At 46.0% G+C, this 57,671-nt stretch carries 52 protein-coding genes (1 of these 52 running past the window's edge); 20 read left to right on the top strand and 32 right to left on the bottom strand.

The window, feature by feature from the left end; genetic code table 11:
• From astD to pilM, 17 genes are all read right to left on the bottom strand, one after another.
• Positions 1–101, bottom strand: partial view of a succinylglutamate-semialdehyde dehydrogenase gene (gene astD / locus AB4167_RS18475; protein WP_372136891.1) — the 5' portion only. Its footprint begins 1,357 nt before the window's first position; only the first 101 of its 1,458 coding nucleotides appear in the window; its start codon is at positions 99–101; the stop codon falls past the left edge of the window.
• Positions 102–140: 39 nt separating this feature from the next.
• Entirely contained in the window at positions 141–1,160 is a 1,020-nt protein-coding gene (gene astA / locus AB4167_RS18470) for an arginine N-succinyltransferase (protein WP_017061116.1), read from the bottom strand.
• 107 nt (positions 1,161–1,267) lie between these two features.
• Positions 1,268–2,479 (bottom strand): aspartate aminotransferase family protein, encoded by a 1,212-nt coding sequence (locus AB4167_RS18465; RefSeq protein WP_372136890.1) that lies wholly within the window; start codon positions 2,477–2,479, stop codon positions 1,268–1,270.
• Positions 2,480–2,943: 464 nt separating this feature from the next.
• Entirely contained in the window at positions 2,944–3,522 is a 579-nt protein-coding gene (locus AB4167_RS18460; protein WP_009848915.1) for an aminodeoxychorismate/anthranilate synthase component II, read from the bottom strand.
• A gap of 200 nt (positions 3,523–3,722) precedes the next feature.
• On the bottom strand, positions 3,723–6,317 hold the full coding sequence (locus tag AB4167_RS18455; RefSeq protein ID WP_372136889.1) for an ExeM/NucH family extracellular endonuclease: 2,595 nt from the start codon (positions 6,315–6,317) through the stop codon (positions 3,723–3,725).
• A 385-nt stretch (positions 6,318–6,702) separates the two neighbouring features.
• Complete coding sequence (gene trpS / locus AB4167_RS18450) at positions 6,703–7,719, bottom strand: tryptophan--tRNA ligase (protein WP_016796005.1); 1,017 nt, start codon at positions 7,717–7,719, stop codon at positions 6,703–6,705.
• Between the two features lie 150 nt (positions 7,720–7,869).
• Positions 7,870–8,556, bottom strand: coding sequence for a phosphoglycolate phosphatase (locus tag AB4167_RS18445; protein WP_372136888.1), 687 nt, complete (start codon positions 8,554–8,556; stop codon positions 7,870–7,872).
• A 102-nt stretch (positions 8,557–8,658) separates the two neighbouring features.
• The gene (gene rpe / locus AB4167_RS18440) at positions 8,659–9,333 is read right to left on the bottom strand and encodes a ribulose-phosphate 3-epimerase (RefSeq protein ID WP_010435263.1); all 675 of its coding nucleotides are present in this window, start codon (positions 9,331–9,333) and stop codon (positions 8,659–8,661) included.
• 200 nt (positions 9,334–9,533) lie between these two features.
• Complete coding sequence (locus tag AB4167_RS18435; protein ID WP_017061122.1) at positions 9,534–10,382, bottom strand: Dam family site-specific DNA-(adenine-N6)-methyltransferase; 849 nt, start codon at positions 10,380–10,382, stop codon at positions 9,534–9,536.
• A 69-nt stretch (positions 10,383–10,451) separates the two neighbouring features.
• Positions 10,452–11,969: an AAA family ATPase gene (locus tag AB4167_RS18430; RefSeq protein ID WP_372136887.1), complete on the bottom strand. Its 1,518-nt coding sequence runs from the start codon at positions 11,967–11,969 to the stop codon at positions 10,452–10,454.
• 79 nt (positions 11,970–12,048) lie between these two features.
• Positions 12,049–13,137 carry a 3-dehydroquinate synthase gene (gene aroB / locus AB4167_RS18425; RefSeq protein WP_017061124.1) on the bottom strand — a complete coding sequence of 363 codons (1,089 nt, stop codon included), beginning with the start codon at positions 13,135–13,137 and terminating at the stop codon, positions 12,049–12,051.
• Between the two features lie 25 nt (positions 13,138–13,162).
• Positions 13,163–13,681, bottom strand: coding sequence for a shikimate kinase AroK (gene aroK, locus AB4167_RS18420; RefSeq protein WP_017061125.1), 519 nt, complete (start codon positions 13,679–13,681; stop codon positions 13,163–13,165).
• 176 nt (positions 13,682–13,857) lie between these two features.
• Positions 13,858–15,576 carry a type IV pilus secretin PilQ gene (locus AB4167_RS18415; protein WP_032545762.1) on the bottom strand — a complete coding sequence of 573 codons (1,719 nt, stop codon included), beginning with the start codon at positions 15,574–15,576 and terminating at the stop codon, positions 13,858–13,860.
• Positions 15,577–15,611: 35 nt separating this feature from the next.
• Positions 15,612–16,130: a pilus assembly protein PilP gene (locus AB4167_RS18410; RefSeq protein ID WP_017061127.1), complete on the bottom strand. Its 519-nt coding sequence runs from the start codon at positions 16,128–16,130 to the stop codon at positions 15,612–15,614.
• Positions 16,117–16,746 (bottom strand): type 4a pilus biogenesis protein PilO, encoded by a 630-nt coding sequence (locus tag AB4167_RS18405; RefSeq protein ID WP_017061128.1) that lies wholly within the window; start codon positions 16,744–16,746, stop codon positions 16,117–16,119. Before AB4167_RS18405 ends, AB4167_RS18410 begins: the two co-directional genes overlap by 14 nt.
• A complete protein-coding gene (locus AB4167_RS18400; RefSeq protein ID WP_137001067.1) occupies positions 16,739–17,338 on the bottom strand; it encodes a PilN domain-containing protein in 600 nt (199 codons plus the stop codon). The genes AB4167_RS18405 and AB4167_RS18400 overlap by 8 nt, the downstream gene beginning before the upstream one ends.
• The gene (gene pilM, locus AB4167_RS18395; protein ID WP_372136886.1) at positions 17,322–18,347 is read right to left on the bottom strand and encodes a type IV pilus assembly protein PilM; all 1,026 of its coding nucleotides are present in this window, start codon (positions 18,345–18,347) and stop codon (positions 17,322–17,324) included. Before pilM ends, AB4167_RS18400 begins: the two co-directional genes overlap by 17 nt.
• A gap of 151 nt (positions 18,348–18,498) precedes the next feature.
• Here pilM and AB4167_RS18390 point away from each other — a divergent pair, with 151 nt between their 5' ends.
• Positions 18,499–21,060, top strand: a complete 2,562-nt coding sequence (locus tag AB4167_RS18390; RefSeq protein ID WP_032546261.1) for a penicillin-binding protein 1A — start codon at positions 18,499–18,501, stop codon at positions 21,058–21,060.
• A 111-nt stretch (positions 21,061–21,171) separates the two neighbouring features.
• On the opposite strand, the gene oxyR is transcribed toward AB4167_RS18390, so the two are convergent.
• A complete protein-coding gene (oxyR, locus tag AB4167_RS18385; protein WP_017061132.1) occupies positions 21,172–22,065 on the bottom strand; it encodes a DNA-binding transcriptional regulator OxyR in 894 nt (297 codons plus the stop codon).
• On the opposite strand from oxyR, the gene AB4167_RS18380 reads away from it, so the two are divergent.
• The 3 genes from AB4167_RS18380 (at position 22,064) to AB4167_RS18370 (ending at position 24,757) form a co-directional block, all read left to right on the top strand.
• Positions 22,064–22,243: a hypothetical protein gene (locus AB4167_RS18380; RefSeq protein WP_017096544.1), complete on the top strand. Its 180-nt coding sequence runs from the start codon at positions 22,064–22,066 to the stop codon at positions 22,241–22,243. The two genes, oxyR and AB4167_RS18380, sit on opposite strands and share 2 nt — an antisense overlap.
• Positions 22,244–22,287: 44 nt before the next feature.
• Positions 22,288–23,016: a glutathione peroxidase gene (locus AB4167_RS18375; RefSeq protein WP_017061133.1), complete on the top strand. Its 729-nt coding sequence runs from the start codon at positions 22,288–22,290 to the stop codon at positions 23,014–23,016.
• A 274-nt stretch (positions 23,017–23,290) separates the two neighbouring features.
• Positions 23,291–24,757 (top strand): dihydrolipoyl dehydrogenase, encoded by a 1,467-nt coding sequence (locus tag AB4167_RS18370; RefSeq protein WP_017061134.1) that lies wholly within the window; start codon positions 23,291–23,293, stop codon positions 24,755–24,757.
• A 286-nt stretch (positions 24,758–25,043) separates the two neighbouring features.
• Here the strand turns inward: AB4167_RS18370 and AB4167_RS18365 are convergent, their stop codons facing one another.
• On the bottom strand, positions 25,044–25,391 hold the full coding sequence (locus AB4167_RS18365; RefSeq protein WP_372136885.1) for a RidA family protein: 348 nt from the start codon (positions 25,389–25,391) through the stop codon (positions 25,044–25,046).
• A gap of 87 nt (positions 25,392–25,478) precedes the next feature.
• On the opposite strand from AB4167_RS18365, the gene AB4167_RS18360 reads away from it, so the two are divergent.
• A complete protein-coding gene (locus AB4167_RS18360) occupies positions 25,479–25,727 on the top strand; it encodes a DUF3624 domain-containing protein (RefSeq protein ID WP_029235423.1) in 249 nt (82 codons plus the stop codon).
• A gap of 255 nt (positions 25,728–25,982) precedes the next feature.
• Here AB4167_RS18360 and argH read toward each other — a convergent pair whose 3' ends face one another.
• The 4 genes from argH to argC all read right to left on the bottom strand — a co-directional run bounded on the left by argH (position 25,983) and on the right by argC (position 31,335).
• On the bottom strand, positions 25,983–27,857 hold the full coding sequence (gene argH / locus AB4167_RS18355; protein ID WP_017061136.1) for an argininosuccinate lyase: 1,875 nt from the start codon (positions 27,855–27,857) through the stop codon (positions 25,983–25,985).
• Between the two features lie 347 nt (positions 27,858–28,204).
• Entirely contained in the window at positions 28,205–29,416 is a 1,212-nt protein-coding gene (locus AB4167_RS18350) for an argininosuccinate synthase (RefSeq protein WP_017061137.1), read from the bottom strand.
• 113 nt (positions 29,417–29,529) lie between these two features.
• Complete coding sequence (gene argB / locus AB4167_RS18345; protein ID WP_372136884.1) at positions 29,530–30,318, bottom strand: acetylglutamate kinase; 789 nt, start codon at positions 30,316–30,318, stop codon at positions 29,530–29,532.
• 12 nt (positions 30,319–30,330) lie between these two features.
• Positions 30,331–31,335 carry an N-acetyl-gamma-glutamyl-phosphate reductase gene (argC, locus tag AB4167_RS18340; RefSeq protein ID WP_372111368.1) on the bottom strand — a complete coding sequence of 335 codons (1,005 nt, stop codon included), beginning with the start codon at positions 31,333–31,335 and terminating at the stop codon, positions 30,331–30,333.
• A 153-nt stretch (positions 31,336–31,488) separates the two neighbouring features.
• On the opposite strand from argC, the gene argE reads away from it, so the two are divergent.
• From argE to AB4167_RS18325, 3 genes are all read left to right on the top strand, one after another.
• A complete protein-coding gene (argE, locus tag AB4167_RS18335) occupies positions 31,489–32,625 on the top strand; it encodes an acetylornithine deacetylase (protein WP_009848891.1) in 1,137 nt (378 codons plus the stop codon).
• Between the two features lie 252 nt (positions 32,626–32,877).
• On the top strand, positions 32,878–35,514 hold the full coding sequence (ppc, locus tag AB4167_RS18330; protein ID WP_017063683.1) for a phosphoenolpyruvate carboxylase: 2,637 nt from the start codon (positions 32,878–32,880) through the stop codon (positions 35,512–35,514).
• 348 nt (positions 35,515–35,862) lie between these two features.
• Entirely contained in the window at positions 35,863–36,402 is a 540-nt protein-coding gene (locus AB4167_RS18325; protein ID WP_010435321.1) for a PadR family transcriptional regulator, read from the top strand.
• 124 nt (positions 36,403–36,526) lie between these two features.
• Here AB4167_RS18325 and metF read toward each other — a convergent pair whose 3' ends face one another.
• The 3 genes from metF to AB4167_RS18310 all read right to left on the bottom strand — a co-directional run bounded on the left by metF (position 36,527) and on the right by AB4167_RS18310 (position 41,298).
• A complete protein-coding gene (gene metF, locus AB4167_RS18320; protein ID WP_004729683.1) occupies positions 36,527–37,426 on the bottom strand; it encodes a methylenetetrahydrofolate reductase in 900 nt (299 codons plus the stop codon).
• Positions 37,427–37,702: 276 nt separating this feature from the next.
• The gene (locus tag AB4167_RS18315; protein WP_372136883.1) at positions 37,703–40,114 is read right to left on the bottom strand and encodes a bifunctional aspartate kinase/homoserine dehydrogenase II; all 2,412 of its coding nucleotides are present in this window, start codon (positions 40,112–40,114) and stop codon (positions 37,703–37,705) included.
• 2 nt (positions 40,115–40,116) lie between these two features.
• On the bottom strand, positions 40,117–41,298 hold the full coding sequence (locus AB4167_RS18310) for an O-succinylhomoserine (thiol)-lyase (RefSeq protein WP_017061143.1): 1,182 nt from the start codon (positions 41,296–41,298) through the stop codon (positions 40,117–40,119).
• 208 nt (positions 41,299–41,506) lie between these two features.
• Between AB4167_RS18310 and metJ the strand changes: the two genes are divergently transcribed.
• Entirely contained in the window at positions 41,507–41,827 is a 321-nt protein-coding gene (gene metJ / locus AB4167_RS18305; protein ID WP_004415993.1) for a met regulon transcriptional regulator MetJ, read from the top strand.
• Between the two features lie 166 nt (positions 41,828–41,993).
• Here the strand turns inward: metJ and AB4167_RS18300 are convergent, their stop codons facing one another.
• The gene (locus AB4167_RS18300) at positions 41,994–43,283 is read right to left on the bottom strand and encodes a malic enzyme-like NAD(P)-binding protein (protein WP_017061144.1); all 1,290 of its coding nucleotides are present in this window, start codon (positions 43,281–43,283) and stop codon (positions 41,994–41,996) included.
• 334 nt (positions 43,284–43,617) lie between these two features.
• Positions 43,618–43,836 (bottom strand): 50S ribosomal protein L31, encoded by a 219-nt coding sequence (gene rpmE, locus AB4167_RS18295; RefSeq protein ID WP_004737142.1) that lies wholly within the window; start codon positions 43,834–43,836, stop codon positions 43,618–43,620.
• 333 nt (positions 43,837–44,169) lie between these two features.
• Here rpmE and priA point away from each other — a divergent pair, with 333 nt between their 5' ends.
• From priA to AB4167_RS18280, 3 genes are all read left to right on the top strand, one after another.
• On the top strand, positions 44,170–46,371 hold the full coding sequence (gene priA, locus AB4167_RS18290) for a primosomal protein N' (protein WP_229647417.1): 2,202 nt from the start codon (positions 44,170–44,172) through the stop codon (positions 46,369–46,371).
• 240 nt (positions 46,372–46,611) lie between these two features.
• Positions 46,612–47,616, top strand: a complete 1,005-nt coding sequence (gene cytR, locus AB4167_RS18285; RefSeq protein WP_102393044.1) for a DNA-binding transcriptional regulator CytR — start codon at positions 46,612–46,614, stop codon at positions 47,614–47,616.
• Positions 47,617–47,738: 122 nt separating this feature from the next.
• Positions 47,739–48,278 (top strand): SPOR domain-containing protein, encoded by a 540-nt coding sequence (locus AB4167_RS18280; RefSeq protein ID WP_017061148.1) that lies wholly within the window; start codon positions 47,739–47,741, stop codon positions 48,276–48,278.
• Between the two features lie 108 nt (positions 48,279–48,386).
• Here the strand turns inward: AB4167_RS18280 and AB4167_RS18275 are convergent, their stop codons facing one another.
• On the bottom strand, positions 48,387–48,647 hold the full coding sequence (locus AB4167_RS18275) for a hypothetical protein (protein WP_017061149.1): 261 nt from the start codon (positions 48,645–48,647) through the stop codon (positions 48,387–48,389).
• A gap of 298 nt (positions 48,648–48,945) precedes the next feature.
• Between AB4167_RS18275 and hslV the strand changes: the two genes are divergently transcribed.
• From hslV to rraA, 4 genes are all read left to right on the top strand, one after another.
• Positions 48,946–49,494, top strand: coding sequence for an ATP-dependent protease subunit HslV (gene hslV / locus AB4167_RS18270; RefSeq protein WP_004729692.1), 549 nt, complete (start codon positions 48,946–48,948; stop codon positions 49,492–49,494).
• A 58-nt stretch (positions 49,495–49,552) separates the two neighbouring features.
• Positions 49,553–50,893 (top strand): HslU--HslV peptidase ATPase subunit, encoded by a 1,341-nt coding sequence (gene hslU / locus AB4167_RS18265; protein ID WP_017061150.1) that lies wholly within the window; start codon positions 49,553–49,555, stop codon positions 50,891–50,893.
• Between the two features lie 155 nt (positions 50,894–51,048).
• Entirely contained in the window at positions 51,049–51,966 is a 918-nt protein-coding gene (locus AB4167_RS18260; protein ID WP_017061151.1) for a 1,4-dihydroxy-2-naphthoate polyprenyltransferase, read from the top strand.
• Between the two features lie 73 nt (positions 51,967–52,039).
• The gene (rraA, locus tag AB4167_RS18255) at positions 52,040–52,558 is read left to right on the top strand and encodes a ribonuclease E activity regulator RraA (RefSeq protein WP_010435359.1); all 519 of its coding nucleotides are present in this window, start codon (positions 52,040–52,042) and stop codon (positions 52,556–52,558) included.
• 106 nt (positions 52,559–52,664) lie between these two features.
• On the opposite strand, the gene zapB is transcribed toward rraA, so the two are convergent.
• Entirely contained in the window at positions 52,665–52,907 is a 243-nt protein-coding gene (gene zapB / locus AB4167_RS18250; protein ID WP_008219652.1) for a cell division protein ZapB, read from the bottom strand.
• 324 nt (positions 52,908–53,231) lie between these two features.
• On the opposite strand from zapB, the gene glpX reads away from it, so the two are divergent.
• From glpX to AB4167_RS18235, 3 genes are all read left to right on the top strand, one after another.
• A complete protein-coding gene (gene glpX / locus AB4167_RS18245; RefSeq protein ID WP_017061153.1) occupies positions 53,232–54,239 on the top strand; it encodes a class II fructose-bisphosphatase in 1,008 nt (335 codons plus the stop codon).
• 198 nt (positions 54,240–54,437) lie between these two features.
• A complete protein-coding gene (locus tag AB4167_RS18240) occupies positions 54,438–55,058 on the top strand; it encodes a metalloregulator ArsR/SmtB family transcription factor (protein WP_017063674.1) in 621 nt (206 codons plus the stop codon).
• A 122-nt stretch (positions 55,059–55,180) separates the two neighbouring features.
• Positions 55,181–55,528, top strand: coding sequence for a DUF3135 domain-containing protein (locus AB4167_RS18235; RefSeq protein WP_017061155.1), 348 nt, complete (start codon positions 55,181–55,183; stop codon positions 55,526–55,528).
• A 61-nt stretch (positions 55,529–55,589) separates the two neighbouring features.
• Here AB4167_RS18235 and AB4167_RS18230 read toward each other — a convergent pair whose 3' ends face one another.
• The gene (locus AB4167_RS18230; protein WP_017061156.1) at positions 55,590–56,018 is read right to left on the bottom strand and encodes a DUF805 domain-containing protein; all 429 of its coding nucleotides are present in this window, start codon (positions 56,016–56,018) and stop codon (positions 55,590–55,592) included.
• 45 nt (positions 56,019–56,063) lie between these two features.
• Complete coding sequence (locus tag AB4167_RS18225) at positions 56,064–56,411, bottom strand: 5-carboxymethyl-2-hydroxymuconate Delta-isomerase (protein WP_017061157.1); 348 nt, start codon at positions 56,409–56,411, stop codon at positions 56,064–56,066.
• Between the two features lie 249 nt (positions 56,412–56,660).
• On the opposite strand from AB4167_RS18225, the gene tpiA reads away from it, so the two are divergent.
• Positions 56,661–57,431, top strand: a complete 771-nt coding sequence (gene tpiA / locus AB4167_RS18220) for a triose-phosphate isomerase (protein WP_372136882.1) — start codon at positions 56,661–56,663, stop codon at positions 57,429–57,431.
• The last annotated feature ends 240 nt before the right edge of the window (positions 57,432–57,671 follow it).

Genomic DNA, 57,671 nt, shown 5'->3' with positions numbered 1-57,671 from the left:
GCGCTATCACCCTGCCACACTACTTCATTGTTGTATGGGCTTACTGATGTCATGGCGTCACCTTGACCTGCCACCCACTGTCCTGCTATCCACTGAGTCATACTTCTATCCTTAAAATCTTCGACAGATAATCGCCGCTCTTACTGAGCCAACATGCGAACGAATTCGCCTTCTTTTACTTCAAGAGCGCTCGCTACTTCAGATGATAAAATCACTGTGTCGCTTGCTTGGTCATACGCACCTTTCGCGGCTACTGCGCGGAAGTTCTCAAACGAGGTATTACCAATTAGGAAGTCTTTAGAGCTAGAGTGCTCTGCAATTTGAACCTGTGCTCGAATTGAGTGACGCACAGATTCGATGTTTCTTAGATCACACTCAACCGTTGGGCCTGCATCAAAGATGTCGACATAACCACGGTTGGTGAAACCTTCACGTTCCAGCAACTTAAGTGCAGGGCGCGTATTGTCATGTACCTCTCCGATCACCGCTTGAGCTTCTTTGCTCAGTAGGTTCACGTAGATAGGTAGCTTAGGCATTAGGTCAGCAATGAAGCCTTTCTTACCAATACCGGTTAGGTAATCGGCAAGCGTGAAGTCAATCGAGAAGAAATGTTCTTGCAGCCATTGCCAGAAAGGAGAATTGCCTTCCGCATCTGATACACCACGCATCTCAGCAAAGATCGTTTTTGAGAAACGCTCTGGGTGCTCAGCCATCAGTAGGAAACGACACTTAGACATCAGTCGACCGTTTAAGCCTTTGCGGTAATCAGGACGTAAGAACAGCGTACAAATTTCGCTGCAGCCTGTGTAGTTATTACCAAACGTCAACAGCTTAACCACGTTATTCACTTTAAGGCGCTGTGAAGAGTGAACCACTTTACTGATGTGGTACGAGTAAAAAGGCACATCCCAGCCAATGGAAGCTTCGATACCCGTTGTACCAGCAACTTCGCCAGTTTCAGCGTCGAAACCCACCATTAGATAGCCTTCATCACCGGGTTCGGTCACGTCTGCTTTGGCAAAGCTGTATTCAGAATGGGTAATTCGGTTAGTTAACAATTCTTCGTTAACCGGAAGAGATGTGAATCCATGACCTGATTCAACTGCACAGGTGTGCAGCGCATCGTAATCAGACAGTTTTATTGGGCGAACAACTAGCATCAATATTCCCTCCAGATGCAAAATAGGCCCAAAACCAGAAGCTTGGGCCTTTAGCAGTACGTCATGAGATCGCTCTAATGGCGATCATTCCTATGACGCCGCTCAGGCTAAACTAGCGTAGCGATTGCTTTGTCTAGTTTTGATAAACCTTCTTCAATTTCTTGTTTAGTGATAACCAGTGATGGAGTAAAACGAACCACGTTTGCACCCGCAACCAGTACCATTAGGCCTTGCTCGCCTGCTGCTACTAATACGTCACGCGCACGCCCTTGCCATTCGTCATTCAGTGCACCACCTAACAATAGGCCTTTACCACGAATCTCACTGAAAATTTGGTATTTGTCGTTAATCTTAGTTAGACCATCACGGAATAGCGCTTCACGCTCTTTTACGCCTTCTAGAGTCTCAGGTTGGCTAACTACGTCAACCACTGCTTCAGCTACCGCACACGCCAGTGGGTTACCACCGTATGTAGAACCGTGCGTACCAACCTTAAGGTGTGTAGCCAGTTCAGACGTCGTCAGCATTGCGCCGATAGGGAAACCGCCACCTAGAGACTTCGCTGTGCTTAGAATGTCTGGCGTCACGCCCAGACCTTGGTAAGCATAGAAGTTACCAGTACGACCATTACCTGTTTGTACTTCATCAAAAATCAACAATGCATTGTGCTTGTCACACAGTTCACGAACTGTGTTCACGAATTCAGAGGTTGGCGAGATGATACCGCCCTCGCCTTGCAGAGGTTCCATCATGATTGCACAAGTGCGATCAGAGATGTGCGCTTCTAGTGCTGCAATATCGTTGTAAGGCAGGTGAGTAACGTCGCCCGGTTTAGGACCGAAACCATCAGAGTAAGCTTCTTGACCACCCACAGTTACGGTAAAGAAAGTACGACCGTGGAAACCTTGTTTGAATGCAATGATTTCAGATTTCTCAGGACCGTGAACGTCCGCCGCCCAACGACGAGCTAGCTTCAATGCTGCTTCATTCGCTTCTGCGCCAGAGTTGGCAAAGAATACTTTTTCTGCAAAACATACGTCGGTTAGCTTCTTCGCTAGACGCAGTGCAGGTTCGTTGGTCATCACGTTACTTAGATGCCAAATCTTGTTTGCTTGCTCGGTAACAGCATTAACCATTGCTGGGTGACAGTGACCCAAACAGCTCACAGCGATACCACCAGCAAAGTCGATATACTCTCGGCCTTGTTGGTCCCAAACGCGTGCGCCTTCCCCTTTTACTGGGATCATTTCCATTGGGTTATAACAAGGTACCATCACCTCATTAAACAGACTACGTTCTACTTTATTTTCCACTGTCATCGTACATTCCTTCTCGATACCGCAAGCTTCGCAAATAAGCGTAATGGTTCATAAGTGAGACAAAGATATTTTGTCTCGCCATAATCCCGCTGCAGCATTATATTTACATTTAATTAACCTTTTCAATAGTAGATTATTCTTTAGCCATCCCTCACAACCAGCTAAACGTCACTACCTATGACTATTTATGCATCAATTAATCTGTTTTATGAAGCTTTTTTTACCTAAACGTATAACCAGTAACAGCAAAGCCTTACTGGCATTGCGGTATATTGGGTTCGAGACGAAATAACGCGAATAATTTTGCATAGGCTAAAAACTTAGCCTGACGAGGGAGAAATGTTATAAAAAGTGATCGGCGTCAGAGGGATGAAGACGCGTAGCGCCCGAATTTAAACGCTTAACGGGTAATGGAATACGTTTAACTGGCTTATTTAGACAGAGAAAGGGTCAAATTTAAACACTCAGCGTGCTAGGAAGTTAGCAAGAAGCTGGTGTCCTTGCTCTGTTTTAATCGATTCAGGGTGAAATTGGACGGCATCAATCGGCAAGGTTTTATGTTGATAACCCATGATCTCATCCATGCTGCCATCTTCAAATTCTGTCCAAGAGGTCAGCTCAAAACAGTCTGGTAATGTGCCGTTTTTCACCACTAAAGAGTGGTAACGAGTCACAGTCAGAGGGTTATTGAGACCTTGAAAAACGCTCTTACCGTTATGACGGATCGGCGAGGTTTTACCATGCATCACTTGTCTGGCTCTCACCACTTCACCACCAAAGACTTGAGCAATGGCTTGATGACCAAGACACACACCTAAGATCGGCAGCTTACCAACGAAGTGTTCAATCACCTGTAGCGAAATTCCCGCATCATCGGGCGTACATGGGCCCGGCGAGATAACAAGATGGCTAGGATTTAGCGCTTCGATGCCCGCAATATCAATCTCATCGTTGCGAACAACTTTTACAGTTACCCCTAACTCACAGAAATACTGATACAAGTTATAGGTAAAGGAGTCGTAGTTATCGATGATAAGTAACATGGGTCGAAATCGTTTGCTAAATACTAAAGGATTGGGAGATATAGGGGCGGTATTGTGCAATACCCATAGCGAAAGGCAAGTGGAAACTGCATTTAGCCAATAATTAAGGCCAACCTAAGTTGACCTTAATTGTTTACAGATAGCCTTAAGTTATCTGAATCGGCTTACTTGTATAGCAAGCCAATCTATTTATGATTGAGCTACTTGCGACGACGCCACATTGCTAAGCCAAATAGTGACGTCAGAGCACCGAAGCCAAATGAACCGCCTACTCGCAGTTCAAGAACCGCAGGGTCATGATCCGATGAACGGAAGTGATCTTGGTACTTAGGCAGATCGCCTTTGTACTCTTCGTTGTAGTCAAACAACGTCGATTCGCCACCGTTAATGTGCCAGTCAGTTGCATCCACGACCATGTCTTTCAGGCTGTCGCTGATCAACAGGTGATCCAGTGCGCCCACTTCGTCATTGTATGAGTAGCTCCAGCTGTCTGGGTGCTTTTGAGCCACAGCATTAATGTAACCGTAGTTCTTAGTAATCACCGCGCCGTTATCACCAAACTGTTCAACACCATCAATGTAAGTGTTACGAGCCGCTTTGATTTGCTTACCGTATTTCTCTTCAGAGTAATCCGTTAGCACCAGCATTGGATCTTCCATGCCGTACGAGTTCATATCACCCAGGATCACTTTGTGACCTTTGATACCATCGAGCGCTTCACCCAGTGCCACCGCCGCAGCTACGCGGAAGTTCTCACATGAGCCTTGCTTGTCGGCATCAACACCACCTTGACCACCCTGTTCAACCGGTGCTGCATCTTCCCAACACTTAGAGCCTTTAGATTTAAAGTGGTTAATCGCTACGGTCAGTTTCTCTTTGGTACCTTTGACCTTGAAGGTTGGCGCTAATGAGTCACGCTGGTAGTTCTTACCGTCCTCAATCACCTTACCTGAATCGTCTAACACCTCTGGTGCTTGTTGGCTTGGCATCGCGATAACGCGGCTGTCTTTTAGCTTAACTACCTTTTTACGGTAAATAACACCCGTTGTGATTACGTCAGTACCAATCGAGTCCATCTCGTCGGTTACGCCATCTTCATTTGAATCAACAGCGACAAACGTATAACGGTCTTTCTTACGCTCAATGCGATCATTCAGCTGGTTAACAAGCTGTTGAATCGCTGAACCTTCACCAAAGCCGTTGTTCTCAATTTCCATCAAACCAATGATGTCAGCGTCTAGACGAAGAATCGCGTTCACAATCTTCTCTTGCTGCATTTCAAACTCAGTGATGGTGTTCGCGCCACGGTTGTTGCCGTGCTGGTTCGCGTCACCACCAAATGGAGAGTTGAAGTAGTTCAATACATTGAAGGTCGCAATACGCAGGTCACCTTCATCCATGTCTGGTTTGTCGGTACGCGGATCGTTACGAACGAAGTTTTCAGCCGAGATCTGGTTAGTAGCAATTAAACGGTATTCACCGTAGCTGTAGGTCAGCACGCCTTCTAGGCCAACAATGGTGTCATCAATGCGGATGTAATCTTCTGTTGAACCGTCTTGGTCGATATCAGTACGGCCAAAGTCAGGGTAGAACGGAACTTGTCCATCAGCCGCTTTTTGATCGGTTTCAACGAAAAGACGACGATCAGCGTTGTCTTCTGTTTGTTGTTTCGCTTCATCAGAACCGGCAGCAAAAAGCTGGTTCGGCTGCATGTTGATAAGCTCATGGGCTAATACCATGTTGTTACGACGACCTGCGTAGTCATAACCGAAGGTACGCGTCACTCGCATATCAAGCGCTTCGGTTGTTTTCACCAACATGCCTTCGTAGCGTTCAAGCGTTGCAGCGAAGTTCTCATCACTGTCTAGCGCTTCAATCGCCGTCGCTTCAGGGGATTGCTGTTCGCCCTGCTTTAGCCATTGGTTGTTTTCAACTTTAAGCTGAGTGTGGCTGTAGTATTCTTGAACCTTACCTTTCACACACACCACATCACCCGCAACTAAATCTGAGCTTGACTGGTTAGTGTGAATAAATAGACCTTCAGAGGTACTTGAATTGAAGTCATCCTCAATCGCTTGCAGATAGAAGCCTTTGGTTAGGCCAGTAGTCACTGCGCTAACTACACCTTTTACGAAGTATTCATCGTCGGTGATGTACGGGTAGCCATCGATGAACGGTGATGTTGCACCCTCGCCTTGGATCTCTTGAATGGTGGTGAATACTGGGTCTGAGCCATCTTCTGTACAAGTAAAGGCTTCTGGCAGCTCAACACTGTCTAGTGAACCTAGCCCTTCAATACTGTCTTTTGGTAGCGATACCCATTGTGAAGCATCAAACGTCGCAGAAGGTGTTTGTGTCGCACGAACCAAAGTAACATCTTTGCCCCAGTCCACATCGCCCATCAAACCAACAACATCATGCACCGATCCATCTGAATTCAAGATAGCCAGCGGGTCGTCACCGTTATGATTAGCGATAGAGGCATTAATGATCTCAGCTTGAGCTTTAATCTCATCACTCGCACTAGAATGTGCGACCACGAGTACTTCACCAGGTGCTAAAACGTGGCCATCTAAAGGTAAAGTGGCGCCCCATGATCCGTTGCCATTGGCAGACTTCGCCAGTGAGTAACCATCTAAGTTAATGCTGCTATCGCCGTTATTGGCGATCTCAACCGCTTTGTTGTAGCTGCCGCCTTCCACATATTGTGAAATAAACAAATCAGCGTGTGCGCTTGTGGTTAACAAGCTACCAATTGCCACTGCTAGCAATGAAGGTTTGTGTAAAAGAGCCATCCGTTTCACCTGAGTTCATTGATTTATAGTCACTGCCATCTATGGGCAGTCATGTATTTTGTGGTAACTATCAGGTTTATTTATGAAAGGAATAAGTCAGTTGGCAAGAAAATGAGGAACTTATCACTTTGGAATCATCAATTGTTTGGCACGTTATATATTTCCAACATATATAGAAATGAGTATGAATTTATAAAGTTCAGAAGTGCTGAATAAGATCATCTGCACAGCATTAATATGATGGATATGCTAGTCAGATACTGCGTAAATTATCAATTCAAACAAGGGGGTTTCGAGGAAGGTAAATGGAATGGGCATTAAAAAGCCCAAAGTAAACAAAAGCTACTTTGGGCTCAAATTTTCAAGCGAGTCGTGTTAGTTCACCCTATGGGCGAGTAACAAAACCTACTGCTTCGTATGCTTTTTTCAGTGTTACTGCAGCACGCTCAGACGCTTTTTCAGCACCCGCTTTCATTACTGCGTCCATGTAAGCACGATCAGCACGGATACGGTGGTATTCAGCTTGAATCGGCTCAAGCATCTCAACTAATGCTGCGCCTACATCTTTCTTGAATGGACCGTACATCTCAACACCTTGGTATTGCGCTTCGATCTCTTCAAACGTTTTACCCGTCGCTGCTGAGTAAAGACCCATTAGGTTAGAGATACCCGCTTTGTTTTCCCAATCGTGAGCAATACGTGGCGGTGTTTCTGCATCAGTTTGCGCTTTGTTGATCTTCTTGATGATCGACTTAGGCTCTTCTAGCAGAGTAATCACGTTCTTACGGTTGTCGTCTGACTTAGACATCTTCTTCGTCGCATCTTGCAGGCTCATTACACGTGCATTCACTGTTGGAATGTAAGGTTCTGGTACTTGGAAGATTGGCGTTTCAGGACCGTAGATGTTGTTAAAGCGAGTTGCGATATCACGCGCTAGCTCTAAGTGTTGTTTCTGGTCGCTACCTACAGGCACTTGGTGAGCACCGTAAAGCAGGATGTCTGCAGCCATCAACACTGGGTAGTCGTATAGGCCTACGTTTACGTCGTTTGAGTGACGTGCAGACTTATCTTTAAACTGAGTCATACGGCTCAGTTCACCCATTTGCGTGTAACAGTTAAGAAGCCAACCAAGTTGAGCATGCTCTGGTACGTGTGACTGAACAAATAGCGTGCTCTTCTTTGGATCAACACCGACAGCAAGACAGATTGCTAGTGCGTCTAGAGTCGCTTCATGCAGTGCTTTCGGGTCTTGGCGAACCGTAATTGCGTGAAGGTCTACAACACAGTATTGGCAATCGTAATCATCTTGCATCTGTTGCCATTGACGTAGAGCACCCAAGTAGTTACCGATACTTAGTTCACCAGATGGTTGAACACCACTCAATACGATGGGCTTGCTCATGGTTTTAATTCCTTTGCTTATTCGCTAAGTTTATTGAACGCTTAGCTTCTTAACTTAAATATAGAAAAGCCGCACAGCTCTTCTGTACGGCTCATCCAGTGTACTCATTGATAAGTATTTTGCTAGTAGGTTAGCTAACTTTTGTCCGCTTTATGCTGAAACTAGAACGACATCTAGTAATTGCGCGACGTTATCCGCGACATAGTCAGGGTTTGATGCTGAAATTGGCTCGCCGTGGTTATAACCGTAAGTCAGACCAAACGAGTGACAGCCTGCATTCTTAGCCGCTTTAATGTCGTTGCTTGAATCGCCAACCATCAGCATCTCTTCCGCTTTAACATTGTGCTTTTCTAGCAACCAGTTCAGCGCGACTGGGTTCGGTTTTTTCTCTGGGAAAGAGTCGCCACCCAACACATCAACAAAGTACTTATCGATACCGTGTTGCGCCAGTACGTCTGGTACAAACTTCGAAGGTTTGTTGGTAACCAGCGCTATGGTGAAACCCGCCTTATCCAGCTCAGCCAACGTCTCTTTAACCGATGGGTAAAGGTGACTTAGCTTGTGACCGCCCTGCTCGTAGAAATCATCAAACAGGATGCGCGCTTTTTTCAGTAGCTCTGGCTCTAGGCTTGGGTCAACCGTCAGGTTACGGCTGAGTGAACGTCCGATAAGAACATCAGCACCATTACCTACGTAGTCGCGAACCTGTTCTTCGCTCACTGAAGGGAAGCCCAACTCCTGACAAGCTTGGTCAGCAGCAACGGCCAAATCAGGCACGCTGTCTAACAAGGTTCCATCCAAATCAAAGGCGATCAGTTTTATTGAGCTTAATGACATCTTACTTTCCTATTTATTATGTTCGTCTTATGAGTTGAGCTATAAGACGTAAAAAAGGGGCAAATTAGCCCCTTAATATTCGATCTATCTGTAGTTTTACGATTATGCGTTTACTTTTGCAAGCTCTGCACGCATCTCATCAATCACTTCTTTGTAATCTGGTTGATTGAAGATAGCTGAACCCGCAACGAACATATCTGCGCCCGCTTCTGCGATTTCACGGATGTTATCAACCTTCACGCCGCCATCAATCTCAAGGCGAATGTCACGGCCTGACTCATCAATCAGCTTACGAACAGCACGTAGTTTATCTAGCGTGTGAGGAATGAAAGATTGACCACCGAAGCCTGGGTTCACAGACATCAGTAGAATCATGTCTACTTTGTCTAGGATGTAATCTAAGCAAGAAAGCGGCGTTGCAGGGTTAAGAACCACACCCGCTTTACAGCCGTGCTCTTTGATTAGCTGTAGAGTGCGATCGATGTGCTCTGAAGCTTCAACGTGGAAGGTAATCATTGATGCGCCGGCTTTAGCAAACTCAGGCACGATGCTGTCTACTGGCTTAACCATAAGGTGAACATCGATAGGAGCCGTAATACCGTAGTCGCGCAGCGCTTTACAGATAGGCGCGCCAAAAGTCAGGTTAGGTACGTAGTGGTTGTCCATCACATCGAAGTGCACAACATCAGCACCAGCTGCGAGTACTTTTTCTACGTCTTCACCAAGACGAGCAAAATCTGCAGACAAAATCGATGGAGCGATTAGAAAATCTTTCATACCAAACCTCTTAAGAGTGAGTAAATTGCGAATATCACCGCCTTGTGACATCTCATATACAAATACAAGACTCAATTCCAAGACTATTTGGTGTGCAATTCTACCTAAGCAACTAAGCAGATCCTAGCAGTTCGAAAGATTAGTTTATGAAAGTACCCGTTGGTCACTCAATTTAATGAGTTCGAGGGTTATGTTGGCCGCTACAATTCTTCTGAAGCGTGTTGCTGGTTTTTCTCTTTATGAAAAAGTGCCAGTAACTCATCGACTTTATTGCGCCCTGCGCCATTACGGCTAATGGTGCGCTTAACCTTGACCACGTTCAGTTCTGCACCATGGTATAAACGGCGCGTTAAGGTGGTGTCATGGTTTGAGATCAAGACAGGGATGCCTCGTTCCATCGCTGCTTTTTCAGCAACATCCGCCAGTGCAGCTTGGTCATCTAAGCTAAAGCCATTACCTGCGTAAGAGGTAAAGTTTGCCGTGTTCGACAGTGGTGCGTATGGAGGATCGCAGTAAACCACACAGCCTTTGCGCGCGCGGCTAAAGGTTTCATGGTATCCCTCACAGACGAAGGTGGCTTTTTTCGCTTTCTCGGCAAAAAATTCCAGCTCAGCTTCTGGGAAGTAAGGTTTTTTATAAGAACCAAATGGAACGTTAAAACCGCCCTTCTTGTTGTAACGACATAGGCCATTGAAGCCAAATCGGTTCATATACAAGAAAGCCAATGAACGATACATGACGTTATCTGTACCATTGAACTCAGCGCGAATATCTAAGAAGGCTTCTTTACGGTTGTTCTCAGGACAGAACCAGCGCTTCGCTTCCGTGATATAAGTTTCAGGATCGGTTTTAAGCAGGTTGTACAGGTTGATAAGATCGGGATTGATATCTGCAAGCAGGTACTGTTCAAAGTCAGTATTCAGAAATACTGAGCCGGCACCGACAAACGGTTCTACCAATTTACGAGCAGGTGGCAGGTGACGTTGGATGTCTTCAACTAGGCCATATTTACCACCAGCCCATTTTAGAAAGGCACGCTGCTTTTTCATTTACTGCTCTATCTATCAACTCAAAAATAAGGCTGCGGAATGTAACATATTTTGAGGCTAAGCTCAGGGTTATTTCGCACGTTCTATCTCTCGATGCACTTGATTCATCGATTTTGCCCAAGGTTCCAACTGTTGAAGGGGTTTTGATAACGCACTTACCGCGTCTCTCGCCACTTGAATCGTTGGGTAATCTTGATAAGTGATAATAAACCACTTGGTGTCGTTGCGAAGTGTTGGGTAAATACGAACCTTGTTCTCAAGGTCATACTCTTCAATGAAAGACTGTACGTCGTCCAATGAGGTCATCGCACTCAACTGCAAAGTATAAGCTCGCGGAGAGATAGCTTGTAACTCTTCGCGAGAAAATGAGAATGTAATTTTCTTAGTCGGTGGCGTGGACTGTGTTAGGTCTGTTGCTTCATCGGCTGAAGGTTGTGACTCCACTTTGTCTGCATCTGATTGCGAACTCACCGCGGCACCTGTGTTTTCTTCAACAGCAGCATCAATCGCACTGGTATCGGCACTTTCAGGTTTATCATCAAGCAAGGCATCAACCACATCAGAGGTGATTACGACACGCTGCTGATCTTGTTCGACTTCTCCAACACTCGCGGTATCTTCAACGACAGTCGGTGGCAAAGATGAGCTGTCGTCATCAGCACCTTGATAACTCATGTCAGCTTCGGCTTCAGAATCGTCCATTCCGTCGATTCCAGCTTGCTCGGTACCACTTTCCACTTCAAAAGTTGGGATAGCTGTCTGTTCAATCGGAGCGATAAGAGATTGCGCTTTATCGTCAGGGGTTGGTTGACTGAACATCCACCAATAACCACCACCAATTAAAATCAACAGCAAGGCCACCACAATCGCGATATTGATGGGTGAACCAATAATTGAGCGAATAATAATCCTTTTTTCCACTTTCAATTCTCCTAAAGCCATTAACTCACCGGGCAGAGGTTGCGCTTTATTAAACGCACGTCGCACGCGAGTTTCAGACTCATCATCAACATATCGAATCACCAGTGATTCAAAGAAATGTTCAGCTTCTGGTTGCGAAAGGTCATCGATCTCAAGATCGATAGGTTTGTGTTGTTGACCGTAACTCAAACGCGTTAATAACGTATCTAAGTGGCCAGGTTCCGAGAAGAGAACGATATTGATCGTCCATTGAGGGTTTGATTGAGCTTCCAGTACCAACATCCATAATTCGGATACCAATAGCTCAGAAAGTCGTTGGGCATCATCAACGACGATAACCACATTACACGGTTCTCCATCCAGTAACCTTGTTAGGCTATCCGATAAAGAATCATGTTGATTAAACAGGGGATCAGAAACAATTTGGCTAAGAATGAGCGCACGGCGTTGTTGATCGTCTTGGCTTGGATGACAAAGCAGTAAACACTGATTTTTTTCTGTCGACCATGCTTCAAGATAACGCTGAGCCAACCAAGATCGGCCAGAGCCAGCTTTGCCCGCCACCGTCACAAGGTTTGAACCAAAGTTAGTCAAAAGCTGTAAGCGCTCTAGCAGCTCAACTTGAGATTCTAACTCTAATACTCTTAATTCATGAGCCAAACTCATTGGGGATCCCTACTGATAAGATCGATCAGTAAAACGCTTCAGTTGCCTAGAGTTTAGCTAGGCAACCTCACAACCAAATTTAAAGAGTACGGCAGAAATCGATCGCTTGTTTAATGATGTCTTGAGGCACATCAGCAACCACTTCAGCAGTACCAATACTTGTTGGTAATACCAAACGCAACTGACCAGACAGCACTTTTTTATCGCGCATCATGTGCTTCATAAAGTCTTCAAAAGACATGCTTTCTGGCGTATGGATTGGTAGTTTCGCATTCTTGAGTATAGAAATAATTCGCTCAAGTTGCTGCTGAGAGATCAGTCCCTGTAATTGAGCTGTTTTAGCTGCCATTACAGTGCCTGACGACACAGCTTCACCATGTAGCCAATTACCATAGCCTAGTTCTGCTTCAATCGCATGACCAAATGTATGACCTAGGTTCAATAACGCTCTGATTCCTGACTCTTTTTCATCTAGAGCCACCACTTCAGCCTTAATTGCACAACAACGAGCAATCGCGGTAATCAGTGCTTCTTCATCAAGTTGATAAAGTTTCTCTAGATTCTGCTCCAACCAATCAAAGAAGGCTTCATCGTAAATGATGCCGTATTTGATCACCTCAGCAATGCCCGCTGCAAACTCACGCTCTGGAAGCGTTGATAAACAGTTGGTATCGATGATCACAGATTTCGGTTGGTAAAAAGCGCCGATCATATTCTTACCAAGAGGATGGTTTACTGCGGTTTTACCACCAACAGAAGAGTCCACTTGAGAAAGAAGGGTCGTCGGGATTTGAATGAAATCAATACCGCGCTGGTAACAAGAGGCAGCAAAACCGACCAAGTCACCGATAACACCACCTCCTAAAGCAATCACCACCACATCGCGGCTGTAATTTCCTTCAAGCATGTAGCTCATCACTGAATTGAACGTTTCAAGGGTTTTGTACTGTTCACCGTCTGGCAGCTCGAGAAGAGATGTCTGACAGCCGACTTGATCCAATAGCGATAAAATTTTATCAGCATAAAGAGGCGCTACTGTCACATTACTGATAACAACAACTTTCTGCTTACCTGATAAAAAAGAAAGGTACGCCGGGTCTTCAAATAACCCGGCGCCAATAGAGATAGGGTAGCTACGCTCAGCTAGATTGACCGTAATCCGTTCCATGGGTTTGCTCTCCGAAAAAATGAACTTAACGTTCTTCTAGCATTTTTACGATCTGGTTGGCTACCACTTTTGCACTTTGGTCGTCAGTACGAACTGTGTAGTCCGCCACTTCTTCGTATAGTGCGTTGCGAGATACAGCTAGATCTTCTAGCACATCACGCGGGTTGTCTGTTTGAAGTAGAGGGCGTTTCTTGTCGCGGTTAGTGCGAGCAAGTTGCTTTTCAATTGTTGTCTCTAGGTATACAACAATGCCTCGTGCAGATAGACGGTTACGGTTTTCTTTGCTCAACACTGAACCACCACCTGTCGCAAGAACAATACCTTGTTCTTCTGTCAGATCATTGATTACAGATTCTTCGCGCTTACGGAAACCTTCTTCGCCCTCAACATCAAAAACCCATGCGATGTCTGCGCCAGTGCGCTCTTCGATCACAGTGTCAGAGTCTAGAAACTCCATATGAAGTTGGGAAGCTAGGTGTCTACCAATTGTACTTTTGCCGGCGCCCATTGGGCCAACAAGAAAAATATTGCGTTTCTCAGCCATGTTTTTAGCAGTAATTTACAACGTTAATTCAATGACATCGCCACAAGGTAGGTCAGTACAAGTACTGAAATTAAAAGGCCCGTGGCACCGATTCCTCACAGATAATTCGTGATAAGACCCGAAATTATCAAGGTTAGGTGCCACTAATGCAACTTTATTTTTAATCTAATTGTTCATTACTGAATCACAACTTTGGGTGTGACAAAAATAAGTAGTTCACTTTTACCCACATTTTCATAGCTGCGACGGAACAATGCGCCCAAAACTGGCAGGTCCCCCAACAGAGGAACTTTATCCACTGTACTGCTCACGCTGTGCTGAAATATCCCGCCAAGCACGACAGTTTCACCATTATTAACAAGCACTTGCGTACCTATTCTTTGCGTATCAATGGCGACCGCTTCACCGGTTCCAGTTTTTACCACTTGCCCTGGCCTATCTTGAGTCACGCTCAAATCCAATACCAAACGATTATCGGGCGTGATCTGCGGTGTCACCTTAAGACTCAACACGGCTTTCTTAAATGCAACCGACGTAGCGCCACTTGAAGATGACTCTAAGTAAGGAATTTCAGTACCTTGCTCAATATAAGCCGGCTTTTTATTGGTGGTGATTAAGCGTGGACTAGAAATGATTTCAGCTTTTGACTCTTGTTGCAGTGCCGACAGTTCAAGATCGAGTAAGGTATCTGAACCCAGTTTGGCCACCTGAAACGCAATACTCGAGGCGTTCGGCGATGTTGCCCCTAAATTGACGTTGAGATAGTCATCAATCACGCTGCTGCCGCTATCGTCGTCATACGGCGTAATCGCTGATGGGTGGTTACCTTCGATTGAGCCACCAACGGTGAAGCTTCCGTTGGTTGAGGAAACGCCCCAGCGCACGCCAAGCTCATCAAGATTACCCTCAGTAACCGTGACAATACGTGCCTCTATCTGTACCTGCTTCACGGGAATGTCTAACGATTCAATGATGCCTCGGATCACGGCAATGTTTTCTTCCAATTCACGAATGAGCAGTGAGTTGGTGCGCTCATCAATGGTAATCGAACCACGATCGGACAACATGCTGACCGCACCTTCACCTCCAATCATGTCAGCGATGTCGGTGGCTTTAGCAAAGTTAATCTTGATGATTTCCGATTTAAGCTCCCCTAACTCCTCTTCTAAGCGCGATTTCTCTAACGCTTGTTGCTCTCGAAGGTCGAGCTCCGCTTTCGGCGCGACCAAGATAACATTGCCATCAACACGCTTATCCAAGCCTTTAACTTGCAAGATAATGTCGAGAACTTGCTGCCAAGGTACGCCATCTAAGCGTAACGTCAGGTTTCCGGCTACCGAATCAGACACCACGAGATTGAAGTCGTTGTAATCGGCAATCAGTTGCAGGACATTTCGTACCGGGATATCCTGGAAGTTAATCGATATCAGCTTGCCCTCTTTCTCTAGAACGCTTTTTTCTTTGGTCGCTTCATCGAGCACCGGTTTGCTGATCACCACCTCAATAAAGCGCCCCTTTAGGTTGTATTCATACTGATAGTCATTGCTAATCGTCGCTAGAAGCCGAGTGCTTGGTGTCTCTTTATAGACTTCAATGCCTTCAACCAAGGTAGCGAAATCCTTCACATCCAGCAGGTAGAGCTTGTCATCATCAACTTGAGTATTGATTAGCTCGATACTTAACCCTTCCTGAGCTCGTTGAACATCCACCACTGCTGTGCTGGTCGCCAGCTCAATAATGATGACGGCGTCTTTATCCTTATTGACCCTAAAATCAATATTCTCCAATTTGTTCGGTAAGCTCTCGGCATGGCTGAGCACGCTAACAACCAACATCACAGACACAGCAAAACCTTGTAGAGCCTTGCTCACTAATCCACTTATTCCTTTAATCATATTTACATCTCATATCCACATCATGTGACATTGGTTTACTTCAGAGCCAGCCTAACGTTGCGCTTATGCCAACAACCTAAGCCATCTGGAAGAGTTTCATTAATCTGAACGTATTGGCTCGTCACCTTAGTAACTCGGCCATTGTTTAAGCCGATAAACTGGCCTTTCTTGACGTTTACCACGTTGCCTTTGGGTGTTTGCACTAAGCCAAACACGCTTGAGCCATTGCCCATCACGCCTCTTAAACGAAGCTTACTCAGCGGGTACTTCTCTAACTTGCCATTACGAGAACGGGCGCTGGGTTGCCAACAGTCTTTCTTAACCAAGGGTTGGTTTTGCACAATGGCTTCTTTAGGCAGTTCAAAGGGAGGACGCAAAGATCGGCGCTGATAAGTCGCCGCCGTGAATTCAGTTGCTGGGACAAGTTGCTCGACATCTTTTCTCGCCTTGGCTTCAACCTGCGCCACAAAATCTTGCAGTGAGTCTTGATTAGCTTTGCAGCCTGACAACGCAAGCATCAATACGATTGAGTAAAACGCGCTATTGGGTTTCATCATTAACCTCCGATTTAAACTGGTAGGTATAAGCTCGAACCCTAAAGTGCAGCGTGCTACTTTCTTGACTGACTCGCTGCCAATTCACATCATCAAAGCTAATAATACGCGGCAGCTTGGCGATGGCAGCAGAGAAGTCACCAATCTCGTGATAGTCACCTGTCAGCTCTATATTGAGAGGCAATCGATAGAGAAACTCCTTATTCTGCTTTTGCCCCCAATCGATTCGTGTGAAGGTAAGCGAGTTATCCAAGCCGAGCTCATTCACGGAGGCCAACATGCTCGCTAACTCCTTTTGAACGGGCAGCTGCTCTAATAGATAATCGTAGCGACTAGTTAGCTCATCCAACTGGCTCTGCAACTTAGGCAAGGCTGCAACCTTATTCGCCTTTATCCTCAAGGTCGTTTTTAAGGTCTGCTCCTGTTGCTTCATCTGTTTCAGTTCCTCGTCGAGCGGCAGCAGATACAGCCAAGTGCCAACACCTTGGATTAACACCATCAACACCAGAATCACGAGAAGCTGAGGCAACAATGGCCATTCGGTGATCTCATCAACATCGAGATCTTGCAAGCTCATCCTGTTTTGCCTACTAATCCTATTTTGAAGGTTAGCCATGATGCGCCCCCTTATCTTTTCTGCTCGCGGTTGTGTTTTCTAAAGACACAGGGCTAAACACAAAAGAGACCTTGAAGGTCTGAAACTCTTTATTGAAGCGCTTGCGGTTATGAACGATAGAGTGCATCTCGACCCCTTTCAAAGAATCTGAACGTTCGAGGTTGTCCAACATGGTGGCGAGACGAGCAGTGCTGTCGCTGATGCCCGACATTTCAATCTCCTGACCATTCATCTTTATCTTGTCGACATAGACCCCCTCTGGAATCAGCTCCGGCATCAAGTTCATGAAGTCGGTGGTCTTATTACGGCCAAGCTGCAGCGACTCAACCACATCAAGTCGAGTCAGAATGGCTTTGTGTTCTTGCTCTGCGACTTTCAGTGACTGAATTTGTCGATCAAGCTCAGCGATGTATTGATTGAGATAATTAAGGCGCGCTTGCTGCTTGGCTTGTTGGTCGTGAAAGTAGTTACCGACCGCCCATTGCCCACCAAGCGCAATGATGACGCCAAGAATGACCAGATGGATAAAACGCTTCTTGTGCTGAGCACGAATCTCATCACGCCACGGCAGCAGGTTAATTTGATGCAACATGCTTCTCTCCCTGCCACTTGAGCCCACTCATCGCCATACCCGCCGCGATACCAAAGTGTTGCCAGTCAATCGGCAGTCGGCGTCTCTTGGCGACCTTATTCTCAAATAAAGACAAAGGATTCAATGACTCGCAGCTCAACTGAAAATGGCGTTCTAGCTCTTCGGTTACCATAGGGATGCTGGCGCCCTCGCCCATCAACCAAATCCCTGAGATAGGTTGCTGCGCATTTCCCGATGAATAGAGCTGCAATTGACGCTTGAGCTTCTCAATCAGGTTAACAATGAATTGATGTGTCTCTTCCATAGTACCGAACACGCTCTCGATATCACTCGGGTCATCTGAGCTGCGAAGATCTTGAGTGCCAAAGGCGATGTCTTTATAGAAAGGCGCCGAATTCTGCGGGATAACCCCTAGCGAGGTTTGGTCGATTCCAACATCCACTAGCAACCAGTTTTTCTTATCGGGATACAGGCGCGAGGCCAATTGCCAGATATTAAGTAGCCCATGCACCTGTGTATCCACCACCACAGGTTTGAAGCCAGCCTTGGTTAATGCATCCGCTCGGCTATCCACAACTTCTTTACGAGTGGCGTATACCTGATAACTGCTTGTCGAACCTTTACCAAATCGTTTGTCTTCCAGCTTTACAAAATCTAAACTCAGCTCCTCGATAGGAAAGGGAGATTGATGGGCGAAGGTTTGATAGATAGAAAACTCTTTTTCTCTGTCTTCTAACTCACTCTCTATTTGCAGTACTTTGCTGATCACCGTGTTATCAGGTACCGAAATGGCGACGTTGCGACAGCCAAAAGGCAGTCCTTTCCTAAGTTCTTTAAGTTTCTTAACAGTTTTCTGATACTCCAAAGTATGGTTAGCTGTAAAAATGTCGTCCGAAATCGGCAGCTCTTTGTATCCCACTAGGGCATACAACTCCCCCACGGGTTTTAGTACCACGGCTTTGATGCTGTGATGATTTATATCTATACCTGTAATTAATGATGAACCCATGTGACCTAGCTCCTGAAGTGCCAAGCATTTCGTTGATTATCTAGGGGTTGTGATTATTAGTTAAATAAGCGTTAATAAACGAAAGCTAAGTTTTTAGCCTAGAGTACAAGGGTTTGCTGCTTATCAGCCTTAACTAATCAGGGATTATCCGGTGAAGTTCATAAAGCGATTATTCATATTTACATTGATTTGCATGATTCTTGGAGTCAGTACAATTTTCGGGTTTTATTTTTACGTAAAACCAGAGTTGCCTGATGTCGCCACTTTGCGCGACGTAGAACTCCAAACGCCGATGCAAGTCTTCAGTCAAGACGGTAAGCTGATCTCTCAATTTGGTGAAAAGCGTCGTAATCCAGTCACTTATGACGAGATTCCTCGCCACTTAGTTGAGGCTCTGATTGCCACCGAAGATAGCCGTTTCTATGAACACCCAGGTATTGACCCAATCGGTATCACACGTGCAGCACTCGTGGTTGCAATGTCGGGTTCAGCCAAACAAGGTGCTAGTACCATTACTCAGCAGCTTGCGCGTAACTTCTTCTTATCTAATGAGAAAAAGATTATGCGTAAGATCAAAGAGATCTTCATTGCGATCCACATTGAGCAACTTCTTAGTAAAGAAGAGATCATGGAGCTTTACGTCAACAAGATCTTCCTTGGTCACCGTTCGTATGGTTTTGGCGCGGCAGCACGTGTTTACTTCGGTAAAGATCTTCCTGATCTCACGCTGAGTGAAATTGCGACCCTTGCGGGTATGCCAAAAGCACCTTCGACAATGAACCCTATTTACTCTGTTGAGCGCGCGACTAACCGTCGTAACGTTGTATTGCGTCGTATGTTAGACGAGAAATACATCACTCAAGCAGAGTTCGATGACGCTCGTAGCGAAGAACTTATCTCGAAATACCACGGTGCAGAGATCGAACTAAGCGCACCATATGTTGCTGAAGTTGCACGTGCTTGGATGGTGGAACGCTACGGTGAAGAAGCTTATACATCAGGCATGAAGGTCTACACGACCGTTGATTCGAAACTGCAAAAAGCAGCGAACCAAGCCGCAATTAAGAACCTACTTGGCTACGATGAGCGTCACGGCTACCGTGGTGCTGAAAAAGTATTGTGGCAGACTGCGCAATCAGCGTGGGATCAAGAACAAATCGTTAAACACCTTAAGTCTCAACCAACCTACGGTGACTTAGTCCCTGCTGTTGTTACCGCGGTTGATTCGAAAAGTGCTCAAATTTGGGTTAAGAACCAAGGTGAAGGCACTATCGAATGGCAAGGCATGAACTGGGCGCGTAAATTCCTAACGGATAACCGCCAAGGACCAGCGCCTTCTCAAGCGAAAGAAATTCTGGCGGTTGGTGAACAAATCTGGGTTCGCCATGAAGCCGTTACCGGCGATGAAGTCTCTGAAGAGCCGACAGAAGAGTCAGCGACTGCAGAATCAGAAACACCGATTGTATGGCGACTAAGCCAAGTACCGAATGCGAACACAGCATTTGTTGCAATGAACCCGAACAACGGCGCGGTATTGTCGATGGTCGGTGGCTTTAACTTTGTCCACAACAAGTTCAACCGTGCAACGCAATCTATTCGTCAGGTGGGTTCTGGTATCAAACCCTTTATCTACTCAGCAGCGATTGAGAAAGGCTTAACGCTAGCCTCACTGATCAACGATGCACCGATTAACCAATGGGATAAGAGCCAAGGTACCGCATGGCGACCAAAGAACTCGCCACCGACTTACGTGGGTCCAACTCGTTTACGTATTGGCTTAGCTCAGTCTAAAAACGTAATGGCGGTACGTGTACTGCGCGAAGTAGGTCTAGATGATACTCGTAACTACCTAACTCGATTTGGCTTTGATATTGATGAAGTTCCGCGCTCTGAAACCATTGCTCTGGGTGCGGGTAGCTTAACGCCAATGAAAGTAGCTCAAGGTTACTCAGTATTCGCTAATGGCGGCTACTACGTTGAACCTTTCTACATCAGCCGCATTGAGACACCATTTGGTGAGACTGAATTTGAAGCGACACCAAAAGTGGTTTGTAAAGACGATTGCCAACAGCAAATGACCTCAGACCCAATGGCTGATGAGTTTGCAGAGCAAGATGTGGATGCCAAAGTACAATACGCACCTCAAGTTATCTCTGAACAGAACGCATTCCTTGTTCGTGAAATGATGTACAGCAACATCTGGGGTGGCGGTGATTGGAGCGCAGGTACGGGTTGGAACGGTACAGGTTGGCGTGCACAGCCGTTGAAGCGTCGTGACATTGGCGGAAAAACGGGTACCACCAACGATTCGAAAGATACTTGGTACAGCGGTTACGGCCCTGGCATGGTTGCAACGGTATGGGTTGGTTTTGATAACCACAACCGCAACCTAGGCAGAACCAAAGCGAACTCAAATCTTGGTAAGAACCAAATTACGGGTGCAGAAGCTGGCGCGAAAACAGCAGAACCTGCATGGGTTGATTTCATGGGTACGGCGTTAGCGGGTGTTCCTGCTGAGCGTAAAGAGATTCCTGAGAACATCGTCCGTGTTCGTATCGACCGTGAAACTGGCTTACTGACCAACAAGTTCGATAGCTCATCAATGTTCGAGTACTTCGAGAAAGGCACAGAGCCAACCGAGTACATCACTGAACGTTTCAATGATGACATCTACTCAACCTCATCAGGTGAAGCAGTAGAAGAACTGTTCTAACTAAGGTTTGTAGAACCTAGTAACATGAACCAACAAAAAGGGTTGATATGAATTCATATCAACCCTTTTTATATATCTATATCTGACCAGACTAGGCTCTAAATTCAAGCGCTAAGCCGTCTTCTCCAGTTGAGTTCGAATCGTCTCAGCCAGTTGCTCGAAACGTCCCTTCAATGGAGAGCCCGGACGATAAGCCACGACAATTCGACGTGAAGGTGTTGGATTCACCGCAGGTACGTAACACACACCATCTTTCTGCTTTTCCTTTGGCACCGATAACTGAGGTAGCAAGGTAATGCCCGCCCCCGCCGCGACCATGTTACGCAGCGTTTCTAAGCTGGTTGCCTTAAAGCGCTCGTCATCTTTGGCACCCGCAGCAAAACAGAAACCCAAGGCTTGGTCTCTTAAACAGTGACCGTCACCTAGCGCCAGTACGGTTTGTCCATTTAGCTGCAGCATATCGACAGTGTCTTGTTGAGCCCACTCGTGGTCACATGGAACGGCAACACTTAACGGCTCGTCATACACATCAATCTCTTTAAACACCGCCGTTTCATCAACCGCAGCCAGTACCAAGCAATCAAGCTTGCCGTCTTCCAGTTGACTCACTAACTGATGGGTCTGAGCTTCATGCAGGTAAAGCTCAAGATCTGGGAAGCTCTCTTTAAGATGAGGAACAATCTTAGGCAAGATGTAAGGACCCACGGTTGGAATAAAACCAATGTGCATTGGCCCCGTCATCGCTTCACCGTGTCCACTCGCCATATCTTTAAAAGTTTTCACTTCATTGAGAATACGCTTGGCTTGTTCAACAAGTTGTAACCCTGATTCTGTAAATATCACCTTCCTTGGACTACGCTCGGTTAACTGAAGTCCAATTTCATCTTCGAGTTTGCGTATTTGACCGCTTAGTGTCGGCTGACTGACAAAGCACGCTTCTGCCGCTTTTCGGAAGTGTTTATGCTCTGCGAGCGCCACCAAGTATTCAAAGTCACGAATGTTCATGATCAGTCTCTTACCTCAGGTTTTAATAAGAACAAGGGTTCTAATAGAAACATTTAAAAGAAAAATGCTCTTGATAGAATTTACCTATCAAAACCATAACATCAAACGATTAGAGCTATCAAAGGATTTATCTAATAATGGGCTCAACGAAACGAAACAGAGCGAAGAAAAACGTTAAGCTCTGATAGAACAAAATTAAAAATACTATTTAAGGAAATCAATATGTTTGCATCTAAAGAAGGTCAATCAATCCCTCAAGTAACATTCCCAACTCGCCAAGGTGATGCATGGGTTAACGTAACTACTGAAGAGCTATTCAAAGACAAGACAGTTATCGTATTCAGCCTACCAGGTGCGTTTACGCCAACATGTTCGTCAAGCCACCTACCTCGTTACAACGAGCTACACTCTGTATTCAAAGAAAACGGTGTTGATGACATTCTGTGTGTTTCAGTAAACGACACATTCGTAATGAACGCTTGGAAAGCAGACCAAGAAGCGGAAAACATCACATTCATCCCAGATGGTAACGGTGATTTCACAGACGGCATGGGTATGCTAGTTGAGAAAAACGACATCGGCTTCGGCAAACGTTCATGGCGTTACAGCATGCTGGTTAAAAACGGCGTGGTAGAAAAAATGTTCATCGAAGAAGACGTACCAGGCGACCCGTTCAAGGTTTCTGATGCAGATACTATGCTTAACTACCTTGCTCCTGAGCACAAAGAGCAAGAGTCAATCACAGTATTCACTAAGCCAGGCTGTCCTTTCTGTATGAAAGCAAAACAGAACCTAATCGACAAAGGTCTGAACTACGAAGAAGTGGTTCTAGGTAAAGATGCAACAACAGTAAGCCTACGTGCAATCTCTGGTCGCACTACCGTTCCTCAAGTATTCATCGGTGGCAAACACATCGGTGGTAGTGAAGAACTAGAAACTTTCCTAGGCTAATCGCTTCATCGCCGATATAGGCTTAGAAGTATCAGCTAACCCACCCTCTTGTGGGTTAGCTATTCCAAACACTCTTATCTGAGTTTTGGGAAAAAGAATATAGCTGGTGACTCGCCTGTCTTTTACTAACCTATAGTTAGCAATAAAAGCAGAGTCACAAGCTAAACCTCATAAAACAGAATCACAAAACTGACCCGCAATCCTGACTCTCAAAAAATCATCAGAGTTGGAGGGGTTCGTTCAAACCAAATTTAGCCATTGCGAGAAAATTATTATGAAACAAGTCAATGTAGATGTAGCAGTTATCGGGGGCGGTACGGCAGGTTTAGGTTCTTACCGCGCTGCAAAAGCACACACTGACAGTGTCGTGATGATTGAAGGTGGCCCTTACGGTACAACCTGTGCTCGTGTTGGTTGTATGCCATCTAAACTGCTTATTGCAGCTGCGGAAAGCGTACACCAAATCGAGAAAGCTCCGGCTTTTGGCGTTCACCCACAAGGTGATATCGTGATTAACGGCCGTGAAGTGATGGACCGAGTGAAGTTTGAGCGTGACCGTTTTGTTGGTTTTGTTTTAGAAGGCGTTGATGAAATCCCAGAGCAAGACAAGATCTCTGGCTACGCAAAGTTCTTAGATGACAACACACTACAAATTGATGACCACACGGTTGTCACCGCTAAGCGTATTGTTATCGCGACCGGTTCTCGCCCTGCATACCCTGCCGTTTGGAATGAGCTTGGCGATCGCCTGATCATTAACGACGACGTGTTCAGCTGGGATGATTTACCAGAATCGGTTGCGGTATTTGGCCCTGGTGTTATTGGTCTTGAGCTTGGTCAGTCACTGCACCGCTTAGGTGTGAAGACCAAACTGTTCGGTTTGGGTGGTCAAGTTGGCCCAGTAACTGATCCAGAGATCATGGCTTATGCAGATAAAGCTTTCAATGAAGAGTTCTATCTCGATGCCGACGTGAAAATCGAAAGCATGAAGCGCATTACCACTGAATCGGGTGAGCCACGTGTCGAAATCCAGTTCATCAATAAACAAGGTGAATTAGAAACTAACGTCGTTGAATACGTACTAGCAGCAACAGGTCGTCGCCCTAACACTGACAAGCTTGGCTTAGAGAATACCTCTCTAGAGCTTGATGAACGTGGTGTGCCAATCGCAGACCACTACACGCTACAAACATCACTACCATCAATATTTATCGCTGGTGATGCGAGTAACCAACTGCCTCTACTGCATGAAGCAGCAGACCAAGCTCGTATTGCGGGTGACAATGCAGGTCGCTTCCCAGAGATTCGTGCAGGCCTACGCCGCTCTAAAATCTCGGCAGTATTCTCTGACCCGCAAATCGCGATGGTTGGTGAAACCTACAAAGAGATCACCACACGCTTAGGCACATGTGGCTGTTTCGCAACGGGTGAAGTGTCTTTCGAAAACCAAGGTCGTTCACGAGTGATGCTTCGCAACAAAGGTATTCTGCACGTATACGGCGAGCAAGGCACAGGCCGCTTCCTTGGTGCTGAGATGATGGGACCAAACGCAGAACACTTGGCTCACTTATTAGCATGGGCACACCAGAACAAGATGACGGTTTCTGAGATGCTAGACATGCCGTTCTACCACCCAGTAATCGAAGAGGGTGTACGAACTGCCCTACGTGACCTGAATGCGAAACTGCACCTAGGCCCAGAGATGGTGAAACACTGTCTGGATTGTGGCCCGGGCTGTTAATCTCAGGTCGTTGCAAAACTAGCAGTTTGCTCTATTAACAGAGACTAGATACTAAAAAGGAAAGCCATTGGCTTTCCTTTTTGTTTTTGGCCTCGAGCAAACTATAGATTCCCGATTACGCTCCTTCGTCGCTAACGGGAATGACGCTGCTTTTAATACACAGCAAACCCGAAACCCATCAGAAGAACTCATCAGCTAAACTAAGGTCAAACTCGTCATTCCAGAACCGAGGGACGAGGTATCTGGAATCTCTTGAAGCCATTGCGTCACTAAAAGCTTTAAGCAGTTACTTCTCAGCAGCAATCACAGAGATCTCAACAAGTAGCGCTTCGCGAGCCATGTCGCCAGTCACACATGCGCGAGCTGGAGCGTGACCTGCTGGAACCCATGCATCCCAAACTGCGTTCATTTCTTGGAAGTCTTTCATGTCTTTCAAGTAAATCGTTGCTGACAGCATGTGCTCTTTGTCGCTGCCTGCTTGCTCAAGTAGCGCTTCTACTTTATCTAACATGGTTTGAGTTTGTTCAGTGATGTCTTTAGTTGCATCAGCACAAACTTGGCCACATAGGTAGATAGTACCGTTGTGTTTAACAATACGGCTCATACGTTGCTTGGTTTCTTGGCGCTCAATCATCGACTTTCTCTCTCTGTGTCACCGTGATCCAATATCTTGTGACGTGTTATTATCAGGGCAACAAGCATAACGCGAATCAAACCCAAGATGACATGCATTCATTGCAATAAAAGTGAAAAAATCCGTAACAAGCTCGGTCGCTGCCAGCGTTGCATGAATCAGCTGATGGTGTTGTCGATTTTGAGTTGGGGAGTATGGTGGCTGTTTTTCAGAGAAGACCCAAAAACCATCAATGCCATCGCGTTGATGATGGCCGCTTTCGCGTTCAGTGGCTTGCTGTCGTTGCATTGGGTCATGAAGTTTGTGGTGCTACCGTTAAAGGGCAAAAAACGTTAGCTGGAAGTCTTTATTGGATAAAGAGTAGTGATTAGAGACAGGGCTAAACAATCCGATAATTCATCATAATTTTCGAGCTATTGTCATCTCCCGAACAGCAGATAGAAAAAAGCCCCAGAACCAATCGATTCTAGGGCTTTCTTAGAAAATTCTAAGAAAAAGCAGTGGTACTTTAATAGACCGGGCTTTTCTTAGTTTGTTCCCAAAAAAGATCAGATTTTTGATCTTTTTTTTAGGAGCTATAAAATCAATGCCTTATGCAACATTAACCTTAGCAATTATCTGCTCTACCAAGTTCACTTCCAATGCCACTTCATCACACGCATGTTGACGAGGACACTGGTCACAATCTTTCAGTACCTTCTCAGGCAGCAGAGATTTCGATGTTGGTAAGAAATCATGCTTCATAAAGAACTCTGGAGTACGAGTCAGCACAAACACCTTCTTGATGGCCATTTGTCGCGCTTTCTCAACCAAGTGCTGCACAATTGCGGTACCCTGCCCTTGACCTTGCCAGCCAGCTTCGACACCCAGTGAACGGATTTCCGCTAGGCCAGAGTCATACACATAGAGTGATGCACAACCTGTCACCTCACCATGATGCTCTGCGACCGCAAACGAGCCAATATCACGCACCAGTTCATTACGAGAACGAGGTAGGTTTTCACCCATGTTCGCCCAGTAAGCGACCATACCTTCCAACGCTTCAATATCGGTCAGACGAGCAGGACGAACCTTGACGATGGACGTATCACGCTGTGATAAACGTTTCTCAGCTTGGTCAACCGCGTAAGCCACTTGCTGTGGAGATACACCGCCTAGCGCGCTACGTTTTTCAAGACACGATTCAATGGTCAGGATGTCATACACATCTTCCTCAATCACCTCAGAGAACTCTTTCATCTCTGCGATGGTTAATTCTTCTAATGCACAGCCTTTAGCAATCGCCGCCACTACCGTCACACCAACAATATGGTGAGCTTCACGGAAAGGAATCCCTTTCGCTACTAGGTAATCAGCCAATTCAGTTGAGTTCGCGTAGCCTTGTTTCGCGGCTTCAAGTGTACGTTCGCCGTTCACTTTAATGCCGTCAAAACAGAGTGCTGCCATTTCCATACAATCATTCCAAGTATCTAAAGCGTCGAACAGACCTTCTTTATCTTCTTGCATGTCTTTGTTGTACGCCAAAGGCAGAGCTTTTACTGTCATCATCATTGCCGCTAATGAACCGTAAACACGGCCAGTTTTGCCACGGATAAGCTCTAGCGCATCTGGGTTTTTCTTTTGTGGCATCAGAGATGAACCTGACGTCACGGTATCCGCTAACTCGATGAAGTTTGATTCACCTGAGTTGTAGAAAATCATATCTTCTGCAAGACGCGAAAGGTGAAGCATAGAGATAGAAGCAATCGACATTAGCTCCATCACATGGTCGCGGTCAGAAACTGAATCTAGAGAGTTGCGCGTTGCACGACGGAAACCTAAGTTGTGAGCTAACTCTTCACGGTCCATCGGGTAAGCTGTTCCAGCAAGGGCACCAGAACCCAGCGGACATGTGTCTAGACGCTTAATCGCATCATTCAAACGTGAATAATCACGCTCAAGCATTTCAACGTAAGCCAAGCACCAGTGAGCAAAAGTTACCGGCTGAGCACGTTGTAAGTGAGTGTAGCCAGGAAGCACGGTTTCTTGATGCTGAGAAGCAACGTTCACCATTTGGCTTTGTAGGCGATCCAATGCCAGTAGCAGTTGGTTACCTTGCTGACGACACCATAGTTTCAGGTCTGTCGCCACTTGGTCGTTACGAGAACGGCCAGTGTGAAGTTTTTTGCCCAAGTCACCGACTTTGCCGATAAGTTGCTGCTCAACCCAGCTGTGAATATCTTCTGCATCAGAACGTAGAATCTGTTCAGGATCTTCCATCACCTCAAGTTTTAGCTCATTCAGCGCTAACTCAAGCTTCTGTTGCTCTTCTTCTGTTAATACGTTGACCGACAGTAGAGCTTTAGACCAGGCAATTGAGCCCACAATGTCTTGCTCAGCCAATCGGTAATCAAAACGAAGAGAATCGTTAAAATCTTTGAACCGGGTGTCTGCTGCTTGGGTAAATCTACCGCCCCATAATGCCATTGTGTATCTCCTAATTGCACAGTGCTCACTGTTTTTGCAAATGATAATTCTGATTAAGATTCAGTATTTTTCTGATGGTTTAAACTTACGGCAATTCAAAATGAAAATAAAGTATTAATTCATTATTTTCACATATTTATTCACCAACAGTTCAATCCATTGATTATTTTTAGCGTGGAGCGCGAATTATATGCCATCCGATAGGAAAAACCGAAGCTGATTTATTAGGCAAATAGAAAGTAAAAAGCCCACTCACTAATCAATAGTGAATGGGCTTTGCATAATAATGTCTGTTTACTAACCTTCAATCTTTCATCAAAGGCTAGCTCACTAACTCATTGTTAAGATTACTTTTGGCTATTCAAAGCACGGATACGGCTTGATAGCGAGTAAAGGCGGATGAAGCCTTCAGCATGGCTTTGGTCGTAAACTTCATCTTCACCAAAGGTTGCAAACTCTTCTGAGTACAGGCTGTTGTCAGAACGCTTCTGAGTCACCGTTGCATGGCCTTTGTAAAGCTTGATAACCACTTCACCATTCACGTCTTGTGCTAGCTCTTCTGTCGCGGCAAGGATTGACTTACATAGTGGAGTGAACCAACGACCATCGTATACAAGGTGAGAAGCCTTAACACCGAGCTCTTCACGGAATTCGAATGCCGCTTTATCAAGAACCAGTTGCTCTACTGCACGCAGTGCTTCCATCATGATTGTGCCACCCGGAGTTTCGTAACAACCACGAGACTTCATGCCAACAAGACGGTTCTCTACGATATCGATACGACCAACACCGTGCTTAGCACCTTTCTCGTTTAGGTAAACCAGTGCGTTGTATGGCGTCATTGTTTCGCCATCAACCGCAACCACTTCGCCTTTTTCAACTTTAAGCGTCACTGTTTCAGATTCGTTTGGCGCTTGCTCAGGGTCTACAGTCCAAGCCCAGCAATCTTCGTTAGGTGCATTCCATGTGTTTTCTAGAACGCCGCCTTCTGTTGAGATGTGCCATGCGTTTGCATCACGCGAGTAAATCTTAGTAAGAGAAGCCGTACAAGGGATGTTACGCTCAGCCAGGTAATCTAGACACTCTTCACGACTCACTAGATCCCATTCACGCCATGGTGCAATTACGTGTAGATCAGGTGCTAGTGCAGCAAATGCGCCTTCAAAACGAACTTGGTCATTACCTTTACCAGTACAGCCGTGACACAGTGCGTCTGCACCTACTTTACGTGCGACTTCAACCTGTGCTTTCGCGATGATTGGACGCGCCATCGACGTACCTAGTAGGTATTTACCTTCGTAGTAAGCGCCCGTTTTCAGCGTTGGGTAGATGTAGTCAGCAACCATCTCTTCTTTAAGGTCTGCGATGTAACACTCAGATGCACCAGAAGCTTTTGCTTTCTCTTCGATGCCAATCAACTCTTCGTCGCCTTGACCAACATCCGCAACAAACGCAACCACTTCACAGTCATAGTTCTCTTTCAACCATGGAATGATTACTGATGTGTCTAGACCGCCAGAGTAGGCTACTACAACTTTCTTTACGTTAACTTTGCTCATTTTCTTTCTCCTAGTTTCCATACTGCACATGGCGGTCAGCGTTGGAAATGACTTCATAATTATATGTTTATTTAATTTGTCTAAATTCTTTAAGTAGTGACTCGTTGTGAGACCTACTGAGGTAAAAACTGTGTTCCTATGCTTTTACCTGAAAACAGTTGTGTTAGCTTTTCTGGGTATCGCCAAGTGGCAACTTCGATTGGTCGTCCAAGGTCGTTAGCGGCTTCTAGTGCAGCTTGAACCTTAACGATCATGCCGTCGGTAATCACTTTGCCGGCAATAAGGTCATCGGCTTGCTGTTGATTAAGACTTGGAATGAGGTGGCCTTTGCCATCCAACACACCACTTACATCAGAAAGCAGTACCAGTTCAGCATCAAGTGCGCCCGCAACGGCAACCGCAGCTTGGTCGGCATTGACGTTCATCAGTTGACCTTGCTCAGTAAGACCAATTGAGCTAATGATTGGCAGTGCGCCCGCATTAAGAATCGCTTGCAGAACGGTTGAGTCGCCCGGCTCCGCTTTTCCTACCGCGCCCAGTTCAGGGTTCAGTTCGCTCACTTTGCATAAACCACCGTCTGCTAGGCTTAAACCAACGGCATTGATATCGTCTTTAATTGCCTGACCTTGAAGTAGTTTGTTGGCCGTGCCCGCTAGTGCACCAGCGATCACAGGGATCTGATCATAAGGAGTAACACGTAGCCCTTCTTTCTTAACGGTTTCTAGATTCAACTTATTCATCAAATCATCAACAAGGTAACCGCCACCGTGAACAATCACGATTGGTCGTTGTGCCTGTTGTTGGTAAGCAGAGATAGCACCAAATAACTTGCTAAGTGTTTCACCACAAGATAGCGCTGCGCCACCTAACTTTATGATTAATGGTTGATTATTAAGGCTCATATCTAGATTTCCTTACACTAACGCAGTTAATGGCGCAAAACCATAACGTAAATTTAAACACTGCATCGCTTGGCTAGATGCACCCTTTAATAAGTTATCAATCGCTGAAACAACGATGATGTGTTGACCTTGAACCTTCCAACCTAAGTCGCAGAAAGGTGTCTGTTCTACATCTTGAATTCTTGGCAGTGTCTCTTCGAGTAGTCTCACTGCTGGTTTACCTTGGTAAGCTTGTTCAAAGGCATCTTGTATCTGTTGTTCTGTCACGCCTTCAGCCAGTTTCATGGTGATGGTCGCTAAAATACCGCGCTTAAAGTTGCCGAGGTGTGGAGTGAAAATCACATCACATCCTAAATGTGCAGCCATTTCAGGTTGATGACGGTGATTGAAGACGCCATAAGCTTGCAGGCTTACTTCGCAGAAGCTGTTAACCATCGTCGCCTTGCGGCCTGCACCAGTCACACCGCTAGTCGCGTTAATCACTGGCCATTGGGTTTCATCCAGTAACTTGGCCTCAACCAAAGGTTTAATCGCCAGTTGTGATGCCGTTGGGTAACAACCCGCGACAGCGACAAGCTGAGCTTCTTTAATTTCTTGTTCGTTCCATTCCGCTAAACCGTAAGCCGCTTTGTCTAGCCATTGTTCGTGTTGATGTTCAAAACCGTAAAACTCTTGATAGAAGTTTTCGCCTTTAACTCTGAATGCTCCCGATAGGTCGAAGACTTGGCAATCGTTCTCTAGAAAGATTGGCGCTAGGTCGTGACTAACCTCGTGTGCCGTTGCTAAGAAAATCACATCAGACTGTTTAGCTACTTCTTCCGGATTTGTTAAAGGTTGTACTGGCATATCAATCAAACCAGCTAACTTACCGTGCAGTGCCGCAATAGGTTTACCTGCGTCTACACTATTGGCTGAGACATATAAACCTGATAGCGTGAGCTCAGGGTGTCTGTTTATCATTAGAGCCAGTTCTGCTCCTGTGTAGCCGCTTGCGCCAATGATCGTGGTTTTCAACATCTCAACACATCCATTTTTGAGGTAAGTTACATTTCAAATTTGACTATTCATACTTAATTTTTAGCTTTATTTGATTTCTTATGCATTAAATATGATTTAATATGTGTTTTACCGACTTATGGTTTTCCTGTCAATAGTAGAAGTGAAGTTATTATGCAATTACCGAGTTTTCTTGAGGTCTACAAAGGCCTAATTTCCACAGACTCTATTAGCTCGACCGATCCAAGCTGGGATCATGGCAACGAGAAAGTGATCGAAAAAATGGCTCAATGGTTTAAAGACGTAGGCTTTAGCGTTGAAGTCGTGGAAGTCGAACCCGGCAAGCATAATATGGTCGCTAAGATGGGATCGGGCGAAGGTGGCTTGCTACTCGCAGGACACAGCGACACAGTGCCATTTGATGAAGGACGTTGGAACTTCGACCCTCACGCACTAACAGAACACAACAATCGCTTCTATGGATTAGGCACAGCCGATATGAAAGGCTTTTTCGCTTTCGTTTATGAAGCGGCAAAGAAGATGGATTGGAGCAAACAGACCAAGCCGCTATATGTATTGGCAACCTGTGACGAAGAGACCACCATGCTGGGTGCGCGTCATTTCACTGAAAATGCACCGTTTAAACCGGATTACTGCATTATTGGTGAGCCAACCAGCCTTGTGCCGATTCGTGGCCATAAAGGCCATGTTGCTAACGCTGTGCGAGTAACGGGTAAATCAGGTCACTCTTCTGATCCTGCATTAGGTGTCAACGCCATCGAGATCATGCATGAAGTGTTGTTCGCTTTAATGCAACTGCGTGACAAGCTAGTCAAAGAGTATCACCACCCGGGTTTCGCAATTCCAAGCCCCACTCTAAACCTTGGCCATATTCACGGTGGCGACAGCGCGAACCGTATCTGTGGTTGCTGTGAGCTGCACTACGATGTACGTCCTTTACCGGGTATCAGCTTAGATGGTTTGGATAACATGCTGCGCAGCGCACTCAAAGAAGTAGAAGCAAAATGGCCGGGCAGAATTGAGATTACGCCACTGCACGAACCTATCCCGGGTTACGAGTGCCAACATGACCATCCATTTATCGGTGGCATGGAATCAGTTTGCGAAACTGAATCACAAACCGTGAACTACTGTACAGAAGCACCTTTCCTTCAAGAACTTTGCCCAACCTTAGTGCTGGGTCCAGGCTCAATCGACCAAGCTCACCAACCAGATGAGTTCCTAAGCTTCGATTTTATCGATCCAACGATTGATGTTCTGAGTAAGTCGATCCGCAAATATTGTTTCTAGTTATTACTTTTCTTCCAATATTTTCGTATAAAAGCTACCCGAAAAGGTGGCTTTTATTCTGTTATCCCAGACACAGCCTGATCTTGTAATTAAATTTCACTTTAATTCCGAACTATTGGGAAATTTACTTCTCCCGCATTTCGAAAACTAATAATTGCAAACTTAGAATGCTTTATTTGACTAGATACAGCACTTTTCGCTAGATTGTGTACTTAACAAGGAACAATGGATGTAATTTTTTTACGAGGCAGGATGACAATGAACGAGAAATACGCCGCTCTCAAGAGTAACGTAAGCATGCTGGGACGCTTGCTAGGTAACACAATCCAAGATGCACATGGTGACGTTATCTTAGAGAAAGTGGAGACTATCCGTAAACTTTCCAAATCCGCCCGCGCAGGCAACAAAGCTGACCGTGACAGCCTAGTTGAAGAAATCAAAAACCTGCCGAACGAACAACTCACTCCTGTTGCTCGTGCATTTAACCAATTTCTCAACCTCACCAACATGGCAGAGCAGTACCACACCATCTCTCGCCACTGTGAGGAGCATGTTTGCGAACCAGACGTGCTGCAATCTCTATTTTCCAAATTAAACCAGAATGACATCAGCAAGCTAGATGCGGCTCAAGCCGTTCGCGACCTGAACATTGAACTCGTTCTGACTGCACACCCAACAGAAATCACTCGTCGCACCATGATCAACAAATTGGTTAAGATCAACGAGTGTCTGTCTAAATTAGAATTAAGCGACCTATCACACAAAGAGCGCGTGAAAACAGAACGTCGCCTAGAGCAACTTATCGCTCAAGGTTGGCACTCAGATGTGATTCGTCAGCAACGCCCTACGCCACTTGATGAAGCGAAATGGGGCTTTGCGGTTGTTGAAAACTCACTTTGGGAAGCTGTACCAGATTTCCTACGTGAAATGGACGGCCGACTAAAAGGCTACCTTGGTGAAGGTCTACCAATTGATGCGCGCCCGGTACACTTCTCATCTTGGATGGGCGGTGATCGCGATGGTAACCCATTCGTAACGCACACCATCACCAAAGAAGTACTGCGCCTATCTCGCTGGAAAGCCGCTGACCTTTACCTAGGTGACGTAAACGAGCTGATTACCGAACTATCGATGACTAAGTGTAATGATGCCGTTCGTGAACTAGCGGGTGATGAGCATGAAGCTTACCGAGCAATCCTAAAGAGCCTACGTACTCTGCTGAACAACACGTTAGAAGTGCTGGATGCAAAACTGCATGATGCTGAAGTACCGAAGAAAGAAACACTACAGAACATCGACCAACTTTGGACACCGCTTTACGCGTGTTACCAATCGCTGCACGAATGTGGCATGGGCGTAATCGCAGACGGTTCTCTACTTGATACCTTGCGCCGCCTAAAAGCATTCGGTGTACACCTAGTGCGTCTCGATGTTCGTCAAGAAAGTACACGTCACTCAGATGTGCTGTCTGAACTGACTCGCTACCTAGGCATTGGCGACTACGACCAGTGGAGCGAGCAAGACAAGATTGCTTTCTTAACCAATGAATTAAGCTCTAAGCGTCCGCTTCTTCCTCGCGATTGGGAGCCATCTGAACAGGTTAAAGAGGTTTTAGACACCTGTAAGGTCATCGCTGCTCAACCTCGTGAAGCCTTCGGCGCTTACGTGATTTCTATGGCTCGTACTGCATCGGATGTACTGGCTGTTCACTTGCTGCTGCAAGAGTGTGGTTGCCCGTATCGCATGGACGTGTGTCCACTGTTCGAAACGCTAGACGACTTGAACAACTCAGAAGCAGTGATGAAACAGCTAATGAGCATCGACTTGTACCGTGGCTTTATCCAGAATCACCAAATGGTGATGATCGGATACTCTGACTCAGCGAAAGATGCGGGCGTAATGTCTGCAGGTTGGGCTCAATACGATGCAATGGACAAACTGGTTAAGGTTTGTGATGAAGAAGGCATTGAACTGACTCTATTCCACGGTCGTGGCGGTACGGTTGGTCGTGGTGGTGCTCCGGCGCACGCTGCTCTTCTTTCTCAGCCACCTAAGAGCTTGAAAGGCGGTTTACGTGTAACAGAGCAAGGCGAAATGATCCGCTTTAAACTTGGCTTACCAGACGTTGCTGTAAACAGCTTCAACCTTTACGCAAGCGCGATTCTAGAGGCGAACCTTCTGCCGCCACCTGAGCCAAAACAAGAGTGGCGCGACCTAATGGAAGTGCTATCTCAAGTATCTTGTGAGGCTTACCGCAACGTGGTTCGTGGCGAAGAGAAATTCGTACCTTACTTCCGTCAAGCGACACCTGAACTGGAGCTAGGTAAACTGCCTCTTGGCTCTCGCCCTGCGAAACGTAACCCGAACGGCGGCGTAGAAAGCCTACGTGCGATTCCATGGATCTTCTCTTGGAGCCAAAACCGTTTGGTACTGCCTGCATGGTTAGGCGCTGGTGAAGCGATTCAGTACTCTGTAGATCAAGGCCATCAAGCCCTGCTCGAAGAGATGTGTCGCGAGTGGCCGTTCTTCTCTACCCGTCTCGGTATGTTGGAAATGGTGTACTCGAAGTGCAACATGGAAATCGCTAAGTACTACGACCAACGCCTTGTTGACGAAGAGCTATTACCATTAGGTGAGTTACTGCGTGAACAGCTGCAAAAAGACATCAAAGCCGTGCTAAATGTTGAGAACAACGAGAACCTAATGCAGAGCGACCCTTGGGGACTTGAGTCAATCCGCCTACGTAACATCTACGTTGAGCCACTAAACATGCTTCAAGCTGAACTGCTTTACCGTACTCGTAAGTGTGAAACACCACCAGCAGAGCTTGAAGAAGCGCTAATGGTGACGATTGCAGGCATTGCAGCAGGCATGCGAAACACTGGTTAATTAGTGATTCCTACCATTCAACAGACAAAAGGTCGCCTAGTGCGACCTTTTTATTTCACAAAATAAGCAATACTGAGTTTTTTGTCAGTTTTTTGGGTTATTTTGTCCATGTATTCTACTTTATGCTTATTATTTAGATATACTACTGCTCCGCTGCGGAAACACTCCAAAAAATAATCTGCAGCATCTTGACCAATAAACTGGTCAACCTAGGTGATAAACGGCTTTGTAAGGTGACATAACCAACCGATGAGTTGGTGCTACTTAGACATAACCAATATAACGTGCCATTAGAAGCACACTTGTTGTTTAAGTATTTGTTTACTGTTTACCATTTGGATTTCAGACATGTCATTACCACACGTAATTCTAACCGTTTTAAGTACACGCGATGCTACTGGTTACGATATCACAAAAGAATTCTCCGCAAGCATTGGTTACTTCTGGAAAGCTAGCCATCAACAAGTTTACCGCGAGCTAAATAAAATGGCTCAGAACGACCAGGTAACTTGCGTGCTTGAGCCTCAAGAAGGCAAACCTGATCGTAAAGTTTACTCTATCACTGATGCTGGCCGTGGCGCGCTAGGTGAATGGTTTGAACAACCTACTGCACACCCAACCGTTCGTGACGAGTTCTCAGCTAAGCTAATGGCTTGTGCTGTACAACCTTCTGACGCTTACCGTGTACAACTTGCTGAGCTAGTAGAAGAGTCTCGCAAACTGGTTTCTCACTACAAAGAAATCGAAGCAGCTTACTACGCAACGCCATCGACACTAGACAAGCAAGCACGCCTTGAGCGTCTAACACTTCGTCGTAACCTACTTATCCGTGAAGCATGGATTGTATGGGCTGAAGAAGTACTGCTTGAACTTGGCGCTCTAGCTTAAGTTAAGCTAGAAAAGCAAAAGGCTTGAACTCTATGAGTCCAAGCCTTTTTTGTATCTATAGGATTTGAAATGTTACTGCCAGAGGCTTTTTACAAGTGCTTAGGCTTTACTTCTTAGACTTTTCTTACAGCGCAGCGACTTGCGGACGAACACCTAGCGTATGGCAAAGTGCATAAGTCATTTCTGCACGGTTTAGCGTGTAGAAGTGGAAATCTTTCACACCTTCACGGCTCAGTGTACGAACCATATCAATTGCTTGGCTAGCACCAACAAGCTGACGAGTCGTTGGATCATCATCCAAACCTTCAAACTGCTTCGCCATCCAGCCCGGTACTTTTACGTTGTTCATCGCAGCAAAGCGAGATGCTTGCTTGAAGTTAGAAACCGGCAGAATGCCCGGTACAATCTCAACATCAACGCCAGCCGCTACACAGCGGTCACGAAAGCGTAGGTAGCTCTCTACATCAAAGAAGAACTGAGTGATGGCACGGTTGGCACCCGCATCCACTTTACGCTTTAGGTTAATAAGATCAGATTGAGCGCTTTTTGCTTCAGGGTGAACCTCAGGGAATGCCGCTACTGAGATATCAAAATCGTGGCGAGATTTAAGTAGCTCGACTAGGTCAGATGCGTACATCTCTGGCGCGCCGCCGCCTGCTGGAATATCACCACGTAGCGCAACAATACTCTCGATACCATTTGCCCAGTAATCGTCGGCAATTTGAATCAGCTCTTCACGGCTTGCATCAATACACGTTAGGTGCGGTGCAGCCACTAGGCCGGTTTGGTTTTTAATTTCTTTAATGATTGAGTGGGTACGGTCACGTTCACCCGAGTTTGCACCGTAAGTTACCGATACAAATTTTGGTTGAAGTGTTTTAAGGCGGTGAACAGAGTTCCACAGGGTCTCTTCCATCTTCTCACTGCTCGGTGGAAAAAACTCAAATGACACATTGATGTTGTCAGAAAGCTCAGCGATATTCTGATTTAAAGCGTCGATATGACTAGCGTGTGTGTATCCCATCTTACTCTCCCTGCGGCAAAAGCAACCACTAAAAACTCAAATCCTTAAACGACGTTTAGACGTCTATATGTCTGTAGAATGTATTGAATACGATTTAATGTCAACAGATCCATTATGAATTTTTCTCAAGTAGATCGTGAGTAAAACTCAAGTCGTTAGATGGGTCGCAAAGCAGAAATAATGTAGAAAAAAGGCTGAAAAACACATCGTGCTTTCAGCCTTATTTATCTTAGTGAATAGTATGCCATTTAGACACTAAACCAACCGATCTGAGTATCAGAACAGGCTAGACATTCTGTTTAAATCAGATTGAATTGCACCTGCCGTTACTTCACGACCGGCACCTGGGCCACGAATAACCAATGGATTATCTTTGTACCATTTGCTCTCAATCGCAAAGATGTTGTCGCAAGGCAACAAGTTCGCCAGAGCATGTTCTTTCGACAGTGCTTCAACGCCTACGGTTGCCTTACCGTTCTTCTCCAAACGCGCTACGTAACGCAGAACTTTCTGTTGAGAGTGCGCTTTCTCTAAACGCTCAGCCAGCTCTTCGCTCAGTACAGAAGCTTTGTCGAAGAAGTCATCTACCGACAGGTCTTGCAACTCTTCGGGTACCAGTGATTCCACTTTTACGTTTTCAGGTTCGATATCCAAACCAGATTCACGCGCCAGAATCACCAGCTTACGCATCACGTCTGAGCCATCTAGGTCAGCACGAGGGTCAGGTTCCGTAAGGCCTTGTTGCCATGCTAAGTCAACCAACTCGCTGAACGGCACGGTGCCATCAAACTGTTGGAACAACCAAGACAACGTGCCCGAGAAAATGCCAGACAACGCAATGATGTCATCGCCACTTTCACGTAGGTCACGTACCGTGTGGTTAATCGGCAATCCAGCACCCACTGTCGCGTTGTACAACCAATGACGGCTGATCTTAGCGAAAGCATCTTGTACTTGATGGTAATACTCGCTCGATGCAGAACCTGCCACCTTGTTCGCCGAGATTAGGTGAATACCTTGTTGTGCGATTTGCAGATACTTTGCTGCAAGCACTGGGCTCGCAGTCACATCCAGAACCACTGCTTCGTCATAACCTTGAATAGAGCCCAAACGCTCTAACCAGTCGTTACCATTGTTAGCAATAGCTTCGTCGTCAAAGCGCTTACCTACCGAAGTCGCATCAATGCCTTGATCGTCAAACCAATAGGTTTGGCTATCAACCACGGCAACCAATTCAAAGTTCATTCCACGGCGCTTTTCAAGTTCCGCTTTTTGCTCAGCAAACAGGCTTAACCAGCTTGAACCAATATTGCCCTTACCACACAAGGCAATCGCAACACGCTTCTGCGCTTGGAACAGTTGAGAATGAATGCCTTTCACTAGACTTGATGTTTCACTCTTACGAATCACAGCCACCAAGCTTAAGCCTGAGTTCGCTTCTGAGATGAACTCAACCGGCGAGCTCTTAAGCTGCTGGTAGAAACCGTAGCAATGGTTAGGGTTCTTAGTCACACCCGCACCCACTGCAGCAATCAGAGAGAAACCTTCTTTTAGCTTAATCTCAGCTTCAATCGCATGGTCTTGGAGATATTCTAATGCACCACCAGCGATCTCTTCTGTGTAGGCAAGACGCAAACAGTGTTGATCCGGTTCAAGCTCATAAGCAAGCGGCTCAAGTTGAGCACGCTTAAGCCCTTCAAGCACTTCACTCTCTAGACGGTCGAAATCATGGCCGTGACCAAAGGTCAGTTGCACGATAAGCACTTCATCCAAAGAGGTAATGATTTTTGCGCCACGACCCGATGCCAGTACACGCTCGATCTGTGTAGAGCCCGCCTCCGGCTGATAGCTGCAGCGTAAGCTGAGATCCATAGCACTTTGAGCCACAGGCTGTAGCGTTCGGCTGTGAAGCACTGGAGCCGCTAGACGAGCCAATTCGCTGGCTTCATCAAGGCGAAGTAGAGGCAATAGACACGCATCTGAAACCAGACGAGGGTCAGCGCTGTAAACGCCTGCCACATCACTCCAAATCGTCACGCGTTCAACTTCAGCCAAAGCACCAATCACGGTCGCTGAGTAATCCGAACCGTTGCGACCAAGCAGTACGGTTTCACCCTCGCAGTTCTGAGCCATAAAGCCCGTAATCACCACGCGGCAATGTGCATGCTGCGCCAGAGCTTCTTTGATCAGAGGGTAAGAACGTGCGCGGTCGACTTCAGGCTGAGCACCCACTTCTGCACGTAAAAAAGCACGCGCATCTTGAGCAACTGCTTGTAAGTCATGCTGGCACAACAAAGCCGCTAGTAGACGTGAAGACCAAACCTCACCGTGTCCAAGCACTTTTGCTTTTTGTGCTTCGCTCAAGGGAGCCGTTAGCTCACCCAAAGCGGTAAATTCTTGTTGAATGGTTGCAGTAAGTTGTGCGGCTGATTCCCCCTCAAGCAGTGCTTCAATCAGATCGAGTTGGAACTGACGAAGTGCTTGTAGGCATTCATGGGCAATACGACCATCTTTGTCGAGCGCTTCAACAAATTCAATTAAACGGTTGGTTGTTTTGCCTGCTGCCGATACCACCACCAAATCAGATGCTGATGAGTATTCTCTAAGAATGTTGACCACGCGTTGGTAACATTCAGGATTCGCTAAACTGCTGCCACCAAATTTATGTAGCTGGCGAAAGGTTGCCATTATTAACCCTCCCCTTCAGCGATAAAGCGCTGTGTTCTTTCAAACGCTTGCTTGAGGTCATCGATTAGGTCTTCTGCATCTTCAAGGCCAACAGATAGACGCAGTAGTTGCTGAGAAACACCCGCTTCTGCTAAGGCTTCTTCACCCATCGCGCGGTGAGTCATCGACGCAGGGTGACAAATCAGGCTTTCAACACCGCCCAATGATTCTGCCAAAGAAAACAGCTCTAACTTATCAACAAAGTATTTAAGCGCCTCGAATGAGCCCGCAAACTCAAAACTGAGCATGGAACCAAAGCCCGATTGCTGTTTCTTCGCGATATCATGACCCGGATGTTCAGGAAGGCTTGGGTGGTAAATAGTGCCAACAAGATCTTGTTGCTGTAGAGACGCTAGAATCTCACGTGAGCTTTCTTCGTGAACTCGCATACGCGCACCTAGCGTACGAATACCACGTAAAGTCATGTAGCTATCAAATGGTGTGCCGGTCGCACCAATACAGTTGCCCCACCATGCTAACTCTTCAGCGTGTTCTTCTGTCTTAGTGACCACAACGCCGCCAATAACATCTGAGTGTCCATTGATGTACTTAGTTGTAGAGTGAATAACAAAATCAGCACCCAGCTCTAAAGGCTTTTGGAACACAGGCGTCAAAAACGTGTTGTCGACAGCAACCAGAGCACCAACCTCTTTCGCTTTACGGCAAGTTTCTGCAATATCAACCACACGAACCAGTGGATTCGATGGTGTTTCGATTAAGATCAACTTTGGCTTAAGCGCGATCGCCGCATCCAGCGCGGCTTGATCCGATTGATCAACGAACAGAACTTTGAAGTCACCTTTTAGCGAGCGAGTGTTAAACAGACGGTACGTACCGCCGTAGCAGTCGTGCGGTGCAATAATAAGATCATCGCCGCCTAAGAAAGCCGAAACCCATAAGTTAAGCGCCGAAGTACCGCAGTTAGTCACAACCGCGCCTTTGCCTGATTCAAGCTCAAACAGTGCCGTCTCTAATAAACCGCGGTTTGGGTTACCAGAACGGGTGTAATCGTACTTTGGCACTTCACCAAAAGCGGGAAACCCATAGTTAGTCGAAAGATAAATGGGTGGGACAACGGCATGGTGTTGCGTGTCTGACTCGATACCAGTACGTACTGCGATTGTTGCTGGCTTCCGGCTGCTCATAGGTGCTTCCTTACAAGTTTTGCGTCTGAGAATCACAGCTGCTTGTCGGCATTTTGCGGCTGTGTTAGATATATGTTATTCACTTTACTTTCATAAACGTGAGACGTCAACACTTCTAGACGTCTATATGTCTTTGCTTATGGCAGTAAATCCCGCTAAAATCACCACTATTAATTTATTCTAACAACTAAAGTGATGAAGGTACGCAATGGCCGACTGGAATGGTGAATACATAAGCCCATATGCTGAGCATGGAAAGAAAAGCGAACAAGTAAAGAAAATTACAGTTTCTATCCCTCTAAAAGTGTTAAAGGTTCTTACTGACGAGCGTACTCGCCGCCAGATTAATAACCTACGCCATGCAACAAACAGTGAGCTACTGTGCGAAGCCTTTCTACATGCGTACACAGGCCAACCACTACCAACGGATGAAGACCTTCGTAAAGATCGTCCTGACGATATCCCTGCTGAAGTGAAAAAACTGATGACAGAAATGGGTATCGAGTTCGAAGCGTTTGACGAAGAATAAAAACAACTCAGTCACTGCCTTCATTATTGATTCGCTATAGCTGACCCTTATTTATCACATCGCGCATAGCTTTTTATGATTGCGCTGTGAATGATAGACATAAAAAAACCGACTCCAGATGAGTCGGTTTTTTATTATTCTTTTTGGCTCAATAGAGCAACAGCTATTATGCCATATAGTTAGCAGGCATCTCGATACGAGCTACGCCTGATTCAACAGCCGCTTCCGCAACTGCTCGTGCTACGCGAGGAAGTAGACGTGGGTCCATTGGCTTAGGAATGATGTAACCCTTACCGAACTCCAGTGCAGTCTCGCCCGCAGCTGCTAGTACTTCAGCTGGAACTTCTTCTTTCGCCAGTTCACGAATCGCTTTAACCGCCGCTAGCTTCATTTCGTCATTAATTTCGCTCGCACGCACGTCTAGTGCACCACGGAAAATGAATGGGAAACAAAGTACGTTGTTTACTTGGTTAGGGTAATCACTGCGGCCTGTACCCATGATTAGGTCAGAACGAACTTCGTGTGCAAGCTCAGGCTTGATCTCTGGATCTGGGTTTGAACATGCAAACACAACAGGCTTATCAGCCATCAACGTTAGTGCTTCAGCAGGCAGTAGGTTAGGACCCGATACACCCAAGAACAGGTCAGCGCCTTCGATAACATCTTCAAGCGTACGCTTGTCAGTGTTATTTGCGAACAGCTCTTTGTATTCATTTAAGTCATCACGACGAGTGTGGATCACACCTTTACGGTCAAGCATGTAGATTTTTTCACGCTGAGCGCCACACTTAATCAGTAGTTCCATACAAGCAACAGCCGCTGCGCCAGCACCTAAACAAACGATCTTACACTCTTCAAGTTTCTTACCTTGAAGCTCGATCGCGTTCAGCATACCCGCTGCCGTTACAATCGCTGTACCGTGTTGGTCATCGTGGAATACCGGCACATCACAACGTTCAATCAGGCGACGTTCAATCTCAAAACAGTCTGGTGCTTTGATGTCTTCTAGGTTAATACCGCCGAATGTATCTGCGATATTCGCAACCGTATCAACGAACTCATCGATTGTGCGGTGTTTCACTTCAATATCGATAGAATCTAAACCAGCAAAACGCTTAAACAGGAGCGCTTTACCTTCCATAACTGGTTTAGAGGCAATAGGGCCAAGGTTACCTAGGCCAAGAATCGCTGTACCGTTAGAGATAACTGCAACCATGTTGCCTTTACCTGTGTACTTATAAACGTTATCAACGTTCTGTGCGATCTCGCGAACAGGCTCAGCCACGCCTGGGCTGTATGCAAGTGCTAGGTCTTCTGCAGAGTTTGCAGGCTTCGTCAGTTCTACGGCAATTTTGCCTGGAATTGGGAACTCATGGTAATCAAGAGCTTGCTGACGGAATTGTTCTTGAGGTGATAATTCTTGAGAGGATTGAGCTTGGCTGCTGTCTTCAGACATAGGTGTAGGTTCCTAGGATATTATTATTTGGGGGATCTTGTTCATGTTAATGGATGTACTTCAAAGTTCCTAGGTGGTTGAAGCCTCTGTCTCATTAAAAAACGAGATTTCACTACTAATAAGACCAGTGAGCAGTTGAAATTACTATCGCTTGTTGAAGTTTCGTGCTGAATTTTGGTGAAGAGAGATACGCAAGGAATTGCCCTGAAATAGAATAGAGAGGCAACTTATCGTTGGGTGAGAGTGATGCTTGAATAGAAGTCAGTGCTTTCTCAAATTACAGGCAACAAAAAAGGACACCGAAGTGTCCTTTTTCATGTCTAAATAGCGAGAATTACTTCTTGCTAGAAAGAGCACCGAAACGCTTGTTGAAGCGATCAACACGGCCGCCAGTATCTACGATACGTTGCTTACCAGTGTAGAACGGGTGACATTTGTCACATACGTCTAGGTGGATTGATTCTTTTGCTAGCGTTGAGTTGAACTCAAATGTGTTGCCGCAAGAACAAGTTGCAGTAACTGCTTTGTATTCTGGGTGGATTCCAGCTTTCATGGGATAACCTCAAGTAGGCCGTGTCGCTATACGATTCTAAGCCGCACACCACACGTAGTTTAAAAAAAGAAATAAAGACACCGCATCGACACAAAAGAGTGATGAAGCCATACCTTTAAGGCGCAGTATAGTAATGAATCTATAAAGCAGGATCAACTGATTTGATACATTTTTCGCCAATATCGGCGTTATTTCCTTTGCTGGCTGTGATTCTTGGCTTGGCCCCAACCTCACCCGCTTCTCTGCCACATCACATTCAAACTGCTTCTCGAATTTAACCGCCTTATCCTTTAGACTGTTCGCTCTCGTCAATTCAGATAAAGCCGTCCCTTTATGCGTCCAATGATTGCCCGTGTGGCGCTGCCTGTTCCACTCGACAAGCAGTTCGATTACAAGATTCCAAACCACCTATTCCCGATTATTGGTGGTCGCGTCTCTGTGCCTTTTGGACGACAAACCTTAACTGGGATTGTCACGGCTCTGGTTAACGAATCAGAATTCGAGCTAGATAAGCTCAAACCGATTAAAGCCTTATTAGACAACCAACCCGTTTGGCCGGAATCTGTCTATTCACTGTTAATGTGGTGCAGTCAGTTTTATCAGTACCCTCTTGGCGAAACCTTTGCTAACGCCCTTCCGAGCGCTCTAAGAAAAGGCAAAGCCGCCGACTTCGCGACGCTGGTTGAGTGGCAGTTAACGCCATCAGGCAAAGACCAACTGATGCAAGGTTTTGGTCGCGCGGTCAAGCAAGCCAAAGTGATGCACATGCTTGAACACGGCCCGGTTCCTCATCAAGAGTTCATTGATGAAGAAGTTGGCAGCGCCGTACTCAAAACGCTAGAAGAGAAAGGCTGGATTGAATCGGTAGAGAAAAAGCCAACGCGTCAGCCGTGGCCAGTTGATCTTGAAAATGACCAAGACAAGCCTAAGCTCAATGCCGAACAAGCCATCGCGATTGCGACCGTAAATAGCCAAACCGACTTTGGTTGCTTCCTGTTAGAGGGCGTTACTGGCTCAGGTAAGACCGAGGTTTACCTTAATATGATTAAGCCGATTCTCGACCAAGGTAAACAAGCGTTAGTGCTCGTGCCCGAGATTGGCCTCACCCCTCAAACGATTAACCGCTTTAAGCGACGCTTTAATGTACCTGTTGAGGTTATCCACTCAGGTTTAAACGATTCTGAGCGACTGAATGCTTGGTTATCGGCGCGCGATAAAATAGCGGGCATCGTGATTGGTACCCGTTCGGCTCTGTTCACGCCGTTTGCTGACCTAGGTATTATCATTGTCGATGAAGAACACGATGCGTCTTATAAACAGCAAGATAGCCTGCGCTACCACGCTCGTGATGTGGCGATCATGCGTGCGCACAAAGCGCAGATTCCAGTTGTGTTAGGCTCGGCGACTCCGGCCTTTGAGACGCTGCACAACGCTCAGATCGGCAAATACAGTTATCTCACCCTGACTTCACGTGCGGGTGTCGCACTGCCGACCACCAATAAGGTGTTGGATGTTAAAGGTGAATATCTAGAAAGTGGTTTGTCTGCGTCGTTAATTGCAGAGATGCAAAGACACCTCAAAGCTGGCAACCAAGTGATGCTGTTCCTCAATCGTCGAGGGTTTTCTCCGGCATTAATGTGTCACGATTGTGGTTGGACAGCCGAGTGTAAACGTTGTGATGCTTACTACACCTATCACCAATACAGTAATGAGATGCGCTGCCACCACTGTGGTTCTCAGCAGCATATCGTGCACAACTGCCAAGGTTGTGGGTCTGTGAACTTGGTGACAGTGGGTGTCGGTACCGAGCAGTTAGAAGCTCAACTTGGTCAACTATTCCCGGAATACAAAACCATTCGTATTGACCGCGACAGCACCCGCCGTAAAGGCAGCTTAGAAAGCGCGCTCGAGTCGATTCGTAAGGGTGAATTCCAAATTCTTATCGGCACGCAGATGCTTGCTAAGGGTCACCATTTCCCTGACGTGACACTTGTGGCGTTATTGGATGTGGATGGCTCTTTATATAGTAGTGACTTCCGTGCCTCTGAACGGCTTGCCCAGCTATTCATCCAAGTAGCGGGACGCGCAGGACGAGCAAGCAAACCCGGTGAAGTGATCTTACAGACTCACCACCCAGAACATGGGTTGTTGCAAGCCTTGCTACACAAAGACTATAACCACTTTGCTCAGACGGCGCTGGCAGAACGTAAGCAGGCAATGTTACCGCCCTATACCTTTATGACGCTGTTTAGAGCAGAAGCCAATGACACTCGCTTGGTGGAAGAGTTCTTGCGTCAGGTTCGTCACACATTGGAATCGCACCCGCTGTTTGACCAATATTGCATGGTGTTAGGGCCAACCCCGGCTCCGTTAGCAAAACGAGCGGGCAAATCGCGCTGGCAGTTAATCTTACAAACTCAGACGCGCTCGTTAATGCAGAAGCTATTGATGAGTGCCAAGCCGGCCATCAATATGTTACCTGCTGCGAAAAAAGTTCGCTGGTCACTCGATATTGAGCCGCAAGATTTGAGTTAAACCCACTTGGGTTAAAACTAATGATAAGTTTGTTCACAAATATTTCATATTTCTCGTGAGCAACTTCACACTAGTCATGTGATTTTTGTTAATCTAGCCGTAACTTTACACGGATTAAACGAATAAAATATTGCAATAAAAAAAGTGTTAGCAACACTTTCATAATATCTATTCGATTACATTTATTATTCACGCCTTAGATGCTTAGGCGGCAAAGGAACTTAAAAGAGGGTTTAATTTATGGCGACAATGAAGGATGTTGCCCAGCTAGCAGGCGTCTCAACAGCCACGGTATCACGTGCATTGATGAACCCTGAGAAAGTCTCAGTTTCGACTCGCAAACGAGTGGAAACAGCAGTACTTGAAGCTGGATACTCACCCAATACATTAGCTAGAAACTTACGTCGCAACGAATCAAAAACCATCATCACTATTGTTCCTGATATCTGTGACCCTTATTTCGCCGAGATCATTCGTGGTATCGAAGATGCCGCAGTAGAAAATGACTACCTTGTCTTACTGGGTGATAGCGGCCAACAAAAGAAGCGTGAGTCTTCGTTTGTTAACTTAGTTTTCACCAAACAAGCTGACGGTATGCTATTGCTTGGCACTGACCATCCATTTGATGTCAGTAAATCTGAACAAAAGAATTTACCACCAATGGTGATGGCGTGTGAGTTTGCCCCTGAGCTTGAACTGCCTACGGTACACATCGATAACCTGACCTCTGCCTTTGAAGCGGTGAACTACCTAGCTCAGTTAGGTCATAAGCGTATTGCTCAAATTTCAGGACCAGTATCGGCAACACTGTGTAAGTTCCGCCAACAAGGCTACCAGCAAGCGCTGCGTCGCGCCGGAGTCTCAATGAATCCAGCCTATAGCACGGTCGGTGACTTCACCTTTGAAGCGGGCGCTCAAGCGGTTCGTCAATTACTGGCACTTCCTGAACAACCTACAGCTATCTTCTGTCACAACGATGCGATGGCGATTGGTGCGATTCAAGAAACGAAGAAGCTGGGCTTGCGCGTTCCTCAAGACCTATCGATTGTCGGCTTCGATGACATCCAATTCGCTCAATACTGCGATCCACCGCTAACCACCATTTCTCAGCCTCGTTATGAGATTGGACGCCAAGCGATGTTGATGATGCTTGATCTATTAAAAGGCAACGATGTGCAAGCAGGTTCGCGTCTGCTTGAAGCTAAATTAGTGGTTCGAGGCAGTACAGCGCCACCTCGAATATAACCCTTAGAAATACCCTTATAAATCTGCGGCACATTTTGATGTGCCGCTTCCATTTCTGCACTATTATCCTCGCGCAATCTGGATTACCATGAGGGCAGAATCAGCAACTATTGAATTGTCTTGTGGCTAATAGAGATTATGTAAAGCGCGGTCGTGGCACGAAAAAACCGACCAAAAAACAAGCCCCTCGCCGTAAACCTTGGCGCAGTGGTCTTTTGGCGATCCTCCTTGCCGGTGGTTTTGGTTACGGACTTTACCTATTGAGTAATGATCCTGAGCCGCCTGCACCAACGCCTGTGGCAACCAAACCAAAACCTAAGCCAAAACCAGCGAAAGTGATTCCGCCGCCTCCTGAAGAGAAGTGGGACTACGTTGAAACGCTGCCAAGCCGCGAGATTGAAGTAAAAGCCAAAGAGCAACAGATCTCTAAGATCCCTTACATCATGCAGTGTGGCGCTTACAAAACCTCGTCGCAGGCAGAAGCACGTAAGTTGGATATTGCCTTCCAAGGTATCTCAAGTGAGATCCGCAAGAAAGATGGCAGTAGCTGGTACCGTGTGGTTTTAGGGCCATACAAGTTGAAGCGTGACGCAGAACGCGATCGCCATAAGCTGCAACGAGCGAAAATTGAACCTTGCGCTATTTGGAAAGACGGGTCTTAATCAACTCAATATATAATAGGGGGAAGAGGATTCCCCCTATTGCTGTTTGAAAGCGTTCAATAGTTCATCGCACAAGCAATACCAGTATGTTAATCAAAAGAGTGCGTTTTAACGAAACTGAGGTACTTGTTCGTAGTACTCAAGCCCAAAGTCAGTCAGGTAGACCTGCTCCTTATTTATCTCGATGTAACCAAAAAAATCCAAGTGCGCTAAAACGTTAGGAAATGGACGTTTAAGAAAAACGTTGACCGAGTTTTTTAGATGTTCTGTTGAACACTCGCCCGCCTCCTGATACATCAGATGATGCAGTATAGACAGCTCATCCAGATCCATATCTCTATTAAAAAAACTGATATTGTCACTATTCATCACACTACTCCTTATGCAGTGAATACCACTGATTAGTGAACATCATTCCTTATAAATCAAACAAAAAGTGTTAACCATTTCACGTTAGAAATTTGTTTTATCTTTTTTTATATTTATCACAAACTATTAACCCACCAACCCTTGCCACACATAGGCTCAACAGGTAATGGATGTTTGAAACAACTGGTAACATTTAGTTTTTTTGATATGACATACCATTAAAAGTGGCACTTGAATTCATGATAGTGGAGCCACATATAAGTAGTAACCATAAATAATAATCAAAAGAGGTCGACTCGTGACTACCATTGTATCTGTACGTCGTAATAATAAAGTCGTCATCGCGGGTGATGGACAAGTATCTCTGGGCAATACAGTAATGAAGGGCAACGCCCGTAAAGTACGTCGCCTATACAACAACAAAGTACTGGCCGGTTTTGCTGGCGGTACGGCTGATGCTTTCACGCTATTCGAAAAATTTGAAAGCAAGCTGCAAATGCACCAAGGCCATCTCACCAAAGCGGCAGTTGAGCTAGCGAAGGATTGGCGTAGCGACCGTGCTCTACGTAAGTTAGAAGCACTGTTAGCAGTAGCGGATGAGACCGCTTCACTGATCATCACAGGTAACGGTGACGTAGTTCAACCTGAGAACGACCTGATTGCGATCGGTTCGGGCGGAAACTTCGCTCAAGCAGCCGCTACTGCACTATTAGAAAATACTGATTTAGATGCGCGTGAAATCGCAGAAAAGTCGCTGAACATTGCAGGCGACATCTGTGTCTTCACCAACCATCACCACACTATTGAAGAACTAGAAAGCACCGTTGAGCTGCCAAAGCCAGAGTAACGACCGCTTCCATCAATAACGTTGTATTCAACAGTGATTAAAGAATTAAGGAAAAACCATGTCTGAGATGACTCCTCGCGAAATTGTTCACGAACTCAATCGCCACATTATCGGCCAAGACAACGCTAAGCGCTCAGTGGCTATCGCTCTTCGTAACCGCTGGCGCCGTATGCAGCTTGAAGAAAGCCTACGTGTTGAAGTATCGCCAAAAAACATCCTGATGATTGGCCCAACGGGTGTAGGTAAAACTGAAATCGCTCGCCGCCTAGCGAAATTAGCAAACGCGCCTTTCATCAAGGTAGAAGCGACTAAGTTCACCGAAGTGGGTTACGTTGGTAAAGAAGTTGAAACCATCATCCGTGATCTAACGGACGTTGCGATCAAGATGACGCACCAACAAGCGATGGAAAAAGTACAATACCGCGCTGAAGAACAAGCTGAAGAACGCATTCTTGATGCCCTTCTACCACCAGCGCGTGATGCTTGGGGTCAGAACGAGCAATCAACTGAAGACACAACCTCTTCAAACACTCGTCAGATTTTCCGCAAGAAACTGCGTGAAGGTAAGCTAGATGACAAAGAGATTGAAGTTGATGTAGCCGCACCGCAAATGGGCGTTGAAATCATGTCACCTCCAGGCATGGAAGAGATGACAAACCAGCTGCAAGGCATGTTCCAAAACCTAGCGGGCGACACCAAGAAAAAGCGTAAGATGAAAATCAAAGACGCATTCAAAGCACTGACGGAAGAAGAAGCTGCGAAGCTTGTGAACCAAGAAGAGCTGAAAGAGAACGCGATCTTCAACGCTGAAAACAACGGCATCGTATTCATCGATGAGATCGACAAAATCTGTAAGCGTGGCGACAGTTCAGGCCCAGATGTATCTCGCGAAGGTGTTCAGCGTGACCTACTGCCTCTTATCGAAGGCAGCACAGTATCAACCAAGCACGGTATGGTTAAAACTGACCACATCTTGTTTATCACATCAGGCGCATTCCAAGTGGCTAAGCCATCTGACCTGATCCCTGAGCTACAAGGTCGTCTACCAATCCGCGTAGAACTTGAAGCACTATCAGCACATGACTTCAAACGCATCCTAACTGAGCCAAAAGCATCTCTAACAGAGCAATACATTGCCCTAATGAAAACAGAAGATGTCAACATTGAGTTCACTGAAGATGGCATCAACCAGATTGCGGACGCAGCATGGCGCGTAAACGAAACCACTGAGAACATCGGTGCGCGTCGTCTACACACAGTGATGGAGCGTCTAATGGATGAGATTTCATTCGAAGCAACAGACAAAGCTGGCAGCAAGCTAGTGATTGATGAAGCTTACGTAACATCGAAACTTGGCGAATTCGTTGAAGACGAAGACCTAAGCCGCTTCATCCTGTAGCACACCAAACTCTAACTTATTGCTCTATCTCAAAGAAATAGCAGCTAATAAGCGAATTCAAGGCCCACTTTCGAGTGGGCTTTTTATTACCCGAAAAATGGGCGTATACTCAAATCACAGTATGAAACGAAGACTTACAAAGAATTAGACCTACGATGAAACAATCTCTACTGATCTGGCTTGATGCCGCACGACCAAAAACTCTGCCTCTCGCACTTGTCTCTATTCTTACAGGAAGTAGTTTAGCGTTCGCCGGTGGTCAGTTTTCTTTATCGATAGCCCTACTGGCATTTTTAACCGCCACCCTATTACAGATTTTATCGAACCTAGCCAATGACTATGGCGACGCCGTAAAAGGCACAGACAACGAAAATCGTCTGGGGCCAACACGTGCCATGCAATCTGGCGCGGTAACAGCGAAAACCATGAAGCAAGCGATCATCCTCAACATCGTGTTTACTATGGTCGCTGGGCTGATTCTTATTTTTCATGCCTTAACCTCGATTGAAAGTATCTTATCTTTCATTGCGTTAGGCATATTAGCCATTGTTGCTGCCATCGCTTATACCGTCGGTAATAAGCCTTATGGCTATATTGGCCTTGGCGACTTATCGGTATTTATCTTCTTCGGTTTATTAGGTGTTTCAGGGACTTACTTCTTGCACACTGGCCATGTTGAACCAAGCCTATTCCTTCCGGCATTGGGCTGTGGCTTGATGGCGGTTGCGGTACTCAATATCAACAACATGCGTGATATCGAAAACGACAGCGAATGTGGTAAGCGCACCATGGCGGTTCGCCTAGGACAACGCAAAGCCAAACACTATCATTTTGCTCTGCTTGGCCTCGCCCTTGCGTCTTTCGCTATCTACCTGCTTATTCAAGAAAAACCGGTCTGGATCAGCCTGCCGTTTTTGCTGAGCATTATTATTGTTTACAAGCATGGCAAAGCCGTTTGGGAAACCGAAAAGCCAGCGCAAATTGCACCAATGATGCCCGTGATTGTGAAATGCTCACTGGTCACTAACCTATTGTTTGCAGGGGTTGTCGTAGCTCAAACTCTATTGAGTTAAATGAGACTAATCATTGCAAAGGGATCAAGCGCCGATATACTCAAAGTAAGCTCATTGTTCAAAAGGTATACTAATGGAATACAACACTTCAGCACTGTGCGACATATATTTGGATCAAGTTGATGTCGTGGAGCCAATGTTCAGCAACTTCGGTGGACGTGCATCCTTCGCAGGACAGATCACGACATTAAAGTGTTTTGAAGACAACGCTTTGATTCGCTCTGTACTAGAGCAAGACGGTCTGGGGCGTGTGTTGTTAATCGATGGGGGCGGCTCACTACGTAAAGCGCTGATCGATGCTGAGATAGCCCTACTTGCCGAAGACAATGAGTGGGAAGGTATTGTGGTTTACGGCTGTGTGCGTGAAGTCGATGAGCTTGAAGACATGAACCTAGGTATTCAAGCCCTAGCCTCTATACCTGTCGGCGCAAGCCAAGGTGGAGTAGGTGAGATTGATGTACCGGTTAACTTTGGTAGCGTGACCTTCTTACCGGAAGATTACCTCTACGCAGACAACACCGGCATCATCCTTTCTGCAGAGCCTCTGGATGTAGAACTTGATCTGGATGTTGAAGAAGAAGAGGTCGAGTAACTCAGCTTTGAATAATAAAACAAAGCATAAGAGTACGAAGCATTAGAACACAAACAAAAACGCCCGCTACTGAGTAGCGGGCGTTTTTTTAAATCTGAAGAGTCGATTACTCTACTTCATCCATTTTACCAAGAAGGTTACGGATGCGATCTTGCCATGCTGAATGCTCTTCCTGCATTTGCTGAGTTTTTTGCTCTAGCTCGTGACGGCTTGCTTTAAGCTCACCAGCTTCTGTTGCTAGTGCTTGTTTCTCTTCTTTAAGCTCTTCCACTTCCATTTGAAGAAGTGCAATTGTATCTACTGCTGTTTGAATTTTTGCTTCTAGCTGCTCTAGTACTTCAAAAGACATTCTGGCCTACCTTTAAGTTATCCGTTTGATGGTGAAGGTTCACTCCACTTATTTCCCCATTCTACTCAGCAGAGCAAGGATAAACACTCAATATATTCGATATTTTGCGCCATTCGATGAAAAAAACAGCACTTTTTACCGAATATTGACGTGAACGATTACCGCCACAACGGCAAACCGATTATTTTGATGAATAATAACTGTTTTCCACTGCGAATTGATCGAGAGCAATCTCCAAAAAACAAAAAGGCAAACGTTTCCTTTTGGATATGGTAAAATTCGCCGCGAAATTTCTATTCCCCCTTTGAAAATTTTGGAGTCCGCATGAAACGCGATTTAGCAATGTCATTCTCTCGTGTCACAGAAGGTGCAGCACTAGCTGGTTACAAGTGGCTTGGCCGTGGCGATAAAAACGCTGCAGATGGCGCTGCTGTAGAAGTAATGCGTAGCCTATTAAACAAAACCGAAATTAGCGGTGAGATTGTTATCGGCGAAGGTGAAATCGATGATGCACCTATGCTATACATCGGCGAAAACGTAGGTGTGGGCGGCGACGCTGTCGACATCGCAGTTGACCCAATTGAAGGGACACGCATGACAGCAATGGGCCAATCAAATGCATTGGCTGTATTGGCTGCGGGCGAAAAAGGCAGCTTCCTTAAAGCGCCTGATATGTACATGGAAAAGTTGGTTGTTGGCCCTGGCGCTAAAGGCGTGATTGACCTAGAACTGCCACTAACAGAAAACCTAGAAAACATCGCTAAAGCACTAGGTAAAACACTTGATACTCTAGTCGTAACCACGCTTGCTAAGCCTCGTCATGATCAAGTCATCGCCGACATGCAAGCAATGGGCGTTCGTGTATTTGCTGTGCCAGACGGTGATGTTGCGGCTTCTATCTTAACCTGTATGCCAGACAGTGAAGTAGACGTCATGTACTGCATCGGCGGCGCACCTGAAGGTGTGGTCTCGGCGGCGGTAATTCGCGCACTCGACGGCGACATGCACGGTCGTCTTCTACCTCGCCACGAAGTGAAAGGCGACACAGAAGAGAACCGCAAACACGGTGAACTTGAACTTGAGCGCTGCGCAGAAATGGGCGTAACGGCGGGTATCGTATTGAAGATGGAAGACATGGCACGCAGCGACAACGTTGTATTCTCAGCAACAGGCATCACTAAGGGTGACTTGCTAGAAGGTATTTCTCGTCAAGGTAATATCGCAACCACAGAAACCCTGCTTATCCGTGGCCGCTGCCGTACAATTCGCCGCATCAAATCTATCCACTACCTAGAGCGTAAAGATCCAGAAGTAGTAGGTCATATCCTGTAAGCCTAAATTCGGTGAAACAGAATATTCCAAGGCTGATACCTAGTATCAGCCTTTTGTTTTATTAGCGCACCAGAATCTGACCATGGCAGCCAATAGAGTAAAACGCTATCTATAGAGTAAATTATCATCAATATAGTAAATGGTTTGCTTTATAAACACCTTGCCTCATAATAGTAAGGTTCATTAGGTAGGGATAGTATGAAAACAAGCGACAGAATCTTACAGACCATTAAGCGTCAAGGCGCGGTAACCGCGAAACAACTGTCAGAAGAATTTGGCATGACGACAATGGGGGCAAGGCAACATCTGCAAAGCCTGGAAGATGACGGTATTCTTGCGTTTCATGATGTGAAAGTGAAAGTGGGTCGCCCGACTCGCCACTGGTCCCTGACTCAACAAGGTCATAACCAATTTTCAGACCGACATGGTGAACTCACCATTCAAGTGATTGATGCTGTCGAGAATCTATTTGGTAAAGAAGGGCTGGCTAAGGTTGCTGCCGAGCGTGAACAACACACTCTTAAGCAGTATCAAACTGCGCTGTCTGGCTGTGATTCACTCATCAGCAAGCTTAAAAAACTCACCCAGCTTCGTGAAGACGAAGGCTACATGGCTGAGCTTCAAGAGCATGATGATCACTACATCTTGATTGAGAACCACTGCCCTATCTGTAAGGCTGCAACTCGCTGCCCTAGCCTGTGCCAATCTGAGCTCAACGTGTTTACTGAGTTACTAAAAGATGAGTGTCACGTGAGCCGTACAGAGCACATCATTGCTGGCGAACGACGCTGCACTTACACCTTAACACCCGCCCTTTGATTGCAAAGGTAATCGGCTAATACCGTCTCAATATTGAGAAAATACAAATAGATTAAAATTTGTACAGATTTCTTTCTTAAGCTTAGAGCATATGAAACACGCTTAATGCTAAGGAAGGAATGATGGCGCATCCACAACCCGCTCAAAAACTGCCACCCTTTGATGAACTTGTCCAACTCGCGAAAAGCGACCCGAAAGCATTCAATCAATTCAAACACGAGATGTGCGAACAGATGATTTGTTCGGCTTCAGACGTGATGCAAGACCGACTTCGTGCGCAGCAAAGTCACATCGACTTAGTGGTTAGCCGTTGTAAAAACCCACACCACGCCAATGTCGTACTCATGCAAGAGCTGCGCTGTCAGGTCTGTAAGTTCCAAGATGCACTCGAAGGGCGCTGCGGCTTTGAAGAATCTCTGCCTGAAAATGTCGTGCCTTTTAAGCCGAATACCGAACCTAAAATGTACTGAAATTAGCAAAGCACTAAAAAGAAAAAGGGAGCGTAATGCCCCCTTCTTATTGGTTCGCTGTTCAATATTCACATGGGTCTTCGCCGTAGTCATTACGGCCTTCTGTACCTTTCAACAAACCACACTCAATCAGAATCCAGAAACCACACACTAATGCCGCGACGGTTGCCGCCATATGAATTGGCGATACCGGCTCTGTCGTCGTTGCAACCATTGGCGAAGCTAAACGACCCAATACTAATGGCACATTCAATAGTAACCAGTAATTAGACTTATTGCGGTCGTGCCAGCGCTTAGCGGTTACCGCAAGGTCTGGGATCACAAGCATCAATAGGATGATTGGTAGCAGGATATAAGAGTAAGCAGGGAACAACACAGAGATACCTGAAGCAAAACCGGTAATCGCTATGTAGTAGAAAACATTCCAAATCCAGTAAGTCTTACGACCAATTCTCCCCTTGAAAGAGAGCAGTAATTCTTTCATCGACATCTTAAATACTCAAATTTATACGCCGCTAAAAGTCAGCAGCAATGGTTAGTTTATTACTTTTTGAAAGCAACTTTTATCCATATCACGAATATTCACCGTTAAGCTTCTTACATGACTCGCTTGTTCTTGCAGGATCTGCATTAACGATCGTGACAATTCTCGCTTTTGCTCTTCCGTTCGTCCCGAAAGTAACTCAAAGCTGATATGAATAAAGTCTACACTATCTTCCTCATCACCGACCAACCAATTATGGCAACGCAGTGAACGAGATTTCACTGATGGCACATCAAACAAGCCACATGTGAGAGCGACTTGGTGGAGATCTTCCAGTAAGCCTTGGATATTTACTCGCTCATCCACTGAATTGGAGTACTCTAGAACTAGATTCGGCATTGTTACTTCCTGTTGTTAACGCAATCGTTTGTCCCTTAATAACAACTAACGATGAAAAATCCGAGAAGTTAGCTATTATTCTGTCTGCCGGATCACTGATATATGCTCAAAATCTACTCTGACCATTGAGTAAGATCCAAGAAAGTCATGACCACAGTCATGATCTGTTGATATTAATCTGTTATATTATTTCGTAATAAAGTTTACTTTTTTACATTCGATTTATTTAAATACTTTGGAGATATTCCTATGCGTCATCCTGTAGTTATGGGTAACTGGAAACTAAACGGCAGCAAAGAAATGGTTGTTGATCTACTAAACGGTCTTAACGCTGAACTTGAAGGCGTAACAGGCGTAGACGTAGCAGTTGCTCCACCAGCACTTTTCGTTGATCTAGCAGAGCGTACGCTTACTGAAGCGGGCAGCGCGATCATCCTAGGTGCTCAAAACTCTGACCTAAACAACAGCGGTGCATTCACTGGCGACATGTCTCCAGCAATGCTTAAAGAGTTCGGCGCATCTCACATCATCATCGGTCACTCTGAGCGTCGTGAATACCACAACGAATCAGATGAGTTCGTAGCTAAGAAATTCGCATTCCTAAAAGAGAACGGCCTAACTCCAGTTCTTTGTATCGGTGAATCTGAAGCACAAAACGAAGCAGGCGAAACTGTTGCAGTATGTGCTCGTCAACTTGACGCTGTTATCAACACTCAAGGTGTTGAAGCTCTTGAAGGCGCTATCATCGCTTACGAACCAATCTGGGCTATCGGTACTGGTAAAGCAGCTACAGCGGAAGATGCACAACGCATCCACGCTCAAGTCCGTGCACACATCGCAGAGAAATCTGAAGAAGTTGCTAAGAAAGTTGTTATCCAATACGGCGGTTCTGTTAAGCCAGAAAACGCAGCAGCTTACTTCGCACAACCAGACATCGACGGTGCTCTAGTTGGCGGCGCAGCTCTAGACGCGAAAAGCTTCGCAGCTATCGCTAAAGCAGCAGCTGAAGCAAAAGCTTAATTTAAACTTCACCGTTTAAATTAAATGAAAGGTCAACTTAGGTTGGCCTTTTTTGATCTCGCTCGAAAACCGCCACTCCCAACCTCTTTTTTGCACTGAGCTCTTTGTAACTTAATAACATTCCGGTTTATTAGACTGCGCTATGAAGATTTATACACAAGCTCATCTAAACACATTTCGAAAACAGCTCCGAAACAACATGCCTCAACCAGAACGCAAGCGGTGTTTTTCAAGGTAGTT

It is taken from the genome of Vibrio sp. 10N.286.49.E11, from assembly GCF_041469505.1.
In the GTDB taxonomy this organism is placed as follows: domain Bacteria; phylum Pseudomonadota; class Gammaproteobacteria; order Enterobacterales; family Vibrionaceae; genus Vibrio; species Vibrio crassostreae_C.
Note: the sequence above shows the minus strand (reverse complement) of the source record. Positions and strands in the feature narration are given on the sequence as shown.

What these genes read in the sequence shown, in the direction of transcription:
- astA (WP_017061116.1), bottom strand. Translation starts at nt 1,160, where the DNA reads ATGCTAGTTGTTCGCCCAATAAAACTGTCTGATTACGATGCGCTGCAC.
- AB4167_RS18465 (WP_372136890.1), bottom strand. Translation starts at nt 2,479, where the DNA reads ATGACAGTGGAAAATAAAGTAGAACGTAGTCTGTTTAATGAGGTGATG.
- AB4167_RS18460 (WP_009848915.1), bottom strand. Translation starts at nt 3,522, where the DNA reads ATGTTACTTATCATCGATAACTACGACTCCTTTACCTATAACTTGTAT.
- AB4167_RS18455 (WP_372136889.1), bottom strand. Translation starts at nt 6,317, where the DNA reads ATGGCTCTTTTACACAAACCTTCATTGCTAGCAGTGGCAATTGGTAGC.
- trpS (WP_016796005.1), bottom strand. Translation starts at nt 7,719, where the DNA reads ATGAGCAAGCCCATCGTATTGAGTGGTGTTCAACCATCTGGTGAACTA.
- AB4167_RS18445 (WP_372136888.1), bottom strand. Translation starts at nt 8,556, where the DNA reads ATGTCATTAAGCTCAATAAAACTGATCGCCTTTGATTTGGATGGAACC.
- rpe (WP_010435263.1), bottom strand. Translation starts at nt 9,333, where the DNA reads ATGAAAGATTTTCTAATCGCTCCATCGATTTTGTCTGCAGATTTTGCT.
- AB4167_RS18435 (WP_017061122.1), bottom strand. Translation starts at nt 10,382, where the DNA reads ATGAAAAAGCAGCGTGCCTTTCTAAAATGGGCTGGTGGTAAATATGGC.
- AB4167_RS18430 (WP_372136887.1), bottom strand. Translation starts at nt 11,969, where the DNA reads ATGAGTTTGGCTCATGAATTAAGAGTATTAGAGTTAGAATCTCAAGTT.
- aroB (WP_017061124.1), bottom strand. Translation starts at nt 13,137, where the DNA reads ATGGAACGGATTACGGTCAATCTAGCTGAGCGTAGCTACCCTATCTCT.
- aroK (WP_017061125.1), bottom strand. Translation starts at nt 13,681, where the DNA reads ATGGCTGAGAAACGCAATATTTTTCTTGTTGGCCCAATGGGCGCCGGC.
- AB4167_RS18415 (WP_032545762.1), bottom strand. Translation starts at nt 15,576, where the DNA reads ATGATTAAAGGAATAAGTGGATTAGTGAGCAAGGCTCTACAAGGTTTT.
- AB4167_RS18410 (WP_017061127.1), bottom strand. Translation starts at nt 16,130, where the DNA reads ATGAAACCCAATAGCGCGTTTTACTCAATCGTATTGATGCTTGCGTTG.
- AB4167_RS18405 (WP_017061128.1), bottom strand. Translation starts at nt 16,746, where the DNA reads ATGGCTAACCTTCAAAATAGGATTAGTAGGCAAAACAGGATGAGCTTG.
- AB4167_RS18400 (WP_137001067.1), bottom strand. Translation starts at nt 17,338, where the DNA reads ATGTTGCATCAAATTAACCTGCTGCCGTGGCGTGATGAGATTCGTGCT.
- pilM (WP_372136886.1), bottom strand. Translation starts at nt 18,347, where the DNA reads ATGGGTTCATCATTAATTACAGGTATAGATATAAATCATCACAGCATC.
- AB4167_RS18380 (WP_017096544.1), top strand. Translation starts at nt 22,064, where the DNA reads ATGATCAGTCTCTTACCTCAGGTTTTAATAAGAACAAGGGTTCTAATA.
- oxyR (WP_017061132.1), bottom strand. Translation starts at nt 22,065, where the DNA reads ATGAACATTCGTGACTTTGAATACTTGGTGGCGCTCGCAGAGCATAAA.
- AB4167_RS18375 (WP_017061133.1), top strand. Translation starts at nt 22,288, where the DNA reads ATGTTTGCATCTAAAGAAGGTCAATCAATCCCTCAAGTAACATTCCCA.
- AB4167_RS18370 (WP_017061134.1), top strand. Translation starts at nt 23,291, where the DNA reads ATGAAACAAGTCAATGTAGATGTAGCAGTTATCGGGGGCGGTACGGCA.
- AB4167_RS18365 (WP_372136885.1), bottom strand. Translation starts at nt 25,391, where the DNA reads ATGATTGAGCGCCAAGAAACCAAGCAACGTATGAGCCGTATTGTTAAA.
- AB4167_RS18360 (WP_029235423.1), top strand. Translation starts at nt 25,479, where the DNA reads ATGACATGCATTCATTGCAATAAAAGTGAAAAAATCCGTAACAAGCTC.
- argH (WP_017061136.1), bottom strand. Translation starts at nt 27,857, where the DNA reads ATGGCATTATGGGGCGGTAGATTTACCCAAGCAGCAGACACCCGGTTC.
- AB4167_RS18350 (WP_017061137.1), bottom strand. Translation starts at nt 29,416, where the DNA reads ATGAGCAAAGTTAACGTAAAGAAAGTTGTAGTAGCCTACTCTGGCGGT.
- argB (WP_372136884.1), bottom strand. Translation starts at nt 30,318, where the DNA reads ATGAGCCTTAATAATCAACCATTAATCATAAAGTTAGGTGGCGCAGCG.
- argC (WP_372111368.1), bottom strand. Translation starts at nt 31,335, where the DNA reads ATGTTGAAAACCACGATCATTGGCGCAAGCGGCTACACAGGAGCAGAA.
- argE (WP_009848891.1), top strand. Translation starts at nt 31,489, where the DNA reads ATGCAATTACCGAGTTTTCTTGAGGTCTACAAAGGCCTAATTTCCACA.
- ppc (WP_017063683.1), top strand. Translation starts at nt 32,878, where the DNA reads ATGACAATGAACGAGAAATACGCCGCTCTCAAGAGTAACGTAAGCATG.
- AB4167_RS18325 (WP_010435321.1), top strand. Translation starts at nt 35,863, where the DNA reads ATGTCATTACCACACGTAATTCTAACCGTTTTAAGTACACGCGATGCT.
- metF (WP_004729683.1), bottom strand. Translation starts at nt 37,426, where the DNA reads ATGGGATACACACACGCTAGTCATATCGACGCTTTAAATCAGAATATC.
- AB4167_RS18315 (WP_372136883.1), bottom strand. Translation starts at nt 40,114, where the DNA reads ATGGCAACCTTTCGCCAGCTACATAAATTTGGTGGCAGCAGTTTAGCG.
- AB4167_RS18310 (WP_017061143.1), bottom strand. Translation starts at nt 41,298, where the DNA reads ATGAGCAGCCGGAAGCCAGCAACAATCGCAGTACGTACTGGTATCGAG.
- metJ (WP_004415993.1), top strand. Translation starts at nt 41,507, where the DNA reads ATGGCCGACTGGAATGGTGAATACATAAGCCCATATGCTGAGCATGGA.
- AB4167_RS18300 (WP_017061144.1), bottom strand. Translation starts at nt 43,283, where the DNA reads ATGTCTGAAGACAGCAGCCAAGCTCAATCCTCTCAAGAATTATCACCT.
- rpmE (WP_004737142.1), bottom strand. Translation starts at nt 43,836, where the DNA reads ATGAAAGCTGGAATCCACCCAGAATACAAAGCAGTTACTGCAACTTGT.
- priA (WP_229647417.1), top strand. Translation starts at nt 44,170, where the DNA reads ATGCGTCCAATGATTGCCCGTGTGGCGCTGCCTGTTCCACTCGACAAG.
- cytR (WP_102393044.1), top strand. Translation starts at nt 46,612, where the DNA reads ATGGCGACAATGAAGGATGTTGCCCAGCTAGCAGGCGTCTCAACAGCC.
- AB4167_RS18275 (WP_017061149.1), bottom strand. Translation starts at nt 48,647, where the DNA reads ATGAATAGTGACAATATCAGTTTTTTTAATAGAGATATGGATCTGGAT.
- hslU (WP_017061150.1), top strand. Translation starts at nt 49,553, where the DNA reads ATGTCTGAGATGACTCCTCGCGAAATTGTTCACGAACTCAATCGCCAC.
- AB4167_RS18260 (WP_017061151.1), top strand. Translation starts at nt 51,049, where the DNA reads ATGAAACAATCTCTACTGATCTGGCTTGATGCCGCACGACCAAAAACT.
- rraA (WP_010435359.1), top strand. Translation starts at nt 52,040, where the DNA reads ATGGAATACAACACTTCAGCACTGTGCGACATATATTTGGATCAAGTT.
- zapB (WP_008219652.1), bottom strand. Translation starts at nt 52,907, where the DNA reads ATGTCTTTTGAAGTACTAGAGCAGCTAGAAGCAAAAATTCAAACAGCA.
- glpX (WP_017061153.1), top strand. Translation starts at nt 53,232, where the DNA reads ATGAAACGCGATTTAGCAATGTCATTCTCTCGTGTCACAGAAGGTGCA.
- AB4167_RS18240 (WP_017063674.1), top strand. Translation starts at nt 54,438, where the DNA reads ATGAAAACAAGCGACAGAATCTTACAGACCATTAAGCGTCAAGGCGCG.
- AB4167_RS18235 (WP_017061155.1), top strand. Translation starts at nt 55,181, where the DNA reads ATGGCGCATCCACAACCCGCTCAAAAACTGCCACCCTTTGATGAACTT.
- AB4167_RS18230 (WP_017061156.1), bottom strand. Translation starts at nt 56,018, where the DNA reads ATGTCGATGAAAGAATTACTGCTCTCTTTCAAGGGGAGAATTGGTCGT.
- AB4167_RS18225 (WP_017061157.1), bottom strand. Translation starts at nt 56,411, where the DNA reads ATGCCGAATCTAGTTCTAGAGTACTCCAATTCAGTGGATGAGCGAGTA.
- tpiA (WP_372136882.1), top strand. Translation starts at nt 56,661, where the DNA reads ATGCGTCATCCTGTAGTTATGGGTAACTGGAAACTAAACGGCAGCAAA.